The organism is Ruegeria marisflavi, assembly GCF_025673445.1.
GTDB lineage: Bacteria > Pseudomonadota > Alphaproteobacteria > Rhodobacterales > Rhodobacteraceae > Ruegeria_B > Ruegeria_B marisflavi.
In genome coordinates, this window is sequence record NZ_JAOVQN010000015.1 from 1 (window position 1) to 53,401 (window position 53,401).

At 64.9% G+C, this 53,401-nt stretch carries 59 protein-coding genes, 1 pseudogene and 2 riboswitches (1 of these 62 cut by a window edge); of the genes and pseudogenes, 26 read left to right on the forward strand and 34 right to left on the reverse strand.

Features of this window, described 5'->3' with window-relative positions; all coding sequences use genetic code 11:
• Positions 1–291: 291 nt before the first annotated feature.
• The 11 genes from OEZ49_RS14540 to OEZ49_RS14590 all read right to left on the reverse strand — a co-directional run bounded on the left by OEZ49_RS14540 (position 292) and on the right by OEZ49_RS14590 (position 9,768).
• Positions 292–1,152 (reverse strand): SDR family NAD(P)-dependent oxidoreductase, encoded by an 861-nt coding sequence (locus OEZ49_RS14540; RefSeq protein ID WP_263388992.1) that lies wholly within the window; start codon positions 1,150–1,152, stop codon positions 292–294.
• A gap of 45 nt (positions 1,153–1,197) precedes the next feature.
• Entirely contained in the window at positions 1,198–1,857 is a 660-nt protein-coding gene (locus OEZ49_RS14545; RefSeq protein ID WP_263388993.1) for a hypothetical protein, read from the reverse strand.
• A gap of 26 nt (positions 1,858–1,883) precedes the next feature.
• Positions 1,884–2,348 (reverse strand): hypothetical protein, encoded by a 465-nt coding sequence (locus tag OEZ49_RS14550; protein WP_263388994.1) that lies wholly within the window; start codon positions 2,346–2,348, stop codon positions 1,884–1,886.
• Between the two features lie 163 nt (positions 2,349–2,511).
• Complete coding sequence (locus tag OEZ49_RS14555) at positions 2,512–2,901, reverse strand: hypothetical protein (RefSeq protein WP_263388995.1); 390 nt, start codon at positions 2,899–2,901, stop codon at positions 2,512–2,514.
• Positions 2,902–2,939: 38 nt separating this feature from the next.
• Complete coding sequence (locus tag OEZ49_RS14560) at positions 2,940–3,953, reverse strand: endonuclease/exonuclease/phosphatase family protein (RefSeq protein ID WP_263388996.1); 1,014 nt, start codon at positions 3,951–3,953, stop codon at positions 2,940–2,942.
• Between the two features lie 4 nt (positions 3,954–3,957).
• Positions 3,958–4,638, reverse strand: a complete 681-nt coding sequence (locus tag OEZ49_RS14565) for a molecular chaperone DjiA (RefSeq protein WP_263388997.1) — start codon at positions 4,636–4,638, stop codon at positions 3,958–3,960.
• A 9-nt stretch (positions 4,639–4,647) separates the two neighbouring features.
• Positions 4,648–5,172 carry a GNAT family N-acetyltransferase gene (locus OEZ49_RS14570; protein WP_263388998.1) on the reverse strand — a complete coding sequence of 175 codons (525 nt, stop codon included), beginning with the start codon at positions 5,170–5,172 and terminating at the stop codon, positions 4,648–4,650.
• Entirely contained in the window at positions 5,169–5,771 is a 603-nt protein-coding gene (locus tag OEZ49_RS14575; RefSeq protein WP_263388999.1) for a VOC family protein, read from the reverse strand. The genes OEZ49_RS14570 and OEZ49_RS14575 overlap by 4 nt, the downstream gene beginning before the upstream one ends.
• A 152-nt stretch (positions 5,772–5,923) precedes the next feature.
• A complete protein-coding gene (locus OEZ49_RS14580) occupies positions 5,924–6,415 on the reverse strand; it encodes an MAPEG family protein (RefSeq protein ID WP_263389000.1) in 492 nt (163 codons plus the stop codon).
• A 274-nt stretch (positions 6,416–6,689) separates the two neighbouring features.
• On the reverse strand, positions 6,690–8,807 hold the full coding sequence (gene scpA, locus OEZ49_RS14585; RefSeq protein ID WP_263389001.1) for a methylmalonyl-CoA mutase: 2,118 nt from the start codon (positions 8,805–8,807) through the stop codon (positions 6,690–6,692).
• Entirely contained in the window at positions 8,773–9,768 is a 996-nt protein-coding gene (locus tag OEZ49_RS14590) for a hypothetical protein (RefSeq protein WP_263389002.1), read from the reverse strand. The genes scpA and OEZ49_RS14590 overlap by 35 nt, the downstream gene beginning before the upstream one ends.
• A gap of 108 nt (positions 9,769–9,876) precedes the next feature.
• On the opposite strand from OEZ49_RS14590, the gene OEZ49_RS14595 reads away from it, so the two are divergent.
• Positions 9,877–10,323, forward strand: a complete 447-nt coding sequence (locus OEZ49_RS14595; protein WP_263389003.1) for a DUF4174 domain-containing protein — start codon at positions 9,877–9,879, stop codon at positions 10,321–10,323.
• Positions 10,324–10,339: 16 nt separating this feature from the next.
• On the opposite strand, the gene OEZ49_RS14600 is transcribed toward OEZ49_RS14595, so the two are convergent.
• The 3 genes from OEZ49_RS14600 to OEZ49_RS14610 all read right to left on the reverse strand — a co-directional run bounded on the left by OEZ49_RS14600 (position 10,340) and on the right by OEZ49_RS14610 (position 13,235).
• Positions 10,340–10,861 (reverse strand): hypothetical protein, encoded by a 522-nt coding sequence (locus OEZ49_RS14600; RefSeq protein WP_263389004.1) that lies wholly within the window; start codon positions 10,859–10,861, stop codon positions 10,340–10,342.
• 4 nt (positions 10,862–10,865) lie between these two features.
• On the reverse strand, positions 10,866–12,911 hold the full coding sequence (locus OEZ49_RS14605) for an acetyl-CoA carboxylase biotin carboxylase subunit (protein WP_263389005.1): 2,046 nt from the start codon (positions 12,909–12,911) through the stop codon (positions 10,866–10,868).
• A 120-nt stretch (positions 12,912–13,031) separates the two neighbouring features.
• Entirely contained in the window at positions 13,032–13,235 is a 204-nt protein-coding gene (locus OEZ49_RS14610) for a hypothetical protein (RefSeq protein WP_263389006.1), read from the reverse strand.
• A 659-nt stretch (positions 13,236–13,894) separates the two neighbouring features.
• Here OEZ49_RS14610 and OEZ49_RS14615 point away from each other — a divergent pair.
• Positions 13,895–15,034 (forward strand): porin, encoded by a 1,140-nt coding sequence (locus OEZ49_RS14615; RefSeq protein ID WP_263389007.1) that lies wholly within the window; start codon positions 13,895–13,897, stop codon positions 15,032–15,034.
• An 83-nt stretch (positions 15,035–15,117) separates the two neighbouring features.
• Here OEZ49_RS14615 and OEZ49_RS14620 read toward each other — a convergent pair whose 3' ends face one another.
• The 6 genes from OEZ49_RS14620 to OEZ49_RS14645 all read right to left on the reverse strand — a co-directional run bounded on the left by OEZ49_RS14620 (position 15,118) and on the right by OEZ49_RS14645 (position 18,915).
• Positions 15,118–15,471, reverse strand: coding sequence for a hypothetical protein (locus OEZ49_RS14620; protein WP_263389008.1), 354 nt, complete (start codon positions 15,469–15,471; stop codon positions 15,118–15,120).
• A gap of 69 nt (positions 15,472–15,540) precedes the next feature.
• The gene (locus OEZ49_RS14625; RefSeq protein ID WP_263389009.1) at positions 15,541–15,678 is read right to left on the reverse strand and encodes a hypothetical protein; all 138 of its coding nucleotides are present in this window, start codon (positions 15,676–15,678) and stop codon (positions 15,541–15,543) included.
• A gap of 214 nt (positions 15,679–15,892) precedes the next feature.
• Positions 15,893–16,375, reverse strand: a complete 483-nt coding sequence (locus OEZ49_RS14630) for a DUF6497 family protein (protein WP_263389010.1) — start codon at positions 16,373–16,375, stop codon at positions 15,893–15,895.
• Entirely contained in the window at positions 16,372–16,770 is a 399-nt protein-coding gene (locus OEZ49_RS14635) for a cupin domain-containing protein (protein WP_263389011.1), read from the reverse strand. Before OEZ49_RS14635 ends, OEZ49_RS14630 begins: the two co-directional genes overlap by 4 nt.
• Positions 16,767–17,255, reverse strand: a complete 489-nt coding sequence (locus tag OEZ49_RS14640) for a GFA family protein (RefSeq protein ID WP_263389012.1) — start codon at positions 17,253–17,255, stop codon at positions 16,767–16,769. The genes OEZ49_RS14635 and OEZ49_RS14640 overlap by 4 nt, the downstream gene beginning before the upstream one ends.
• A gap of 127 nt (positions 17,256–17,382) precedes the next feature.
• Positions 17,383–18,915 carry an acyl-CoA carboxylase subunit beta gene (locus OEZ49_RS14645; protein ID WP_263389013.1) on the reverse strand — a complete coding sequence of 511 codons (1,533 nt, stop codon included), beginning with the start codon at positions 18,913–18,915 and terminating at the stop codon, positions 17,383–17,385.
• 183 nt (positions 18,916–19,098) lie between these two features.
• On the opposite strand from OEZ49_RS14645, the gene OEZ49_RS14650 reads away from it, so the two are divergent.
• Entirely contained in the window at positions 19,099–20,304 is a 1,206-nt protein-coding gene (locus OEZ49_RS14650) for a multidrug effflux MFS transporter (protein ID WP_263389014.1), read from the forward strand.
• On the opposite strand, the gene OEZ49_RS14655 is transcribed toward OEZ49_RS14650, so the two are convergent.
• Positions 20,248–21,150, reverse strand: coding sequence for a LysR family transcriptional regulator (locus OEZ49_RS14655; RefSeq protein ID WP_263389015.1), 903 nt, complete (start codon positions 21,148–21,150; stop codon positions 20,248–20,250). The genes OEZ49_RS14650 and OEZ49_RS14655 overlap by 57 nt on opposite strands.
• A 96-nt stretch (positions 21,151–21,246) precedes the next feature.
• Between OEZ49_RS14655 and OEZ49_RS14660 the strand changes: the two genes are divergently transcribed.
• Both OEZ49_RS14660 and OEZ49_RS14665 read left to right on the forward strand, forming a co-directional pair.
• On the forward strand, positions 21,247–21,534 hold the full coding sequence (locus OEZ49_RS14660; protein ID WP_263389016.1) for a YciI family protein: 288 nt from the start codon (positions 21,247–21,249) through the stop codon (positions 21,532–21,534).
• A 66-nt stretch (positions 21,535–21,600) separates the two neighbouring features.
• Entirely contained in the window at positions 21,601–22,998 is a 1,398-nt protein-coding gene (locus tag OEZ49_RS14665) for a helix-turn-helix domain-containing protein (RefSeq protein ID WP_263389017.1), read from the forward strand.
• Between the two features lie 72 nt (positions 22,999–23,070).
• Here OEZ49_RS14665 and OEZ49_RS14670 read toward each other — a convergent pair whose 3' ends face one another.
• The 3 genes from OEZ49_RS14670 to OEZ49_RS14680 all read right to left on the reverse strand — a co-directional run bounded on the left by OEZ49_RS14670 (position 23,071) and on the right by OEZ49_RS14680 (position 26,362).
• Positions 23,071–23,310, reverse strand: coding sequence for a YdcH family protein (locus OEZ49_RS14670; RefSeq protein ID WP_164131923.1), 240 nt, complete (start codon positions 23,308–23,310; stop codon positions 23,071–23,073).
• Positions 23,311–23,431: 121 nt separating this feature from the next.
• Complete coding sequence (betA, locus tag OEZ49_RS14675) at positions 23,432–25,090, reverse strand: choline dehydrogenase (RefSeq protein WP_263389018.1); 1,659 nt, start codon at positions 25,088–25,090, stop codon at positions 23,432–23,434.
• Between the two features lie 75 nt (positions 25,091–25,165).
• Complete coding sequence (locus OEZ49_RS14680; protein WP_263389106.1) at positions 25,166–26,362, reverse strand: BCCT family transporter; 1,197 nt, start codon at positions 26,360–26,362, stop codon at positions 25,166–25,168.
• 174 nt (positions 26,363–26,536) lie between these two features.
• On the opposite strand from OEZ49_RS14680, the gene betI (OEZ49_RS14685) reads away from it, so the two are divergent.
• Positions 26,537–27,136 (forward strand): choline-binding transcriptional repressor BetI, encoded by a 600-nt coding sequence (gene betI / locus OEZ49_RS14685; protein WP_263389019.1) that lies wholly within the window; start codon positions 26,537–26,539, stop codon positions 27,134–27,136.
• Between the two features lie 19 nt (positions 27,137–27,155).
• Here the strand turns inward: betI (OEZ49_RS14685) and OEZ49_RS14690 are convergent, their stop codons facing one another.
• A complete protein-coding gene (locus tag OEZ49_RS14690) occupies positions 27,156–27,929 on the reverse strand; it encodes a methyltransferase domain-containing protein (protein ID WP_263389020.1) in 774 nt (257 codons plus the stop codon).
• 251 nt (positions 27,930–28,180) lie between these two features.
• On the opposite strand from OEZ49_RS14690, the gene OEZ49_RS14695 reads away from it, so the two are divergent.
• Complete coding sequence (locus tag OEZ49_RS14695) at positions 28,181–28,987, forward strand: isocitrate lyase/PEP mutase family protein (protein WP_263389021.1); 807 nt, start codon at positions 28,181–28,183, stop codon at positions 28,985–28,987.
• A 21-nt stretch (positions 28,988–29,008) separates the two neighbouring features.
• Here OEZ49_RS14695 and OEZ49_RS14700 read toward each other — a convergent pair whose 3' ends face one another.
• The 4 genes from OEZ49_RS14700 to OEZ49_RS14715 form a co-directional block, all read right to left on the reverse strand.
• Entirely contained in the window at positions 29,009–29,368 is a 360-nt protein-coding gene (locus OEZ49_RS14700; RefSeq protein ID WP_263389022.1) for a nuclear transport factor 2 family protein, read from the reverse strand.
• Between the two features lie 157 nt (positions 29,369–29,525).
• Complete coding sequence (gene betC, locus OEZ49_RS14705) at positions 29,526–31,034, reverse strand: choline-sulfatase (RefSeq protein ID WP_263389023.1); 1,509 nt, start codon at positions 31,032–31,034, stop codon at positions 29,526–29,528.
• The gene (gene betI, locus OEZ49_RS14710) at positions 31,031–31,603 is read right to left on the reverse strand and encodes a choline-binding transcriptional repressor BetI (protein ID WP_263389024.1); all 573 of its coding nucleotides are present in this window, start codon (positions 31,601–31,603) and stop codon (positions 31,031–31,033) included. Before betI (OEZ49_RS14710) ends, betC begins: the two co-directional genes overlap by 4 nt.
• Positions 31,604–31,738: 135 nt before the next feature.
• Positions 31,739–32,704, reverse strand: a complete 966-nt coding sequence (locus OEZ49_RS14715) for an NAD(P)-dependent oxidoreductase (protein WP_263389025.1) — start codon at positions 32,702–32,704, stop codon at positions 31,739–31,741.
• Between the two features lie 220 nt (positions 32,705–32,924).
• Here OEZ49_RS14715 and OEZ49_RS14720 point away from each other — a divergent pair, with 220 nt between their 5' ends.
• The 8 genes from OEZ49_RS14720 (at position 32,925) to cobJ (ending at position 42,153) form a co-directional block, all read left to right on the forward strand.
• Positions 32,925–33,809, forward strand: coding sequence for a LysR substrate-binding domain-containing protein (locus OEZ49_RS14720; RefSeq protein WP_263389026.1), 885 nt, complete (start codon positions 32,925–32,927; stop codon positions 33,807–33,809).
• Between the two features lie 72 nt (positions 33,810–33,881).
• A riboswitch (cobalamin riboswitch) is annotated at positions 33,882–34,098 on the forward strand.
• 82 nt (positions 34,099–34,180) lie between these two features.
• Positions 34,181–34,564, forward strand: a complete 384-nt coding sequence (locus OEZ49_RS14725; protein ID WP_263389027.1) for a DUF1636 domain-containing protein — start codon at positions 34,181–34,183, stop codon at positions 34,562–34,564.
• 3 nt (positions 34,565–34,567) lie between these two features.
• Positions 34,568–35,623 (forward strand): cobalamin biosynthesis protein CobW, encoded by a 1,056-nt coding sequence (gene cobW / locus OEZ49_RS14730; RefSeq protein ID WP_263389028.1) that lies wholly within the window; start codon positions 34,568–34,570, stop codon positions 35,621–35,623.
• 9 nt (positions 35,624–35,632) lie between these two features.
• The gene (cobN, locus tag OEZ49_RS14735) at positions 35,633–38,926 is read left to right on the forward strand and encodes a cobaltochelatase subunit CobN (RefSeq protein ID WP_263389029.1); all 3,294 of its coding nucleotides are present in this window, start codon (positions 35,633–35,635) and stop codon (positions 38,924–38,926) included.
• Positions 38,923–40,050 (forward strand): cobalamin biosynthesis protein CobG, encoded by a 1,128-nt coding sequence (locus tag OEZ49_RS14740; protein ID WP_263389030.1) that lies wholly within the window; start codon positions 38,923–38,925, stop codon positions 40,048–40,050. The genes cobN and OEZ49_RS14740 overlap by 4 nt, the downstream gene beginning before the upstream one ends.
• Entirely contained in the window at positions 40,050–40,679 is a 630-nt protein-coding gene (locus OEZ49_RS14745; protein ID WP_263389031.1) for a precorrin-8X methylmutase, read from the forward strand. The genes OEZ49_RS14740 and OEZ49_RS14745 overlap by 1 nt, the downstream gene beginning before the upstream one ends.
• On the forward strand, positions 40,676–41,404 hold the full coding sequence (locus OEZ49_RS14750; RefSeq protein WP_164131939.1) for a precorrin-2 C(20)-methyltransferase: 729 nt from the start codon (positions 40,676–40,678) through the stop codon (positions 41,402–41,404). The genes OEZ49_RS14745 and OEZ49_RS14750 overlap by 4 nt, the downstream gene beginning before the upstream one ends.
• Complete coding sequence (cobJ, locus tag OEZ49_RS14755; RefSeq protein ID WP_263389032.1) at positions 41,401–42,153, forward strand: precorrin-3B C(17)-methyltransferase; 753 nt, start codon at positions 41,401–41,403, stop codon at positions 42,151–42,153. The genes OEZ49_RS14750 and cobJ overlap by 4 nt, the downstream gene beginning before the upstream one ends.
• Here cobJ and OEZ49_RS14760 read toward each other — a convergent pair.
• Complete coding sequence (locus tag OEZ49_RS14760) at positions 42,126–42,878, reverse strand: cobalt-precorrin-6A reductase (RefSeq protein ID WP_263389033.1); 753 nt, start codon at positions 42,876–42,878, stop codon at positions 42,126–42,128. The genes cobJ and OEZ49_RS14760 overlap by 28 nt on opposite strands.
• On the opposite strand from OEZ49_RS14760, the gene cbiE reads away from it, so the two are divergent.
• The 9 genes from cbiE (at position 42,877) to OEZ49_RS14805 (ending at position 49,732) form a co-directional block, all read left to right on the forward strand.
• The gene (cbiE, locus tag OEZ49_RS14765) at positions 42,877–44,076 is read left to right on the forward strand and encodes a precorrin-6y C5,15-methyltransferase (decarboxylating) subunit CbiE (protein WP_263389034.1); all 1,200 of its coding nucleotides are present in this window, start codon (positions 42,877–42,879) and stop codon (positions 44,074–44,076) included. The two genes, OEZ49_RS14760 and cbiE, sit on opposite strands and share 2 nt — an antisense overlap.
• Positions 44,073–44,441: a cobalamin biosynthesis protein gene (locus OEZ49_RS14770; protein ID WP_263389035.1), complete on the forward strand. Its 369-nt coding sequence runs from the start codon at positions 44,073–44,075 to the stop codon at positions 44,439–44,441. The genes cbiE and OEZ49_RS14770 overlap by 4 nt, the downstream gene beginning before the upstream one ends.
• On the forward strand, positions 44,438–45,232 hold the full coding sequence (gene cobM, locus OEZ49_RS14775; RefSeq protein ID WP_263389036.1) for a precorrin-4 C(11)-methyltransferase: 795 nt from the start codon (positions 44,438–44,440) through the stop codon (positions 45,230–45,232). Before OEZ49_RS14770 ends, cobM begins: the two co-directional genes overlap by 4 nt.
• The gene (locus OEZ49_RS14780; protein ID WP_263389037.1) at positions 45,219–46,544 is read left to right on the forward strand and encodes a cobyrinate a,c-diamide synthase; all 1,326 of its coding nucleotides are present in this window, start codon (positions 45,219–45,221) and stop codon (positions 46,542–46,544) included. Before cobM ends, OEZ49_RS14780 begins: the two co-directional genes overlap by 14 nt.
• Positions 46,541–47,269 carry a uroporphyrinogen-III C-methyltransferase gene (cobA, locus tag OEZ49_RS14785; protein ID WP_263389038.1) on the forward strand — a complete coding sequence of 243 codons (729 nt, stop codon included), beginning with the start codon at positions 46,541–46,543 and terminating at the stop codon, positions 47,267–47,269. Before OEZ49_RS14780 ends, cobA begins: the two co-directional genes overlap by 4 nt.
• Positions 47,262–48,005 (forward strand): precorrin-6A synthase (deacetylating), encoded by a 744-nt coding sequence (gene cobF / locus OEZ49_RS14790; RefSeq protein WP_263389039.1) that lies wholly within the window; start codon positions 47,262–47,264, stop codon positions 48,003–48,005. Before cobA ends, cobF begins: the two co-directional genes overlap by 8 nt.
• Before the next feature lie 43 nt (positions 48,006–48,048).
• A riboswitch (cobalamin riboswitch) is annotated at positions 48,049–48,259 on the forward strand.
• A 35-nt stretch (positions 48,260–48,294) separates the two neighbouring features.
• The gene (locus OEZ49_RS14795) at positions 48,295–48,465 is read left to right on the forward strand and encodes a CbtB domain-containing protein (protein WP_234138881.1); all 171 of its coding nucleotides are present in this window, start codon (positions 48,295–48,297) and stop codon (positions 48,463–48,465) included.
• Positions 48,466–48,468: 3 nt separating this feature from the next.
• Positions 48,469–49,167, forward strand: coding sequence for a CbtA family protein (locus OEZ49_RS14800; RefSeq protein ID WP_263389040.1), 699 nt, complete (start codon positions 48,469–48,471; stop codon positions 49,165–49,167).
• Positions 49,168–49,237: 70 nt separating this feature from the next.
• On the forward strand, positions 49,238–49,732 hold the full coding sequence (locus tag OEZ49_RS14805; protein WP_263389041.1) for a hypothetical protein: 495 nt from the start codon (positions 49,238–49,240) through the stop codon (positions 49,730–49,732).
• Positions 49,733–49,755: 23 nt separating this feature from the next.
• Here OEZ49_RS14805 and OEZ49_RS14810 read toward each other — a convergent pair whose 3' ends face one another.
• The 4 genes from OEZ49_RS14810 to OEZ49_RS14820 all read right to left on the reverse strand — a co-directional run bounded on the left by OEZ49_RS14810 (position 49,756) and on the right by OEZ49_RS14820 (position 51,934).
• A complete protein-coding gene (locus tag OEZ49_RS14810) occupies positions 49,756–50,106 on the reverse strand; it encodes a DUF1636 domain-containing protein (protein ID WP_263389042.1) in 351 nt (116 codons plus the stop codon).
• Positions 50,103–50,906, reverse strand: coding sequence for a LysR substrate-binding domain-containing protein (locus OEZ49_RS14815; RefSeq protein ID WP_317853176.1), 804 nt, complete (start codon positions 50,904–50,906; stop codon positions 50,103–50,105). Before OEZ49_RS14815 ends, OEZ49_RS14810 begins: the two co-directional genes overlap by 4 nt.
• 24 nt (positions 50,907–50,930) lie before the next feature.
• Positions 50,931–50,990, reverse strand: a complete 60-nt coding sequence (locus OEZ49_RS23055; protein ID WP_397545674.1) for a hypothetical protein — start codon at positions 50,988–50,990, stop codon at positions 50,931–50,933.
• 161 nt (positions 50,991–51,151) lie between these two features.
• The gene (locus tag OEZ49_RS14820; RefSeq protein ID WP_263389043.1) at positions 51,152–51,934 is read right to left on the reverse strand and encodes an aspartate dehydrogenase; all 783 of its coding nucleotides are present in this window, start codon (positions 51,932–51,934) and stop codon (positions 51,152–51,154) included.
• Between the two features lie 187 nt (positions 51,935–52,121).
• On the opposite strand from OEZ49_RS14820, the pseudogene OEZ49_RS14825 reads away from it, so the two are divergent.
• Both OEZ49_RS14825 and OEZ49_RS14830 read left to right on the forward strand, forming a co-directional pair.
• Positions 52,122–52,265: pseudogene (locus tag OEZ49_RS14825) on the forward strand (hypothetical protein); the annotation flags it as partial.
• A gap of 130 nt (positions 52,266–52,395) precedes the next feature.
• Positions 52,396–53,401, forward strand: the 5' portion of a protein-coding gene (locus OEZ49_RS14830) for a xanthine dehydrogenase family protein molybdopterin-binding subunit (protein WP_263389044.1). Its footprint extends 782 nt past the window's final position; the window shows 1,006 of its 1,788 coding nt (coding positions 1–1,006); the start codon lies at positions 52,396–52,398; its stop codon lies beyond the right edge, outside the window.

Consider the following 53,401-nt stretch of genomic DNA (forward strand, 5'->3'; position numbering starts at 1 on the left):
GGCTCCTTTCCTAGCAGATGACAACATCTGTAGTCTGCCGCATTGCGCGACAGTTAGGTGCAGACGTCATCCACCCCTTCCGCATGTGAGACATCGAACGCAACTGCAGCGAATGGCCGAAGTTGGTAGAAGCAGTCGTTGCGTCGCAAAAGCGGACTTTGCCGCGACACGGACCTGTCATGAGTGACCGATTACGAAGAGTTACCGGTCATCCTACAGAAAGACTCAGATGACCGCTTCGAGCCCGGAGCCGACCTCAATCCGGCAATATGCTATGTCCAGATTGTGAAGTTAGTGGAAGTGGACGCCTGCATCCACTCCGATGCTCTGCCCTGTGGTCGTGCGCGACTTGCAGAAACAAACGACTTGAGAAGCGACATCGTCAATGTCAGTGAAGTTCTTCAAGGCGGCCCTTTCCTGCCACACATCGTAGGCTGCATTGTCGCCACCCGGCTTGGGACCGCCACCTCCCAACGCAGTTTCTACCATCAACCCCGGTGCAACACAGTTTACAGTGACATCCGGCGCCAAAGCTGCGGCCAAGAATCGAGTGAGGGGAATGACTGCTGCCTTGCTGGGAGCAAATATTCGATCCTGATACCAGTCACCATGGCCGAGCGTAGAACCAATATTCACCACGCGGCCCCACTTCGAGGCACGCAGGTGAGCCGCGGCAGCACGGGCGACAAGATAGGGCCCCTTCACATTCACTGTCATCATTTCGTCCCAGATTTCCGGGGTGAATGCATCGAGATCACCGAGTTCAATCGAGTGCCCACCTGAAGCAATTGCTGCGTTGTTTACGAGAATGTCCAGCGATCCCAGATCAGCGACGACTTTAGATATGGCATTTTCGATTGAAACGGGGTCAGTTTGGTTCACTTGGATGGTGAGCGCTGTTCCACCAGCATCCTCAATGCGCTCCCTCACGTCTTCGGCCCGGTCTTTGCCTTGATGATAGCCTATCGCGACACGTACACCTTCGTTGGCGAGGAGGGTACAGATGCGGGAGCCAAGTCCACCGCTACCACCCGTGACAAAAGCTACCGCCCCAGAGATGTCCATATCAGGTTCCCTTTCCAACTTTTGGCGCAGGTTACACAAAGGACGACTTGAAGTCACTTTGCGCTGCCTTGGCAGAGAAGGGGACATTGGATTTCCGAGTTCTAATGTCTCAAAGGTCCCGCTTTTCTCCCATCACCTGTGGCTCCACGGCCTTACCTTCGGCATCACCTCCGTCACCTCGACCGTGCGAAGCATTCCCCCGTCGACGAGCCCATCCCGGATCCAGCCCAGCGCCTGCCACCAATCCTCGTAGGCACGCCGGACGGCCTCGATCTGCTGCGGATGCGGAACGTATGTGACAGGGCAAGCCAGCACATCCACCGTGCGCCACTTGCCGCGAGAGAGAACGCGCTCGGTCCCGACGACGACCGTTGTCGCCCGCTCCCCATGCTGATTGCGCTTCACCTCCACCGGGACGCAGCACGGGACAGCCCCTGGCATCCAGTCGGGCGTAAGTCCTGCCCGCGCCAGCTCCGCCACGCGGATCGCCATGCGCTTGCCGCTTAAGCCGTCCGGCATCCCGGCCACGGTTGCCGCGATCACCTCGGCATCCTCGTGGGTGTATGTGCCGATCTTGTGCTGACCGCCGTCGATCTTGCAGCCCAGCGCCGCGCGTTGCAGCAGGACATATTCGAGGCCAAAGCCGAAGCCTTCTTCGTTTGCGTCCTGTGGCAGCGGCAACTCGAGCTGCGCCTTCTCGATCCGGAAGGCCCATTCCAGCGCTGCCTGCACGCCCAGCGCGCGTTTGATCCTTGTGCTGCCCCTGCGGTTGATCCGTCTCTGAACGCTCATGGTTTTTGCCCCTCGATATTGGCCATTCACAGCACCCCGCGTTCCCGCATCCGGTCCGGGGTCACGAGTCCGCGGGAGAGCATGGCGTTGCGCATGGAACTGCTGATGGCGCAGGCCGGCAGGTGGCTGTCCGAGTTCATCCAGGCCGCATAGAAGGCCGGCACGTCGGCGCTGGGCGTTGCCGCTGGCGCCAGAACCGAGCCGGGTTTCCCTCGTCGGCGTTTCCTGCTGGCGTTGTCCGCCTTGCGCTGAGCGGCGCGCTGCATGGCACGGTCGAGCGCCTTCGGCCCATCGGGCGGTTCCGGGTGGTCCTGGCGGGTGGCCTGGGCAATGGCGACGATCTCTGCCTCGGTGAGGCCCAACGCGTCACGCCAGCGCTGGACGTGTTGCCCGGGCGGCCAGCCCTGCCACCAGCCGGGCAGGGCGGCAGGGTCGAGGCCCAGCGCCTGGAGCAACTCCCCAAAAAACTGATCAGAGATATCCGCGCGCACTTGCGCGCCCTCCTCCTCCTTTACTGGTTTACTTAGTGGTTCTCTTACAAGGTTAGTGTCCGGATTTCGGACACGGCTTTTGCGATTTTCCGGACACGGCTTTGTCCCGCAGAACAGTCACCGACACACTGTTTGGCAAGCGTCCGTTTTAGCCGATACTGGGTTAGATGTCCGTCATCCCCGGCGGGGTCGGGTCCGCAGGTTCATCCGGCTGCTCCGGTTGTGCTTCGGGCACAGGCGGTTTGCGGCGGATGAGGATGTCGCCATTGGGCAGCATCTCGGGCATCTCGTAGACGGACCAGTCCTCGACCCGGTCGGCAAGGTCGGCGATGGCCGGGCCCATCTGTTCGAGGAAACTCAGGACCGAGGGGCCGACGGTGCCGGCCATGTCGCGCAGGTCCCGTAGCGCCGGTTCCATTTCCTGTTGCAGACCCTTGAGGAACAGTTCCGCGCCGCGTTCCATCAGCGAGCGGCCTTCGTCCTTCTCCTGCGCGGTGGCGGAGAGCGGGACGGTCAGGCCCAGGGTCAGGGCGAGGGCAAGGAGCGGTCTCATAGGCCCAAGATAGGCATTGGTGCGCGGGATTTCAAAGCTCAGATGTCGATATCCAGCGCCACCGGGAAATGGTCCGATGCGGTCAGCAGCGCGTCGCGCAACTCTTCGATCCGCCAGCATTCGGCATCCTCGAACGGGTGCCAGATGCGCCAGGCGGGGCGGTGGGGCATCAGGCCCTTGCTGATCATGATGTAATCGAGCAGCGCCGAAAGATAGCGCCCGTCGCCGGGTAACTGAAAGCGCGCGGTACTGGGCAGCGCGCCGGGCCGTACCTGCCGCGCCTTGTCGGCGTTGGGGTCAAAGAGCCCGGCGTCGAGCAGGATCTCGACCGAGGAGCGGCCGAAGAGATGTTCGAACTCGTCAAGCCCCGGCCCGTCGTTCAGATCCCCCAGCAGGATGACATCCTCGCCCTGGGCCAGATGCGCCTCGACCCGTTCGCGCAGCCAGATCGCCTGGGCCAGCTGCTTGCGCCGGTTCAGGATCGAGATGCGGATCGCCTCGTCGCGGGTTTCGGCGCCGTGCGGCGCCTTGGATTTCAGATGCGCCCCGATCAGGCGAAAGCGGTTGCCAGTGGCGGTGGTGATGGCTAGTTCGAGCGGCGGTTTGGAGAAGCGCACCAGATCCTCGGTCGCGTCGATATCGAGGTCGATCCGGTAGGTGCCGTCGAAGCGAGGCGGCGTGGCGCTGCCGCGCTTGCCGGTCTCTTCGCCCTGCGGATCGTGTACCGCCGTCAGCCTGGCCGGATCATAGAGCAGCGCCAGTTCCTGGTGGGTCTCGTTGGCGAACCCCATAACGGCGGCGCTGGTGCGCAGGTCGAAGGCGCGTGCAAAACCGGTCAGCGCCCGCACGCTGTCCTGGGTGCGCCCGGTATTGGGCGCCTCAACGATCAGCACCGCGTCGGCATCGAGCGCGGTGAGCACCTTGGCGATGGCCTCGATCTGCTGGGCGCGGGTCACGTCGTGGCGACCCGACCATTCGTCGTCCACCAGCAGTTTATCGTTGCGATCGAACAGGTTGGCAAACCACTCGACATTCCAGGTGGCCAGCCGCATCGCCCTAGACCCTCGCGCCCTTGATCTCGTCCCAGGCACGGTTGATGTCGATCATCTTCTTCTCGGCCAGGCGGATCGCCTCTTCGGGCACGCCGCGCGCCATCATCGCGTCGGGATGGGTGTCGCGCACCAGCTGCCGCCAGACCTTGCGGATCTCGTCCATCGGCATGTCGCGGGACACGCCCAGCACGGTATAGGGGTCCTTGGGTGCGTCCGGCACAAAGCGCGCCCGGAGCGCGCTGAACTGCTGGTCGGTCTGGCCGAATATGCGGGCGACATCCTCGAGAAACTCGTTTTCGCCCGGGTGATAGAACCCGTCGGCCAGGGCGATGTGAAACAGCCCCTCCATCAGGTCGCAGAGCACGGTGCTGTCCTCGGCGAACATGCCTTTGATCTTGCGGGCGTAATCCTGGTACCCGGCGACATCGGTCCGGGCCATGTTGAAGACGCGCGCGGCGCCGGCCTCGTCATCGCGGGCGATCTGGAATACCTCGCGAAAGGCGGTGACCTCGTCGCGGGTGACCTGGCCGTCGGCCTTGGCCATCTTGGCGCCCAGCGCGATGACGGCGATGGCAAAGGCCACGGATTTCTCGGGCGGCGTGCGCAGGCGTTCGAAAACGGCGCTCAGGCTTTCGCCCTGGGTCAGCGCGCTCAGCGCCTCGGTGATGCGGGTCCAGAGTGACATGCGCTCAACCTACCCCGTGTAACCGCCGGTGTCAGGGGGCACGGTGCCGCTGGCGGGCAGAATTTTCTGCACCAGCACAAGATCGAGCCATTGCCCGGCCTTGCGGCCGACCTGCGGCATGCGCCCCACCTCGCGATACCCCATGACCGCGTGAAAGGCCAAGCCTTCGGGATTGGCGCCCGAGACACCGCCCACCAGGACATGCACACCTGCCTCGCGGGCTGTCCGCTCTAGCGCCTCCATCAGCGCCCTGCCCAGCCCGCGCCCGCGTGCGGCGGGGTCCAGCACGATGGTATGCTCGCGGGTGTGGGCATAGCCGGGGCCGGTCCGGAACACACCATAGGTGGCAAAGCCTTTGACCCGGCCCTCGGCCTCGGCCACCAGATAGGCAGGCGCACGGGCGGCGATATCGGTGGCGACGCTGTCGGGCGCGCGCAAATCGGTAGTGAAGGTCACAAGCGTGTCGCGCACATAGTGGTTGGCGATCGCGGCGATCACTGCGGCGTCCGCCACGGTCGCGGGACGGATGGTCATTCGAGATGCCTCAGCCCGTGCGGCGTCCTGATCTCGGCCCTGAGGCCCGATGCCCCCGGTTCGAACACCACCCGTTGCAGCGGCCCGCAGAGCGCCGCCAGGTCTTCGGCCTGCGGATGGGTGACGATCAGCCGTTCCAGCGCACAGCCCGAGGGTGCCAGCATCGCCGCCGGATGCAGCGCCCCTTGCCACTGGATCAGCGCCGGGAAGCGGTCGTCATAGGGCAGGATACCGGTTGCGGGCACCGCCATGCGCCATCGGAGCGCGCCGCGCTCCAGATCCACCGGCGCGCCCGCCCCCTGCGGCAACCCGGCCAGCGCCGCGTCAAGGTCGGGCACCTGGCAGATCCAGTTGGTCAGCCGCGGCGCGCCCTGAAAACGGTCGAGGTTGAACCAGCGGGGCCGGTCCGGAGGCGGCGCGTCCGGGTCGATGGCGATCGCCTCCAGATAGAGACCGTCCGCCAGGCCCAGAAGCCGGTTCCAGGTGCCAAAGCGCGCGTGCCGCCCGCCGGGCTGCATCGCCACCCCCAACGCCTCTTCGACATGGACGGCGGCCTCCTCCAGCGTCGCGCCCGCCACCGCGAAATGATCCAGTTCCATCCGCTCCTCCCCCAGGTTTCACGCCCCCCAGAAACGGCAATCGCGGGCCGGGTGCAAGCCGTCTGCCGGTTTTTGCGCTTCTTTCTGGTCGGAAATACTCTCGGGGGTGAATTGCCCCGCAGGGGCAAGAGGGGGCAGACAGCCCCCTGCCCCTAGACCAGCCAGGCCACCAGCGACCAGAGGCCAGCCAGCACGCTGGGATAGAAGGTTCCAGCAAAGCCCAGCGCTCGGAGCGGTGGCGACAGATGGTAGCCAAGCCAGAACAGGAGCCGCATCAGCGCAAAGCCGAGACCCAGGGCGATGGTCACCGCGCCCCCCAGGGTCATCGCGGCAAAGGGCCAGATCGCCAGCGCCAGTACCAGCTGTTCGACGGAGTTGACCAGCACCCGCTGGTCTATATCCGCCGCTGAACCGGGTGCAAAGGGCTGCCCGTCAATGATCGCATCGTCGAAAAACCGCCGCTGCGCCAGCCGCCCGATCATCAGGGCCAGAACCAGGCCCGGTGCAAGGAAAGCCCCGGGCAAGGCAAGTGTCGCGGGCAGATAGGGTAAGCCGGCCCATTGCGGACCGCCCACCAGGACAATCGCCCAGAGGAGGCCCGCGGCCATGCCGACAATGATCGTGGAACGTCTGGATCGCAGCATGGCTCCACTCAATCACCGAGCGCGCGTTTTGCCAAGACGGGTCCGGCCCGTGTGGCGGTCATCTGGCGGGGATCGCCCGAACTTTCCCAGGCCACAGGTACTCCCGCCCGGCGCCAGCCATGCCAGAGGCATGGCCGCGCCCGTTGGGCATGGCATCGCGCTGGCGCGCGATGCCGCAGCCGGCAAAGCCGGCTGCCCGGCCCAAGGCCGCCAGCGGGGTTGCCCGCAGGGCAGGCACCCGCGGGCGCGGGAGCGCTCCCTGCCCTCAATAACCTTAGCTGCGCACCAGTTTCAGGATATCCCGCGCCGCCTCAGGGATGTTGGTACCAGGGCCGAAGATCGCCTTGACGCCCTTGTCGTAGAGGAACTGGTAGTCCTGCTGCGGGATCACCCCGCCGCAGATCACGATGATATCCTCGGCACCCGCCTTCTTCAGCTCTTCGACCAGTTGCGGCGCCAGCGTCTTGTGGCCCGCCGCCTGGCTGGAAATGCCAACCACGTGCACGTCGTTGTCGATGGCGTCCTGCGCCGCCTCGGCCGGCGTCTGGAACAGCGGGCCCACGTCGACGTCGAAGCCGATATCGGCGAATGCGGTTGCGATTACCTTGGCGCCCCGGTCATGGCCGTCCTGACCCATCTTGACGACCAACATGCGCGGACGGCGGCCTTCGGCCTCGGCGAATGCCTCGACATCGCGCTGGATGGCGGCAAAGCCTTCATCGCCTTCGTAGGCGGCCCCATACACGCCCGCAAGCGTTTTCACCTCGGCGCGGTGGCGGCCGAATTCCTTTTCCATCGCCATGCTGATCTCTCCTACGGATGCCCGGGCGCGGGCCGCCTCGACGGCGGCCTCGAGCAGGTTGCCGCCCTCTTTTGCGCGGCGGGTGATCTCTTCCAGCGCGGCAGCGCAGGCCGCCTCGTCGCGGCTGCTGCGGATGCGCTCCAGCCGGGCGATCTGGGCGTCGCGCACCGCCATGTTGTCGACGTCGAGAATGTCGATCGGGTCTTCGCGGTCCTTGCGGTACTTGTTGACACCCACGATCACCTCTTCGCCGCGGTCGATCATCGCCTGGCGGCGGGCGGCGCTTTCCTCGATGCGGAGCTTGGGCATACCGCTGGCCACGGCCTTGGTCATGCCCCCCATCTCCTCGACCTCCTGGATCAGCGCCCAGGCCTTTTCGATCAGGTCGTTGGTCAGGCTCTCGACATAGTAAGAGCCCGCCAGCGGGTCGACCACCTTGGTCACGCCGGTTTCCTCCTGCAGCACCAGCTGGGTGTTGCGCGCGATGCGGGCCGAGAAATCGGTGGGCAGCGCGATGGCCTCGTCCAGCGCGTTGGTATGCAGCGACTGGGTGCCGCCCAGAACCGCGCTCATCGCTTCGTACGCCGTGCGGATCACGTTGTTATAGGGATCCTGCTCTTGCAACGATACACCCGAAGTCTGGCAATGGGTGCGCAGCATCTTGGAGCGTTCGGATTTGGCGCCGAACTCGGTCATGATGCGATGCCAGAGCGTGCGCGCGGCGCGCAGCTTGGCGATTTCCATAAAGAAGTTCATGCCGATGGCGAAGAAGAACGACAGGCGTCCTGCGAACTTGTCCACGTCCATGCCCGCCTCGATGGCGGCGCGCACGTATTCGCGGCCGTCGGCCAAGGTATAGGCCAGTTCCTGCACAAGGTTTGCCCCGGCCTCTTGCATGTGATAGCCCGAGATCGAGATCGAGTTGAATTTCGGCATGTGGTCGGAGGTATAGCCGATGATGTCCGAGATGATCCGCATCGAGGGTTCAGGCGGATAGATATAGGTGTTGCGGACCATGAACTCTTTCAGGATGTCGTTCTGGATGGTCCCCGACAGAACCGATCTGTCATGGCCCTGCTCCTCGCCCGCGACGATGAAACTGGCCAGGATCGGGATCACCGCGCCGTTCATGGTCATCGAGACCGACACCTTGTCGAGCGGGATGCCGTCGAACAGGATCTTCATGTCCTCGACGCTGTCGATGGCGACACCAGCCTTGCCCACATCGCCCACCACGCGGGGGTGATCGCTGTCATAGCCGCGATGGGTGGCGAGGTCGAAGGCGACCGAGACGCCCTGCTGACCGGCGGCCAGGTTGCGGCGGTAAAAGGCGTTCGATTCCTCGGCGGTGGAGAAGCCGGCATATTGCCGGATGGTCCAGGGGCGGCCTGCATACATGGTCGCCTTGACGCCGCGGGTGAACGGGGCAAAGCCCGGCAGCGAGGCCATGTGCGGCAGGTCCGCGGTGTCTTCGGCGGTATAGAGCGGCTTGACCCCGATGCCTTCGAGCGTATTCCAGGTCAGGTCGTCAACGGGGCGTCCGCGCAGCTCTTTCTCAGCCAGCGCCCGCCAATCGTCGGTCTTGGTCATTGCGTTTTCCTCTTGTCAAATCGGGGGTTGGCGGGGTTTGCCCCGCCGATTTCTTGTTCAGATCGTCGACCAGCCAGGCCAGGCCATCAGCCCCGGCGGCCAACCACATCAGGTCGTCGGTATAGGCCTCGCGCAGAGCGGCGGCCTGATCCGGGGTGAAAGGGGTCCAGCGCCCCTCGCTCTTGGGCAGTTGCGCCGCCAGAGCGGGAGGCAGCAGGCCGCGCAGCACGGTCAGGTCCGGCGTGGGGTTCAGGCGCTCGCGGCTGTGTTCGCGCGGCGCCGGGCGGCCGGTGACGGTGGCCAGCTGCGCCTCGGGGCGGCCTGCAAAGATCTCGAACGGCAAGACCCAGATGCGCGCGCCCGGCAGGGCGCAGGCGACATCGGTGATCACGTCGCGCCAGCCGCGCGGGTTGCGCGCGATCCAGTCCAGCGCCACCTGCGACGGCAGGCCGAAGCCGCGCGCCAGACCATAACCCAGCGCCGAGGCCCACCACAGATCCTGAGACCGGATGTTGAGCAGCACGTCGGTGACCTGCCCGTCAAAGGCCTGGCCATAGCGCGCCAGCCGCTCGCCTGCCGAGGGATAGAGCGCGGCCTGTCGCAGGTTCTCGCGCATGGAGCCCAGCATGTTCTCTTCGCTGACCAAGAGCCGCCGGGTGCCCGAAAGCGCGCTGCGCGTCAGGTTCAGGCGGACCCGGCCCACGGCGCGGCGGCGCGGGTCGCGGCCGGTGGCGATGGATGGTCCGGGCAGGATGCCGCGAAACAGGCCCGCGCGGGTGCGGTGCGGCCCCCAGAAGCCGGTGCCATCGCGGGCCAGACGCGCGGCGTTCTGGCGCATGTAATGCTGAAAAGTGGTGGTCGCGCAGCGGTGCGCGCCGAGATGCAGGATGACGTCCATGGCTTCGCCTTTCTGGCCGGCCAGACGGGCCGGTCGCGGGTTGGGGAATGCGATGACAGTCATGCCGAACCCCTGACGAAGCGATTAACGTTAAACTTTTTGCGGCCCCCGCGCATCTGGACGGTCGCAATCGCCCCGCCCACGTTTATATTGAACGGGACAGGAGACCGCATGAAACGACTATTCGCCCTTGTTTTCTTTGCCTTACTTCCGGTGTCGGGTTGGGCCGCAGATGCCGCGCAACCTGCCGAGCAGGACCTCATCCGGCCTGCCGGTGACAGCGATTTGAGCGAATTTTTATGGATAAAGCGGCCCATCGTCGTGTTTGCCGATACCGATGCGGATCCGCGGTTCCACCAGCAGATGGAAATGCTGCGCGACGGGCTGATGATGCTGGAGGAGCGCGATGTCGTGGTGCTGACCGATACCGACCCGTCGGCGCGTGCACCATTACGGCAAAAACTGCGCCCGCGCGGATTTGCGCTGGTGGTGATCGACAAGGACGGCGGCGTGAAGCTGCGCAAGCCCACGCCCTGGAGCGTGCGCGAACTGACCCGCACCATCGACAAAATGCCGACCCGCGAGCAGGAAGTGCGCGAGCGGCGCGGGCTGAACTGAGACGCGCGGGCGGTCATCACACATCCCCCCGGGCAAAGAAGACTTGCTGCCGATCCCGGTCGAGGATCACCAGCGCGTTGTTTTCCGGAGCAAAAACCAGCAGCGCGGCGGTCGATTTAAGGGCGCCCAGATATGCCGATTTTGTGTCCTCATCCATGCAGGCCCGGGCGCTGAGACCCGAGGAGAGGACACCCAGCCCCTTGGGCAGGTCCGCCGACATCACCGCTTGCGAAACCTGATCGGGGGTCTGCCCCTCGAGCTCGAAGGCGACGATGGCCTCTTTCGACAGGGCGGCCAGACCGTCCTGCAGGGTCGAAACGGTCCGCACCTTGCCCTGGAGAAAGTCGGCCTGGGTGGCGAAGACCCCGGCAGTGCATTCCAGCTTGGACTCGAAATAGAGCGTATCGCCCAGCGGCATCCAGCCGCCGAGCTGGGCACGCACCTCGGCCTCGCGGTCGAGCGCACAGGCCGCCAGCCCCAGAAGGGCCAGCGCCGCAGGGCGCCAGAGACCGCGAGGATATGGGCGTGCCCCGGTCATGGAGTTATTCGAACTCCATGATCACGTCGTCGACGGCAAGGTTGTCGCCGGCGCCCGCGTTGATCTTGGCGACCACGCCCTTTTTCTCGGCGCGCAGGATGTTTTCCATCTTCATCGCCTCGACGGTGCAGAGCGCCTGGCCTTCCTGAACTTCCTGGCCCACTTCGACGTCGACCTTCACGATCAGGCCGGGCATCGGGCAGAGCAGCAGTTTCGAGGTGTCGGGCGGCAGCTTCTCGGGCATCAGACGCGCCAGTTCCGCCTGACGCGGGGTGCGCACATGGACCTTGAGATCGGCGCCCCGGGTACGGATGCGGAACCCACCCGAGATCTTGCCCGCCTTGAGCACCAGCGGTGCGCCGTCGACGTTGAGCTTGGCCAGTTGGTCACCCGGGGTCCAGTCACTGGTGACCCGCATCGCGCCGCCGCCCTGGAACGTGACGGTGGAGCCATCGTGGTCGGCGTCGATATGCACAGGGAACTCGACACCTTGCATGCTGACAACCCATTCGGTGCCGACACGGCGCTCGTGGTTGTCCATCCGACCCGAGACACGGGTGCGCCGGATCTCGGCCACGCGATGCATCGCGGCGGCGGCGGCGGCCACGCGGCGCAGGTCGGTTTCAGGCAGCGTCACGCCTTCGAAGCCTTCGGGATATTCCTCGGCGATAAAGGCGGTGGTCATGTCGCCCGAGATGAATTTCGGGTGATCCATCACCGCGCTGAGGAAGGGCAGGTTATGGCCGATGCCCTCGACCTCGAAACTGTCGAGCGCGATGCGCATCGCCTCGATCGCGGCGGCACGGGTCGGTGCCCAGGTGCAGAGCTTGGCGATCATCGGATCGTAGTACATGCTGATCTCGCCGCCCTCGTAGACACCGGTATCGTTGCGCACCGCCGCCTCGCCCGTGGGCGCGTCACCCTGCCATTTGCCATTGACCAGCATCGGGCCAGCGGCGGTCTCCGCTGGCGGGCGATAGCGGGTCAGACGACCGATTGAGGGCAGGAAGCCGCGATAGGGATCCTCGGCGTAAAGCCGGTTCTCGATGGCCCAGCCGGTGAGTTTCACATCGTCCTGGGTGATGCTGAGCGGCTCGCCCGCCGCCACGCGGATCATCTGCTCCACCAAATCGACGCCGGTGATCAGCTCGGTCACCGGGTGTTCCACCTGAAGGCGGGTGTTCATTTCGAGGAAGTAGAAGTTCTTCTGCCCGTCGACGATGAACTCGACGGTGCCCGCGCTGGCATAGCCCACCGCCTTGGCCAATGCCACGGCCTGTTCGCCCATGGCGCGGCGGGTGGCTTCGTCGAGGAACGGGCTGGGCGCCTCTTCGACGACCTTCTGGTTGCGCCGCTGGATCGAGCATTCACGCTCGCCCAGATAGATGCCGTTGCCATGGCTGTCGCACAGCACCTGAATCTCGATATGGCGCGGTTGGGTGACGAATTTCTCGATGAAGATCCGGTCATCGCCAAAGGAGTTCGCCGCCTCGTTCTTGGAACTTTGGAAGCCTTCGCGCGCCTCCTGATCGTTCCACGCGATCCGCATGCCTTTGCCGCCGCCCCCGGCGGAGGCCTTGATCATCACCGGGTAGCCGATCTCGTTCGAGATCTTCACCGCCTCGTCGGCATCGGCGATCAGGCCCATGTAGCCCGGGACGGTGGATACGCCCGCCTCTTGTGCGATCTTCTTCGAGGTGATCTTGTCGCCCATCGCCTCGATCGCGCCTTTGGGAGGGCCGACAAAGATGACACCAGCGGCATCCAGCGCCTCGGCGAATTTCGAGTTCTCGGAAAGGAAGCCATAGCCCGGATGCACCGCCTGGGCACCGGTCGCCTTGATGGCGGCCATCACCTTGTCGATGACGATATAGGACTGGTTGGCGGGCGGCGGGCCGATATGCACCGCCTCGTCCGCCATCTGCACATGCAGCGCCTGCTTGTCGGCATCCGAATAGATGGCAACGGTGGAAATACCCATCTTGCGCGCCGTCTTGATGACCCGGCAGGCGATCTCGCCCCGGTTGGCGATCAGGATCTTGTTGAACATGCGATGTCCTCTGTCTTGGAAAGGTCGGAACGCAAAACGCCGCCCCGGACCATTTGGTCAGGTGCGGCGTTCCACGCGAATGCGGTCGGGCCGAATGCGGCCCGGGTGATGATTACGGCATCAGTTGCAGGTGTTTTGCACCTTGCAATAGAGAAGGTTGCCTGCGGCGCCCGCAGCGGCGCCGACGACGGGGTTGCCATCGACGACAAGCGAGGTGAGCAACCCCGCACTACCGCCATAAAGCGCCTGTTCGGTTTGAGTTTCGCCACAAGCGGCAAGACCGGCGCACAGCGCCAGGCCAGCAATGAGTTTTGATTTGTGCATCCTGCCCATCCTTCGGTTTGGTCCGATTTTTCGGGCCGATCCTCTACCCGCAGAGCAGGTGCGCGCAAGCCAATCCAGCGCACCGGCCGAAGTTGCGCAACTTGTTGCTTACGCTGGGGGATTTCCGCCGATCCGCCTCGAAGCGCAACAGGGAAAAAGGCGGGCGGTTCGATACTTGGGGATTCGAACCGCCCGCTTAGTGAAGGGGTACGGAATAGTAGGCTTGCAACCGACGCAGGCAGTTCGGAGCCGGCCACACCCCGCACGCTGGCGCAAACGCGACGCGTGGCCAAGCCCGGTTGTGTGCAGCTCCGGAATTGAGCTGGATTCTGCCGGGCTCGCGGCGGCTCAGGCAGGAACATGCCGAGCCGTACCACCGCCCGCGCCTGCGGGATGGTCTTCACATCAGTGTTACGCGCGAGCCGGGCCGCCATGCGGGCGACCAGGTTCACACAAAGCGCACACAGGTTCGTGGTCATATTTTCCAGGCTGAAACTATCAGATAGCCCCCGCATGGGAGCGCCCGCCAAAAACCCAACTCGCGCGGGCACACGTACGAGAGAAGTTTCGATCACGCTCAGTCGCCTGCTTGTCATTTGCTCGGACCGGAACCGCGTGAAACCCAAGGTTCGGCCATACACAGAAGGAGATGGGAGCAAATGGTAAGGAGACATCACCCGATTTCGGCGCTGGCGCTGATGACCGCGCTGGGGGCCGCAGGCACCGCGATGGCCGGGGAGACCGGCACACAGGCCGAGCTGGACGCGCTGCGCGCCCGGGTCGAGGCGCTGGAGGCCGGACGCGCCGCCGCCGCAAGCGGCGATCTGCATATCGGGCGCACTGCGATCGACATCTATGGTTATGCCAAGGCCGATTTCTTTTACGACTTTGACTTTGTTCAGGGTGACACCGCCTTTGTGAACAATATCGGCGAACCGGCGAATGCTACCGACGGCACCTTTGGCGCCACCGTGCGCCAGTCGCGCCTGGGCATCCGCACCAGGACGGAAACCGACATCGGCACCCTGGGCGGGCAGCTGGAGTTCGATCTCTTCGCCTCGGGCGGCCGGTCGGAGCTGCGCCTGCGCCATGCCAATATCCGCATCGGCGATCACTGGCTGATTGGTCAGAGCTGGACCAACTTCATGCCCATCGGTCAATACCCGACCACTGTCGAGTTCAACGGACCGGTCGGCATATCCTTTGCCCGGGTGCCGCAGGTGCGCTACACTCACGCCTTCGGTAAAGCCGTATTCAGCACCTCGATCGAGGAAAACAGTGCCCCATCCAACGATCCGGTCGTTACTGCCGCGCTGGAATACAATGACGACCTTTTCTCGGCCCGCATCGCAGGTCTGGTGGGCACTGTCATCTCGGGCGGGACGGATGTCGACCAGACCGGCCTGACCGTGTCGGGCGCGCTGCGCCCCTGGCACGGCGGCCTGTTCCAGGCGACCTTTGCCACCGGCGAGGCGCTGGGTCCGCTGCTGATCGGCCGCGGCGCGGCGGCAGTTGGCGGTGTTGCCAACGATGTCGACGGCTACACACTGGAATTCCGGCAAGATGTCGGCGAGAAGTGGAACTTTGGCATTGCCTATGGCAGCGAGGAATACGACCTGCCCACATCCACCGGCACGCTCGATTTCACCGAGCTTGAGACCATCCACCTCAACGCCTTCTACAAACCCACCGACAATCTGACGCTGGGGGCGGAATACATCTTCGGCGAACGGACCACCTCGACGGGCGCCAGCTTTGAAGGCGACCGGGTTCAGCTTGCGGTACAGCTGAACTTCTGAGTGCGGCGGCGCGCTCTGTTCCCCCTCGGACAGGGCGTGCCCGGACGCACCGGGGCGAGCCATATGATCGCCGAACAGGATCATCAATAGCCGTCCCTGAACGCCTCGGGGAACGACAAACGCGCCGCGGCAACGTCGATGACCAGAAGCGCCTCGTAGCTTTCCGGATCGAACGGCTCTTCGGCGGCCAGAACTTCGCGGCCGAACAGCCAGCTGAGCCTGCCCGCGTCGAGGTTACCGCGCTCGAACGGTTGGTCGCCGAACTGCTCCCACAAGGCCTGCATAAACAGCTCGTCCGCGCGCCTGTCCACCGCTTTGCGGTCGCGGTAGCGTTCACGCCGGATGAGCGGCGTCACACCCTTGGGGTTGGCGCGGCGAATCGTGAACTGGTGATCAGAGCCGGGCATGCGGCTGGGAAAACCGCGATGTTTCAACATGGCGCGCCCTCCCGGATAGAGCGGACCACGGGGTGCGGAACCGGCCCGTAAGCCGACTCCGCAGAAAGCTTACTTGTATTTGCCTGTGAAGGTCGGCTCGGTCGAGATGGGCTCGATGATGACGATTTCTTCTTTCGGCGAGTTGTCACACGCAGCCACGGCACCGACAAAGGCGACCATTGCCACGAACTTGATGCATTTCGACATCTGTTTCTCCTACTGACATTACTGAAACCTACAGGAGTCGTTGCTCCTGACTGCCTCACCCTTTTGGGGTTGGTTGCGCCTTGGCAACCGTGCCAGAGGATAGTTGAATTCGGGCCGGAAATACATCCGGAATAGGGTAAGTTCATGGCCTGTGACTCCAAAGTCGCAAAACTCCGCTGGTGTGAAGATTGACCCGCAACATGTTGTGGCATCGTCAAAACTCCTCCCAGATACAGCGAGAGTCCTGGAGGCGATAGGCCTCAAAATACTGTGTGGCGCCGGGTTGCGATGTGCCGAACTCGATCGGGCGGTCCGACATCGAGATCACCACCCGCGCCGGTGTGATGCCCCGGGTTTCGACATAGGGAACGGCCAGGATCTGGCACAGATGGGCCATGTCGATGGCGGCCACGTCATAGCCGATCTGCCCTGCAAGATCGCCGATCCTGGGGGCCAGGAAGCGGAACCGCACCCAGAGCTCGCCCGGGTTGTTGTCGAGCAGGACATCGACCAGTTCGACCGGCTGGCCCGAGGGCACCGGCAAGAGCGCCTGGGCACGGACCGGCAGGGCAAGAATGGCGAGAGATGCCAGGACATAGATGCAACCCCGACCCCACGCAAAGCGGGCTCCTCCGGCCGGGGTTGCTTGCGCGACGCGCGTGGCGTGCGCTGTTCCATGTCGGCTGGCGCGGATCATGGGGCTGATTCGTCCTTTGTGTCAAATTGAGCCGGAGAGATGATCTCGATCAGTTCCATATCGTCGGAATGCCGGACCTCGCGGTGCTTGATGCCCGGCGGTTGCAAGACGCAGGACCCGGCCCGCAGGATATGCTCGCCCTGGCCTTCGTATTCGAAGACAACCCAGCCCTTGGTGACATAAACCATCTGGAAGTCGAGCTCGTGGCTGTGCCAGGCGCCGGGGCTTTCCATGCCCGGCACCGCGCGGATCACATGGGCGCCGAACTTGCCCTTGGTGGCGTCGTTGATGCCCAGGTCGCGGTATTCGAAGAAGGCGCGCAGCCCCTGCCCGACGAAGGCGGAATTGTCGGCATGGGAGACGGTGAAGGCCTGATTTTTCCAAAGTTGAGTCATGGGTGCACCAGATGATGATGGTCATACACCGCCGGGGTTTGCGGGTTGCCTTCGAGATCGGTTGCGTGCTGGGCGTAGACCGGGAAACCGGCCTGCACCAGCGTCCCCTTTTGCGCGCATTCGGTGAAGATGTACTTGGCGTTGTCGGGCGTCCGGTCGAACCAGTCGGGATTGTCGAGCGTGCCGGTCATTACGCCCAGGAAATCGGGGAACCGCTCCAGCTCCAGAAACACGGTGGTGGAACAGGTCGGGCAGGAGTTCAGGTGGATCGCCTTGCCGCTGCCTTCGGAGACATGGGTATAGATGGCGGGCGTCCCCTGCACGAGGCGAAGTGCGCTGCGGGTGAAGCCGGCCAGCGCGTTCATCGGTGTCCCCGTCATCTTCTGGCAGAAACGGCAGGTACACCACGTCAGGCGCAGCGGCGGCGTGCTCACTTCGTAGCGAAGCGCGCCGCACAGGCATCCACCGGCGTGGGTCTTGTCCATGTTCAACCTCCTCCCAGAGCGAAAGCACGTCAGGCGTCTTCGGCAAGTCATTCAGGCGCGGGTTCCGTAGGGTGGGCAGTTTGCCCACCTTTCGGGTTGGGGTGGGCAAACTGCCCACCCTCCAGGATCACAGCGGGATGTTGTCGTGCTTCTTCCACGGATTCTCGAGCTTCTTATTGCGCAGCGAGGCAAAGGCGCGGCTGACGCGTTTGCGGGTGCTGCGCGGCTGGATCACCTCGTCGATGAAGCCCTTTTCGGCGGCCACGAAGGGGTTGGCGAAGCGGTTTTCATAGTCCTTGGTATGGGCCGCGATCTTTTCGGCATCGCCCAGGTCGGCGCGGTGGATGATCTCGGTCGCGCCTTTGGCACCCATCACCGCGATCTCGGCGGTGGGCCAGGCATAGTTGAAATCGCCGCGCAGATGCTTGGACGCCATCACGTCGTAAGCACCGCCATAGGCCTTGCGGGTGATCACGGTGACCTTTGGCACGGTGGCCTCTCCATAGGCAAACAGCAGCTTGGCGCCGTGCTTGATGACGCCACCGTATTCCTGGCTGGTGCCTGGCAGGAAGCCCGGAACGTCGACCAGGGTCAGGATAGGGATTTCGAAACAGTCGCAGAAGCGCACGAAGCGCGCGGCTTTGCGGCTGCTGTCGATGTCGAGACAGCCGGCCAGAACCATCGGCTGGTTGGCCACGACACCCACGGTCTGGCCTTCGAGCCGGATGAAACCGGTGATGATGTTCTTGGCGTAATCAGCCTGGATCTCGTAGAAATCGCTCTCGTCCGCGATCTTGAGGATCAGTTCCTTCATGTCATAGGGCGAGTTGGCATTTTCCGGCACCAGCGTGTCGAGGCTGGCCTCGATCCGGCCCGGTTCGTCGAAGAAGGGGCGGACGGGCGGTTTTTCGCGGTTGTTGAGCGGCAGGAGGTCGACCAGGCGGCGGACCTCGGCCAGCGCCTCGACATCGTTTTCAAAGGCGCCGTCAGCCACGCTGGATTTGCGGGTGTGTGTCGATGCGCCGCCCAGTTCTTCGGCGGTGACCACCTCGTTGGTGACTGTTTTCACCACGTCGGGGCCGGTCACGAACATGTAAGACGTGTCCTTGACCATGAAGATGAAGTCGGTCATCGCCGGGCTGTAGACCGCGCCGCCGGCGCAGGGGCCCATGATCACGCTGATCTGCGGCACCACACCGCTCGCCATGATGTTGCGCTGGAACACCTCGGCATAGCCCGCGAGGCTGGCGACGCCCTCCTGGATTCGCGCCCCGCCCGAGTCGTTCAGCCCGATCACCGGCGCGCCGTTCTGCACCGCCATATCCATGATCTTGCAGATCTTCTGCGCATGGGTTTCGCTGAGCGAGCCGCCGAAGACGGTGAAATCCTGGGAGAAGACATAGACCATGCGGCCGTTGATCGTGCCCCAGCCGGTGACCACACCATCGCCCGCAGGCTTTTGTTTTTCCATCCCGAAATCGGTGCAGCGGTGGCTGACGAACATGTCGAATTCTTCGAAACTGTCCTCGTCCAGCAAGAGTTCGATCCGTTCGCGCGCCGTCAGTTTGCCACGGGCGTGCTGGGCTTCGATCCGCTTTTGCCCGCCCCCCAGCCGCGCGGCGTCGCGGCGGGTTTCCAGCTCGGAAAGGATGTCTTTCATGGCGATTGTCCCTTGTGAAATTTGTACGGACAATAGAGTGTCCGGGCGTCTGTCCAAAGCGTTATTCGGCAAATTTGCAAACTATTGGCAAGACATGTTTTGCTAAATGCAAAATTGTTAATTAACACCTTAACTCTATCGGCCGACATGGACTCCCCTACGAGGCAGCCATAGATGTAAACCATGCAGTTCACTTCGGCCCCTTCTCAACGGACTCCGCCCAAGCTGGTGACGCTGATCCTGCTGTCGGGCCTGTCGGCGCTGGGGATGAATATCTTTCTGCCCAGCCTACCGAACATGACCGAGTATTTCGAAACCGACTATCGGCTGATGCAACTCTCTGTCGCGCTTTACCTGGCGGTGAACGCGGCGATGCAGATCGTGATCGGCCCGATGGCGGACAAGGCCGGGCGGCGGCCGGTGATCCTGTGGGGGCTGGGCCTGTTCATGGCGGCGACGCTGGGCTGCATCGTGGCGCCGACGGCCGAGATCTTTCTGTTCTTTCGCATGTGTCAGGCGGTGATCGCGGTCGGAATCGTGCTGAGCCGCGCCGCCGTACGCGACATGTACGAACAGGATCAGGCGGCGTCGATGCTTGGCTGGGTGACCATGGGCATGGCGGTGGTGCCGATGATCGGCCCGGCCGTGGGCGGCCAGCTGGACCAGATCTTTGGCTGGCAGGCGAATTTCTGGCTGCTGTTTGCTCTGGGTGGCCTGGCGCTGGCGCTAACCTACTTCGATTTCGGGGAAACCGCGCTGAAAAGCGGCAAGACGCTGGGACAGCAGTTTCGGGAGTATCCCGCGCTGCTGACCTCGCCCCGGTTCTGGGGCTATTCGCTGGCCTGCGGGTTTTCCTCGGGAGCATTTTTTGCCTATCTGGGCGGCGCGCCCTTTGTCAGCACCGAGGTGTTCGGGATGGAGCCGGGGCGCATGGGCCTGTTTTTCGGCGCGCCCGCGATCGGGTATTTTGCCGGAAACTTCCTGAGTGGTGCGTTTTCTACCCGGGTGGGGGTCAACCGGATGATCCTTGGGGGCAGCTTGATGAACGCGCTGGGGATCTTCCTGTCGCTGGTGATCATGCTCGCGGGGGGCGGCAACGAATACACGTTCTTTGGCTTTATGACACTGGTGGGCGTCGGCAACGGCATGTCGATTCCCAATGCCACCGCCGGGGCCCTGTCAGTGCGCCCGCATCTGGCGGGCAGCGCCTCGGGGTTGAACGGGTCGATCATGCTGGGCCTGGGCGCGGCGCTGAGCGCGCTGGCGGGCACATTGCTGACGCCGGAAACCGGGGCGATGCCGCTTTTGTGGCTGATGTTTGCAACCGCCCTGCTAGGGATCGGCGCCATTGTCGCGGTGATCTGGCGGGCGCGTCGGCTGGGCCTGTGAGGTCCGCACAGCAAGGGTCCGCTCGATCCACTGCGCAACGAGGCGGACCCGTTCCAGTTCCCGCAATTCGCGACGCAGCATCAGCCAAAGTTCACGCTTGGGCAGCGCGCCATGCCTGTACGGCAGTTCGACCAGACGCGGCTCGGCAGCGCCGACGATGCGGGGCAGCAGCGTCTTGCCGTGGCCGGCGCACACAAGCCGGTAGAGTGTCTCGGCATCGTTGACCGAGATATCAGTCGCTCCCTCGGCCGCGGCTGACCGCGCGATAGCTGCCGCTTGAGGCAGGTAGGACATGCGCGTCTCATAACCGATCCAGGGCATTTCCCCTGCAGCGCCGTGCACAGCATAGGCAGCATAGTCAAGATCGCCCAGCTTGCGCGCCAGCACACTTTGCCCGCCCTCTGTTGGGCGCGCCAGACGCAGGGCGATATCGGCCTCGCCGCGCAAGAGGCTGAGGTCGCGTGCCTCGGCAATCAGCTCCAGCCGCAGTCCCGGCGCCGTCGCGCGCAGGTCGTCGAGTGCAGGCACAAGGATTTGGTTGATCACCATGGGCACCGCCGTCAGGCGCACCGTTCCAAGGGCACCGCCGGTGTCAGCCCCGGCCAGAGCATCCACCGCCTGCATCTCGTCCCGCATGACCTCGGCATGGCGGTGCAGTCGGCGCCCGAAATCGGTGAGGTTCAGCCCCTGCCCGCGCACCTCGACCACCTGGCGTCCCAACGCCGCTTCGAGCGCCCGCAGGCGCCGCGACACCGTAGTCTTGTCCACACCAAGGGAACGAGCTGCCGCCTTGAGGCTGCCCGCCTGCGCAACCGCCAGCAGAAACCGCATGTCATCCCAGTTCATCGCGGCAATCTTGCATCTCCTGGCTGCGTTTTTCCACCCTGAACAGCAGATTTGCAGCATGCCATCCTGTCCGCCTTAGCACCGAAAGGACAGATCATGCTCTACCGTGTCACGTTTCAGGATAATCCCGGCAAGGAACATCTGCGCCAAAGGCATATGACCGAACACCTTGTGTTTCTGGCGCGGCATGGCGCGGCCATTCTTGGCGCCGGACCGTTGCTCGACGGAACCCAGGGGCGTGGCGGCATGTGGCTGGTCGAGGCCGCGACCCGCGCCGATGTCCAGACCCTTGTCGAGAAAGACCCGTTCTGGCCCACGGGCCTGCGCCAGAGCGTCAGCATCCTGGAATGGCGCCAGGTCTTTCGCGACGGACAGCCGGTCTGAGCTTGCGGCGCGCGCTTTGCAAACGTAACCTCTCGACAAGGTTAATTTGCAAAGAGTCGGCACCCGATGGCCACCCAGAAACTCTATGCTGGCGCCAAGCTGCGCGAGATCCGCAACCGCCTGTCGCTGACGCAAAAGGATTTCGCCGCCAAGCTGGGCGTGTCGCTGCCCTATCTGAACCAGATGGAGAACAATAACCGCCCGGTCTCGACCTCGGTGGTGCTGGCGCTGGCGCAGGAATTTGGTCTGGACGTGACCGAACTGAGCACCGGCGACAGCGAACGGCTGGTCAGCGACATGCGTGAGGCGCTGGCCGATCCCATTTTCGCCGATGCGATGCCGCCGCTGGCCGATCTGCGCCTGACCGCGTCGAACGCACCGGCGCTGGCGCGCGCCTTTATCGAGTTGCACCGCACATACCGGCAGACACACGAGCGGCTGGCTTCGCTGGACGAGGCGCTGGGGCGCGAGGATGCCCGCATCCAGGCCAGCCCCTGGGAAGAGGTGCGCGATTTCTTCCACTATTGCGACAACTATATCGACGCGGTCGATCACGCGGCAGAGCGGTTCGCGGCCCGGGCCCAGGCCGAGGGTGTGCGCGGCGCGGCGCTGGCCGCGCTGACCGAACGCGGCGTGACGGTCGAAATCGCCGATATCGAAGCCTTGCGCCAGTACGACGCCGCCGAGCGTAAACTGCATCTGTCCTCTCGGTCGGCGCCTCAGACTCAGGTGTTCCAATTGCTGTTGCAGGTGGCGCTGCTGAGCCAGAATTCCCTGCTGGAGGCCACGCTCGATTTTGCCCGGTTCCACAGCGAAGAGGCCCGCGCCATCGCCAAGATCGGGCTTGCCAACTATTTCGCAGGGGCGGCGCTGATGCCCTATGGCGCGTTCCTGGATGCAGCGCAAAAGACGCGCCACGATCTGGAACTGCTGAGCACGCGTTTTGGCGCCTCGATCGAGCAGGTGGCGCATCGCCTGTCGACGATGCAGCGACCGGGCGCCAAGGGCATCCCGTTTTTCTTCGTCCGGGTCGATCAGGCTGGCACCATCACCAAGCGCCACTCGGCCACGCGGCTGCAATTCGCCCGCTTCGGCGGCGCCTGCCCGCTCTGGAACGTGCACCGCGCGTTCGAGACCCCCGGCCATTTCCTGCGGCAACTGGCGGAAACGCCCGATGGCGTGCGCTATATTTCTCTGGCCCGTGACGTGTCGAAAACAGGCGGGTCGTTCGGGGCTCCGGTGCGGCGTTATGCGATCGGTCTGGGCTGCGAGGTGCGCCATGCCGACCAGCTGGTCTATGCCGACAATCTCGATGTCAGCAATGCCTCTGCCTTCGAGCCGATCGGCATTTCCTGCCGCATCTGCGAGCGCAAGACCTGCCACCAGCGCTCGGTTCCGCCGCTGGAGCGGCGCCTGACGATCAACACCGACCGGCGCGGCACCCTGCCCTACGAGGTCAACTGATCTTCATTTCGCTGAAAATACTCCGGGGGAGTCGCCGACAGGCGACGGGGGCAGCGCCCCCGCCCCTTTGGGTCAGGCCTTGGACAGGATGCCCCAGATCTCATCCTTCAGGGCCGCGCGTTTCTTGCGCAGCTCGACCTCGGCCAGTTCCTCCATCGGCTCCACGTTGGTCTCGGCCCGGTGCACTGCCCGGTTCACATCGTGGTACTCATCCGCCAGCCGGGAAAAATGCGCATCCGTCTGCTTGAGCTGGCTCATCAGGTCGATTTTTTCGGGAAATTCCTCGGCCAGTTCATGCGGGGTATGGGACATCCGTTCGCTCCTTTTTCAATGTCAGCCCAGAGGCTAGACGCCCGCCACAAGGCCGACATTGACAGGGATCAAATCGGGTGCGACAGGCGAGATTTTTCGACGAAAAATCTCTGCCCCAACCTTACCGTTGCGAGGCCTTCCACCGCGGGTTGATCCAGGGGATGTCATTGGCGCGCGGCAGCGGGTCGCGGCCCAGGATATGGTCCGACATCTTCTCGCCCACCATGATCGAAGGCGCGTTGAGGTTGCCATTGGTGATCTGCGGAAAGATCGAGCTGTCGGCCACCCGCAGCCCCTCGACCCCGATCACCCGGCCCTGCCCGTCGACCACGGCGTTCGGGTCATCCGCCCGGCCCATGCGGCAGGTGCCGCAGGGGTGATAGGCGCTTTCGGCATGTTCGGCGATAAAGGCATTGAGTTCCTCGTCGCTCTGCACCGCAGCACCCGGCTGGATCTCTTTTCCGGCATAGGGTTTGAACGCCTCCTGCCCGAAGATCTCGCGCGTGAGCCGGATACAGGTGCGGAAATCGGCCCAGTCCTTTTCATGGCTCATGTAGTTGAAGCGGATCACCGGCGCATCCTCGGGCCGGTCCGAACGCAGCGTGACCGCCCCGCGCGAGGGCGAGCGCATCGGCCCCACATGGGCCTGGAAGCCGTGGCCCTCGGCCGCGGCCTGACCGTCATAGCGCACCGCGATGGGCAGGAAGTGATACTGGATATCCGGATAGGGCACGCCGGGCTGCGAGCGGATGAAGGCCGCACTTTCGAACTGGTTCGAGGCGCCGAGGCCGGTCTTGGTAAAGAGCCATTGCGCGCCGATGGCCGCCTTGCCGAAGAGGTTCCAGTATTTGTAAAGCGTCACCGGCTGGATTGCGGCCTGCTGGATGTATAGCTCCAGATGGTCCTGCAGATTGGCGCCCACGCCGGGGCGGTCGGCCACGACCGCGATGCCATGTTCGGCCAGGTGCGCCGCAGGGCCGATGCCCGACAGCATCAGCAGTTTCGGCGAGTTGATCGAGGAGGCGGCGATGATCACCTCGCGCCGGGCGCGGATCACCTCGGCCTTGCCGCCCCGGATGATCTCGACCCCGGTGGCACGGCCCTCTTCCATCACCACGCGGGCGGCCAGGCCGCGCACCACGTCGCAGTTCTCGCGCTTGAGCGCCGGTTTCAGATAGGCATTGGCCGCAGACCAGCGCCGCCCTTTCCAGACGGTCTGTTCCATCGGGCCGAAACCCTCTTGTTTCTCGCCGTTATAGTCGCCGGTGACCTCGTAACCTGCCTGCCGTCCCGCATCGACAAAGGCCTTGAACAGCGGGTTCGAGCGCGGGCCTCGGGTGACATGCAGCGGCCCGTCGGTGCCGCGCCAGGCGGCATCGCCGCCATGGCCGCCATCGTGCCAGGTCTCCATCCGTTTGAAATAGGGCAGCACGTCGGCATAGGCCCAGCCATCGGCGCCCATCTCGGACCAGGTGTCGAAATCCATCGCATGGCCGCGCACATAGACCATGCCGTTGATCGAGGACGACCCGCCGATCACCTTGCCGCGCGGGCAGACCAGTCGGCGGTTGTTCAGATGCGGTTCGGGCTCGGACAGGTAACCCCAGTCATAGCGCGACATGTTCATCGGATAGCTGAGCGCCGCCGGCATCTGGATGAACGGCCCTGCATCGGTACCGCCATGTTCGATTACCAGCACCGAGGCCCCCGCCCCGCTGAGCCTGTAGGCCATGGCGCAGCCCGCGCTGCCGGCCCCCACGATGACAAAATCCGCTTCCATCCGTCTTACTCTCTGTTTGTGTCTGCGCCGGTGGCACGAAAGGAACCCGGCGCGCGAGGGCCGGGTCCGGTTGTGTCAGTGCACGCTTTCGACCTTGTGGAAATCGAGCGTGTTGTCTTCGGGAGATGTCCTGATCGCCATGACCGCGCCCCTGTGGCGCAGCGCGATATAGGCGATGCAGGCCAGATAGAGGCCGATCACGATCGAGCCGATCCACTGGATCTGGAGCCACTGGCTCTGGAACAGCAGGGTCAGCGTGAACAGGACGGCGACGTTCAGCGCCACATAGGGGGTCTTGCCCAGCCGCGCGACCGTCAGCGACAGGTTGTCGGTGTACAGCCGGATCAGCGAGTCGAGCGAGTTGATCACGAATGTGACGCCGACAATGATCATGGCCAGGTTCAACAACCCGGCGGTGGGAATGGCGGCGGTGTGATAGTAGTACAGCACCGCGAACCAGATCCCGAGCGGGATCGAGGGGAACACCAGAAGCGCGATCAGCAATTGCCAGGTCTTCAGCCCGCCGACAAAGCGCGAGGTGAACTGGCCGATCATGATCGACCAGGCGAACCACCAGAACAGGTAGAAGGCGTGATAGTCGGTCAGCGGCAGGGCAAACTTGTCCAGGTTGGTGAAGTAGTCACCCAGAAGCGCGACATTGGCCCCCAGGGCGCTGGCCCCCATGCCGGAATAGACCCACATGCCCAGGATCAGCGCGATGAACAGAAGGGTCGAGCCCACCGACAGCACGCGGACATATTTCAGGTCGGTCGAGCTGTAAGCCGCCGCCAGGATGGTGACGAAGACGATCAGATAGAAGGTGGTAACTACCGTCTGCCCATCGCCGATCTCGGGGATATAGCCGGGCAGGTAGATCAGGAACAGGCTGGCGGTAAAGGCGCAGGTGCCGATAATCACCACGTTGTTGATCAGCTTGACCAGAGGGATCTCGAAGAACCCGACGCGGGGTTCGATGACGCAGAAATAGAAGGCGGTCAGGAAGTAGAAGGCCCAGATCAGAAAGCCCCAGAAACCGAACTCGATCGCCAGCGGGTTGGCAAAGGCATAGGCCGGATCCTCGGCATAACCGCCGAATTCGGTCAGCGGAAACATGATCAGTCCGACATCGAGGCCGGAGGTGAACAGGATCGCGATAAAGGTGAACAGGGGCACCGGCGTCGGGCCAATGCAGGTCACATTGCGCCATTTGACGGTACAGAAGGCCACCAGACCAAAGGTCAGGATCAAGCCGAAGCTCAGAATTCCGTTCAGTATCATTGCCCCTCCCTGGGAGTTGTTTCCGACCTCCCTCCTCCGGGGTTGGCCGAATGAACATGGCAGATACCACTATTATCTGTTCAGCAAAACAAATTCTTGTATGGTCATTCAATTTTTTGCGTAACCCTTTAATCTTGCCTGCCCTCTCAGTTTGGCCAATATGGCGCCATGGGACGAAAACGCATTCGCGATATCCGTAATGACGAATTGGTCGTGGCCGCGATCCGATCGATCCATGGCAAGGGATTCGCCGGCGTGACCATGGCCGAGATCGCGCGCGAGGCCGGGGCGTCGGCGGCGTCGATCAATTACTATTTCGGGTCCAAGGACCGGCTGATGGAAGAGACCATGCGCCGCCTGCTGTCGGTGCTGAAGGTCGCGACCCTGGCACGGTTGGCCGAGGCCGGGACGCCGCGCGACAGGTTGATCGCGATGATCGAGGCGAATTTCGACGATACGCTGTTCACGCCCGCGCAATGTTCCGTCTGGATCCAGTTCTGGGCCAATGCGCCCTATGCGCCCGCGCTGTCCCGACTGCACCGGATCAACCGGGCGCGGGTGGCAAGCAACATTCGCGGGGAACTGCGGCAACTGGTGCCGGAGCGGGTTCTGGACCGGGTGCAGACGACGATACAGGCCTATATGGACGGGGTCTGGATCGAAGCGGCGCAGGGGGAAACGGTGCCGGATGCAGCCGCAGCGCGGGCCGATGCCCGGGCGCTTGCGGAACTGTTGCTGGACCAGAGCCGTCAGTCTTTGGGGTCCTGACCCGCACTATGGTTGGGCGTCAGACCGGCCGCGCGTCGAAGATATAGCGATTGAGCGAGAACATGTAGTCTCCGGCCTCTGCCACGGCTTTCTGATCCTCCTGCCAGCATCGCCAGTCCTCGTCCGAGAAATCGGCTGCCGCCGCCGTGATCGATTCCATGAAACTCGCCGTGAGCTGGGCATAATTGTCCGGTCCGGGCGTCCAGTTCAGCACAGTCAGGGTTTCGCGCACCGTGACGGCGAACCCGGCCGCGCGCAGTCGCCTCGACAGCGTTCGGGGGAGGTAGGCGTCTGCATAGGGCCGGATATAGATACGCATCGCCTTTGCCATCAGGTCAGGATCCCGGGCGTTCCAGACAAGCGAGCCCCAGTCGGTATCCAGAATGACAAGGCGCCCATCCGGGCGCAGCACCCGGCGCATTTCTCGTAACGCGGCGTCGGGATCGGGCAAGAAACAGAGAAGTTGCGCCGCGGTGACCGCATCAAAGCTGCAGTCATCGAACGGCAATTCACAGGCATCGCCGCGAACGAATTTGCCACCGGGGCACAGCGCGCGGGCCATCGCGATCATCGGCTCGGCCGCATCGAGACCGGTCACCGATCCCGAGCGCCCAACGATGCCGAGCATGTCCCGTGCCATGATCCCATTGCCCGAGCCGATGTCGAGCACCGCCTCTCCGGGCTTGAGTGCCAGGTGGTCCAGTATGACCCGGCGCTGTGCCTGCATGTCCGGCGTGGCCGCGAGAGCCTCTTGTTTGCGGCTCATTTCCGCGTCGTAGAAGCCCTGGGGCATGGCAATCTCCCGCAAATGGCTGGTCAGGGATGACCCCGCGAACACTATCACATCTGCCGAATTCCGAACAGGTTTGCCCGTGCTTGGGCTGACGGATCGGAGACGGAGACGGAAACGGAAGGGAAGACCAACTGTTGCGTCAGGGACAATCACGACCCTTTGCGGACGATTGCTTTTCCTTTCACTGCCGACTCTGGCTATGCTCGGCCAAGCTCCGGGTTGAACGGAGAGATCATGGAAGGGGCCGTGTCATGCGCCGCGACAAACTGATTGAACGTTTCCGGGTCCTGCATGTTCCCGGCAATCCAGTGGTGATGCCGAACCCGTGGGATATAGGGTCGGCCAAGGTGATGGCCGGTTTGGGGGCGCAGGCGCTGGCGACGACCTCGTCCGGGCATGGGTTTACCCTGGGTCTGGCGGATGGCGGGCAAATCGCGCGCGAGGTCGCTTTGCTGCACGCGGCCGAGATCTGCGCCGCTGTCGATGTGCCCGTGAATGGCGATTTCGAGAACGGGTTCGGCGACAGCCCCGACACCGTGGCCGAGACGGTGCGGCTGGCGGCGGAGGCGGGCCTGGCGGGGGTGTCGATCGAGGATAGCGCGGTTCCAACCAAGGGTTCCTATCCGTTCGACCTGGCCCTGGCCCGGATCGAGGCGGCTGTTGCGGCGGCTCGCCAGGCGGGGATCGTGCTGACCGCCCGCGCCGATGGCTGGCTGATGCGAAACTATGATCAGGCCGAGGCCTTGCGCCGGTGCCTGGCATTTGCCCAGGCGGGTGCGGACGTGATCTATGCCCCGCTTGTCGATGCGGACACCACCCGCGCACTGGTCGACACCGGGACGCCGGTCAACCTGCTGGCGGCGGGGGAAATGCGGGATCTGACGGCCGCGCAGATCGGCGCGCTGGGGGTTGCCCGAATTTCCATCGGTGGCGGGTTAGCCCGGGTGACGCAACAGGTCATACTGGACGGTACCCGCGCAATGCTGGAGCGCGGCGATTTCACCCCGCTGAAAGGCGCGGCCAATGTGGCCGAGGTCGAGGCTTTGCTGAACGGGTGAGGTCCGGCGCCAAGCCCGCATTCAGCGGATCCGATAGACCTTTGACACGATGCGCCAGCTCCCTTCGTGGTGCAGCAGCGCGAGATAGTCGTCAAATCGCATCCCGGCCCAGTCGTTTTCGACATGGACCATCGCGATGTCCCCCTGCACCGAAACAGAACTGATCGCCCAGAACGGATCAGTTTCCGCATCGGCCGCGTCCTCGCACATGGCGATGAACGCGTCGCGGGAGTTCCAGAGCAGCTCCCCTTCGTAATGGCCCACCTCGCTGGCCCGGTCGAAGAAGATCCGCTCCAGCGTGGGCCGGTCGCCCCGGGTCATCGCCATCACGTAGGTTTCGACAAGAGCGGTCAACGCCGCGATGTGTTCTGATGTGGTCATGATCCCCACCCTATTGGCGGCAGAAGTCTAGCCGATCAGGACCGGAAATGCATGCCCGAAGAGCACTGCCTTGCCCAACGAAGGTCACTTGGCAGGGCATGCAAAGATCGGAGCCACAGCCACTTTGGCCGTGGCCCGATATTGTTGAGGGTTAAGGCTACTCTCCTCTGGGAAAGCGCTGGTTTTCCTCCAAGTTATCCAGGTTCATGTGGTTGCGCATGTAGCGTTCCGAGGCCTTTTGCAGCGGCTGGTAATCCCAGGGGTAGTAGCCGCCTTGACGCAGCGCCTCATAAACGACCCAGCGGCGGGCCTGGCTGGCGCGCACCTCGGCATCGAACCGGTCGAGATCCCAACGGGCTTGCGACTTGGCGCGCAGGCTCTGTACCGTGCCCTGATGGTTGGGGTGATCGGCAAGGTTGGTCATCTCATGCGGGTCAGCATCCAGATCGAAGAGCTGGTCGGGGTCGAGCGCGCAGCGGTTGTACTTCCACTTGCCGTACCGCATCGAAACCAGCGGCGCGTAAGAGGCCTCGGCGGCGTATTCCATCAGTACCGGCGCGGTGCGCTCGGTTCCGTTGGCCAGCGGTACCAGGCTGGTGCCATCGGTCCAGGGCGCGATTTCGGCCATGTCGACACCGGCCAGTTCGCCCAGCGTCGGGGTCACGTCGATGGTCGAAACCGGCGTGTCGATGCGGCCCGGGGCCATGCCCGGCGCGGCCACCATCAATGGCACCCTGGCGGAGCCTTCGTAGAAGTTCATCTTGAACCACAGCCCACGCTCGCCCAGCATGTCGCCGTGATCCGAGACAAAGAGGATGATCGCCTCTTGCCGGGTGGATTCCAGCACCTCGAGGATCTCTCCCAGCTTGTCGTCGAGATAGGAGATATTGGCAAAATAGGCCCGGCGCGACTTGCGGATGTCGTCCTCGGTGATGTCGAAATTGCGCCAGTCATTGGCGTCGAAAATGCGTTTGGCGTGCGGGTCGTGATTGTCGTAGCCCAGATCGCCCACCTCTGGCAGCAGGTGCTCGCACTCCTCGTAGAGGTCCCAATATCTGCGCCGCGCCACATAGGGGTCATGCGGATGGGTGAACGAGACGGTGACGCACCAGGGGCGGCCATCCTTGCCGCGCGCCAGATCGTAAAGTTTGGCCTTGGCGTGATAGGCGACCTCGTCATCGTACTCCATCTGGTTGGTGATCTCGGCCACGCCCGCGCCGGTGACCGAGCCCATGTTGTGATACCACCAGTCGATGCGCTCGCCCGGTTTGCGGTAATCCGGGGTCCAGCCGAAATCGGCCGGGTAAATATCGGTGGTCAGCCGCTCCTCGAACCCGTGCAGCTGGTCTGGGCCGACAAAATGCATCTTGCCCGACAGGCAGGTGTAATAGCCCGCGCGGCGCAGGTGATGGGCATAGGTCGGAATATCGCTGCGGAACTCGGCGGCGTTGTCATAGACCCCGGTGCGCGAGGGCAACTGCCCCGACATGAAGCTGGCCCGCCCCGGCGCGCAAAGCGGGCTGGCGGTATAGGCATTGGCAAACCGGGTCGAGCGTGCCGCCAGCCGTTTGAGGTTGGGTGCGTGCAGCCAGTCGGCGGGACCGTCGGGAAAGAGCGTGCCGTTCAGCTGATCCACCATCAGGATCAGGATATTGGGTTGGGTCATTTACCGGCCTCTAACAGGGTGTCGAGCACGCGCAAGGCGTGGTCACAAGCGATCTCGGGCGCGTCGGGCGCATCCAGAGCAGCATGAATATAGAGCCCGTCGATCAAGGCGCGCATGTCGCGGGCGACCTCCAGCGGGTTGCAAACGACCGGCCGCAAGGCATGGACAAGGTTCGAATAGAGCCGCGCCTGATAGATCCGCCACAGCCGCAGAGCGTCCGTGTTGGTCTGGGCCAGCACATAAAAGGTCATCCAGGCGGCAATCACATCCGGGGTAAAGCAGGAATGCGCGAAACAGGCGCGCACAATGGCATGCGGCCGCCGTTCGGTCGGGCTGTTTTGCAGTTCGCTGCGGGCCTCATCGCCAAACTCTGTCAGGATATGGCGCATGGCGGCCAGAAAGATCTGGTCCTTGCCGCCGAAATAGTGATGCGCCAGCGCGCTGGATATCCCCGCCCGCTTGGCGATCTGACTGACTGTCACGTCGAGGCTTTTCTGGACGCCTAGCTCGGCGATCGTCGCCTTGACGATGGCGTCGCGCCGGATCGGCTCCATTCCAGTTTTCGGCATGCACCCTCCCTTGCCCCGCGACCGACGTCTGGGGAAAGGCTAGGTTTTTTATATTGATCCGTCAATCAATGACGTGCCATCGGTCGCGCCGCCCGATCAACATGCGGGCGGCGCGGCCTTGTCCGGGTGCCGCCGTCATTCGGCAGCGCGCAATTCGGCTCCTTGCGGCACGACCTCGTAACCGGGTTCCTCCGGTTCGTCATCGACCATCTCGGCCGGGAAGCCGGGGGCCAGGATCGACAGGCCGGTCGCCTCTTCGAGGCGGCGGATGATATCGTCGGACTGCGCCCGCTCGCCATAGCGGCGGATGCCGTCGTTGAAGATCTCGATCATCAGCGGTGAGATTTCCAGCGGCACGCCAGCGCGGTCGGCGATGGTCTGGAACAGGCCGATATCCTTTTTCACCAGATCCATGGTGAAGTTGATGTCGCGGCTGCCGTTCAGGATCACCTGGCTTTCGGTTTCATGCACGAAGGAGGTGCCGGAACTGATCTTGATCGCCTCATAGGTGGTGTTCATGTCCATTCCTGCGGCCTTCATCGTCACAAGCGCCTCGCAGCAGGTCAGCAGGTTGGCGGTCGCGAGGTAATTGGTCATCACCTTGAGCACCGAGGCAGAGCCAAGCGGGCCGGTGTGCAGGATGCGGCGGCCCATGATGGTGAGGAAGGGCAGGATGCGTTCAAAGGTGGCGCGGTCGCAGCCCGCAAAGATCGAGATATTGCCGGTATCGGCCCGGTGGCACCCCCCCGAAACCGGGCAGTCGACGGCGGCGCCGCCCCGTTCGATCACCTGCGCACCGAGACGCTTCACCTCGGCCTCGTCGGTGGTCGACATCTCGAGCCAGATCTTGCCGTCCTTCACCTCGGGCAGCATCTCTTGCATCACCGCAGCACTGGCGGCGGGCGACGGCAGGCAGGTGATCACCACGTCGCAATCGCGCATCATCTGCGCCGGACCTTGGGCGGCCTGGGCGCCACGGGACACGAACCCCTCGACGAGATCGGAATTTAGATCATGCACCGTCAGATCGACGCCATTGCGCAGGAGCGAGCCCGAGAGCTTGCCACCCACATTGCCCAGTCCGATGAACCCTACTTTCATATTGTCCTCCCAGCGGGGAAACACCCCGGATGATTTGTTTCGGGCGCAGTATCTGCTGAGAGAGGCACCAACAGAAACGAATAATAACGGGAAAAATACCAAAAATATTTTTGTGATAATTGACCTGACCTCGGAAACTGACAAAATTCTGAACAGAATTTTGGTCCAGAAAATTTGAAATTTTCTGGGCGGCGCGCGAAGGGACAGTGGAGGAACCTATTTGGACAGGCTGCCTAATCCGACCTGGCTGCGGACATTCGAGGCCGCCGCCCGGCATCTCAATTTCACCGAAGCCGCGCGAGAGCTTGGGCTGACCCAGACCGCAGTGTCGCTGCATATCCGCTCGCTCGAGGCCGAACTGGGCGAGCGACTGTTCTCGCGCGCGGCCCGGCGGCTGGGGCTGACCGAGCTGGGGCAATCCTATGCGCTGACCGTACGCCGGGCGCTGGCCGATATCGCCCTGTCCACCAACAGCCTGTTCGGGCCTGCGACCCGTCAGACCCTGCGAATTCGCGCGCCGATCTCAACCGCGACCTACTGGATTGCCACGGAACTGCCCGCGTTTGCGGCGGCCTATCCGGATATCCCGGTGCGGCTGGTGTCGAACATCTGGGGCGACGGACCCGAAAACGAGGATGTCGATCTGGACATCCGCCTGGGTCACGGCGACTGGCCCGGACTGCTGGCCGAAAAGTTGTGCGACGAGACCATCGTGCCGATCGGCCGCGCCGACGGGCCGCACCTGTCGCCCGAGGCGCTGCGCGCCGCGCCGCAGATCCACATCCTTGGGTACGAAGACAACTGGGCGCGCTGGTTCGAGGCACAGGGGCTGCCACCGGCGGAGCGTGCGGCGCTGTTTTCGGTGGATACCACGGTCTCGGCCATCCAGTTGGTGCTGGCAGGGGCGGGCTATGCCACCATCCTGACCCGCTTTGCCCGCAATGCCATCGCGCAGGGCATACCGTTGCGCCTGGCGGGCGAACCGATTCCTTTTTCCCAGTCGCATTACCTGATCCGGCCGCCCCGGGCGGCCGCATCCCCGGCTCGGGCGCAGCTCTTTCTATCGTGGCTGCGGACGCGGGCCGGGGCGGATGCCGCTGGGTGATCCCCAGCGGTCGCTTTTCTGCAAAGCCCAGTGTCCCCCGGTCCGGCGCGCTTGACAAGTCCCCCGCGCTTGCCGCATGTGCCTGCTGTTGGTGTCCGGGAAACCGGATGAAAAGGGAATGTGCCAGCGGACCGGCCAAGAGGCCGGGCGTCAAGCGCAGCCGCCCCCGCGACCGTGACCGGAGAGGGTGCCCAAGCCACTGGCCGAAAGGCCGGGAAGGCGGGACGCCCGACAGGGCAAGACCCTGACATCCGCAAGCCGGGAGACCTGCCAACGCCCGAAGACAAGACCGGACGGGGTGTTCCGGTGTCGGGTCCATGTCCGAGAGCGTGGCCCGCGCAAACCCCGTCCCCCGCACCTGACGAGGGGGGATGAGAGACGTGACCGAAGCTGCACCAGTCGAACTGCTGGTCTGTACGACCTGCCGCCGTGGATTGCCGGTCGAGGACGATGCCCAGCGCCCCGGCGCCCTGTTGCACCGCGCGCTGAGCGCGGCCGAGTTGCCCGAAGGGGTCATCCTAAAACCGGTCGAATGTCTGTCCAATTGCGATCAGGGCTGCTCCATCGTGCTGCGCGGCGGTCCGGCGCGCTGGACCTTTGTCTACGAAAACCTCAACGAGGCCGATGACGTGGCCACCATCGTCGAAGGCGTCACCAAGTATCACGCAACCGCTGACGGGCTCGTCCCCTGGCGCGAGCGCCCCGTCCACTTTCGCAAGAACTGCGCCGCGCGCATCCCCCCGATCGGAGCCTGAGCCATGAGCACCCTTGAAAAACTTCCCGTTACCGTGATCACCGGCTTTCTCGGCTCGGGCAAGACCACGCTGATCCGCCACCTGATGCAGAACCCGCAGGGCAAGCGGCTGGCCGTGGTGGTCAACGAATTTGGCGATGTTGGCGTTGATGGCGAGATCCTGAAAAGCTGCGCCATCCCCGAATGCCCCGCGGAAAACATCATGGAACTGGCCAATGGCTGCATCTGCTGCACCGTGGCCGATGATTTCATCCCCACCATCGAGGCGCTGATGGCGCTGGAGCCGCGCCCCGATCACATCCTGATCGAAACCTCGGGCCTGGCGCTGCCGAAGCCGCTCTTGAAGGCGTTCGACTGGCCCGATATCCGGTCCAAGATCACCGTGGACGGCGTGATCGCGCTGGCCGATGCCGAGGCGGTGGCGGCGGGCCGGTTCGCGCCCAATGTGGCGGCGGTGGATGCCCAGCGTCTGGCGGATGACTCGATCGACCATGAAACGCCCCTGTCCGAGGTGTTCGAGGATCAGATCAGCTGCGCCGACATCATCCTGCTGACCAAGCCCGATCTGGCCGGCCCCGAGGGCGTGGCCCGTGCGCGCGAGGTGATCGCCGCCGAGGCGCCACGCCCGCTGCCGGTGGTCGAAGTGGCCGAGGGCGCCGTTGATGTGCGCGTTATCCTGGGCCTTGGCGCTGCCGCTGAGGATGACATGGATGCCCGTCCCAGCCATCACGACGGCCATGACGACCACGAACATGACGATTTCGAAAGCATCGTGGTGGAACTGCCCGAACAGTCCGACCCGGCCGAACTGGTCGCGCGGATCGAGCGGCTGGCCAACGAGCTGAACATCCTGCGGGTCAAGGGCTATGCCGCGGTTGCGGGCAAGCCGATGCGCCTGCTGGTGCAAGCGGTGGGTGCACGGGTGCGTCACCAGTATGACCGTCCCTGGCACCCGGGCGAGGAGCGCCGCTCGCGCATGGTGGTGATCGCCGAACATCACGACATCGACCCGGCGGCGATCAACGCCATCCTGACCGGCGTTTCCGAGCCTGCGGAGTAAGCGCGCGCCATGCATGTCGTTTTCCGCGAAAGCCACGGGCTGGAAGAGACCGAGACCCCGACCGACCTGGGCCAAAGCCCGGCCGATCTGGTGGTGTTGTCGTTCTCGGACAGTGACCTGGGGGCTTTTGCGGCGGGCTGGCATCGTGGTGGCGGGGCGGTGGGCAGAATGCCCACCCTACGCCTGGCCAACCTGACGGCGCTGAAACATCCGCTCTCGGTCGATACCTATGTGGAAAACACGCTGTCGGGGGCCAAGGGCATTCTGATCCGGCTGATTGGCGGCGTGCCCTATTGGGCCTATGGGCTGCAACAGGTGCTGGCGCTGGCGCAGGAAAAGGGGCTGGCGGTGGCGGTTCTGCCGGCCGATGGGCGCGAGGATACGCGGCTTGACGCCTATTCAACCCTGCCTGTGTCTACCCTGCGGCGGCTGCAACATCTCTGCGATACCGGCGGCGAAGTGGCCGCGCAGGCCGCACTGGCGCAGATGGCGCTGGCGACCGGGCTTTATGCCGGGCCGGTGATCGGGTCAAAGGTGCTGCCGGAATGCGGTTTCTGGTGCCCCGAGCGCGGCGTGATCGCGCCCGAGACCGTGTTCGGGGGCGACGCCCCGCGCATTCTGGTCACCTTTTACAGGGCCTACCTGACTTCGGCCGACACCGCCTCGGTTGCGGCGCTGATCCAGGCCTTTCGCACGCGCGGGTTTCAGGCGATGGGCATGTTCGCGCCTTCGCTGAAGGCGCCCGCCGCCGCCGACTGGATCGCCGGGCAGATGCCGGGGCTGGCCCCGGCGGCCATCGTCAATGCCACCTCGTTTTCCGGCAAGGGTGCCAATGGCGCCTCGCCGCTTGATGCCGCTGGCGTACCGGTGTTCCAGGTGGCGCTGGCCACCTCGCGCCGCAAGGCCTGGGCCGAGGCCGAGCGTGGCCTGTCGCCCGCCGATCTGGCCATGCATGTGGTGCTGCCCGAGGTCGACGGGCGCATCGACGCCGGGCTGATCTCGTTCAAGGAGCCGGGCAAGCGCGACCCGGCGTTGGAGTATTCCCGTTTTGCGCACCGGCCCGAACCCGAGCGGATCGAGGCGGTGGTGAGCCGGGTATCGGGCTGGCTGCGGCTGGCGACCAAACCCGCCACCCAGCGGGTGCTGGCGCTGGTTCTGTCCACCTATCCCGGCAAGGACTGGCAGATGGCCCATGCGGTGGGTCTGGACGCTCTGGCCTCGGCCGAGGCGATCCTGTGCGATTTGCAGGATGAAGGGTATGATGTCGCATCGGGGCAGCCAATTGCGGAAGATTTGCAAATTGCGTCGATTTCGTGGCCAATCAATGAATACCGCAAGGCTTTGGCCAGCATTCCGCCACAATTGCGCCAAAATTTGCAAGATGCCTGGGGTGAACCCGAGAGTGATCCGGCATTTTCGCAAGACAATTTGCAGTTTCGCGCCATCCGCCGTGGCAAGGCATTGATCGCCCTGCAACCGGAGCGGGGCACGCCCGAGGCGCGCGACGACGACTATCACGACCTCTCCCGCACCCCACGCCACAGCTATGTCGCCTTTTACCTCTGGCTGCGGCAGGCGCTGGGGGCCGACGCGCTGATCCATATAGGCGCCCATGGCACGCTGGAATGGCTGCCGGGCAAGGCGGTGGCGCTGTCAGGGCAATGCTGGCCCGAGGTTCTGATCGGCGATCTGCCGGTGATCTATCCCTTTATCGTCAACGATCCGGGCGAGGCCGCGCAGGCCAAGCGCCGCATCGGCGCGGTGACGCTGGGCCATATCCCCCCTGCCCTGCGCACCAGCGGCACCCCGGACCGGATGGTGCAGCTCGAGGCGCTGCTTGATGAGTTTTCCAATGCCGACGGGCTGGACCCCAAGCGCCGTGACCGCTTGCAGGGAGATATCCGGGCCGAGGCGCAGGCGCTGGGGCTGGAGGATGATCTGGGCCTGGACCGCGCCACCTCGACCGCCGAGGCGATCACCCGCATCGACCGCTTTGTCTGCGATGTGAAGGAAAGCCAGTATGGTGACGGGCTACATGTCTATGGGCGTGTACCCGAGGTCACCGGCCCGTTTGATGCCGCGCCATCGGCGCAGGGCGAGGCGCGCGCGCTGATCGACGCGCTGGCGGGCAAACGGATCGCGGCGGGGCCGTCCGGCTCGCCCTATCGGGGGCGCAGCGATGTGCTGCCCACCGGGCGCAACCTTTATACCACCGATCCCCGGTCGGTCCCGACGCGCGCGGCCTATGCGCAGGGGGTGAAACTGGCCGAGGAGCTGGTGCGCCGACATTTGCAGGAAGAAGGCGATTACCCCAGGGGGCTGATTGTCGATCTCTGGGGCTCGGCCACCATGCGCACGGCGGGCGAGGAATTCGCCATGGCGCTGCATCTGCTGGGCGTGAAACCGGTGTGGGATAAGGGCTCGGAACGGGTTTCGGGCATCGAGGTTCTGCCGATCACCGATCTGGACCGGCCCCGGCTGGACGTCACGCTGCGTGTCTCGGGCCTGTTCCGCGATGTGTTTCCGACGCTTTCGGCGCTCTTCGGTCAGGCGGTGCGCGCGCTTTGCGCGCGTGACGAAGCGCCCGACTGGAACCCCTATGCCGGGCACGCGCCCGCCGCGCGGGTCTATGGCCCGGCGCCGGGCAGCTATGGGCTGGGCATGGGACACCTGCCCGAGACCTATACCGACGAGGCCCGGCAGAGTGCGGGAGAGGCCTGGCTGGTGGCCAGTTCCTTTGCGCTGGAGGGCGAGAACATCGCCCGCGACGCCGAGGGGATCCGGGACCGCGTCGCCAAGGCCGACGGGTTCGTACATTTGCAGGATCTGGCCGAGACCGATCTGCTGCTGGCCGCCGATTATGCCACGCATGAAGCAGGCTTTGCCGCCGCCAAACGGGTGACCGGGGGTACCGCGCAACTCTATCATCTGGACAACACCAATCCCGACACCCCGCGCGCCCGGACCCTGCCCGAGGAAATCGCCCGCGTGGTGCGCGCCCGCGCCGCCCATCCCGGCTGGATCGCGGGCATGATGCGGCACGGGTTCCGGGGCGCGGCCGAGATCGCGGCGACGCTCGATCACATGGCCTCGTTCGCGCATCTGGCCGACAGCGTGGCGCCGCATCTCTTTGACCTCTACCATGATGCCACTTTGGGAGACGCAGAGGTCGCGGCCTTTCTGCAAGAGGCCAACCCGCAAGCCTATCAGGCCATGTTGGACCGGTTCCGCGCGCTTTACGAGGCGGGGCTGTGGCAGACCCGACGCAACTCGATCCGGGCCGATCTGGAGGGGCTGTCATGACGGCACCCATTGTTCAGGGCTGGTGCCCCGGCGCGCATCGCCCGATGATGTCGGGTGACGGGCTGGTGGTGCGGGTGCGCCCGCGTCTGGCCCGGCTGCGGGTGTCGCAGGCGCTGGGTCTCTGCGCGTTGGCCGAACGGTTCGGCAATGGCACCATCGACCTGACCAACCGTGCCAACCTGCAACTGCGCGGGGTGACTGAGGCGGATCATCAGCCGCTGTTGGCGGAACTGGCCGCGCTCGACCTGTTGGACTCTGAACCGGGGATCGAGGTGCGGCGCAACATCCTGTTCTCTCCGCTTTACCGCGAAGGCGACATGACCGACCGGCTGGGATGCGAGTTGACGGCGCGATTGGGCGAACTGCCCGCGCTGCCGGCGAAATTCGGCTTTGCCATCGATACCGGGGCGGGCCGTCTGCTGAGCCGGGATTCGGCGGATATCCGGCTGGAACGGAGCGCAGACGGCCTGATCCTGCGCGCCGATGGCATGGCCACGGGGCGCGAAGTGACCGAGGGCGAGGCGATCGACCGCCTGATCGAACTGGCGCGCTGGTTTGCCGACCGTTTTACCGCCGACACCCGCCGCATGGCGCGATTGGTGCGGGCCGTGCCCCTGCCCACGAACTGGCAGGGCACGGAACCGGGGCCAGTTGGTGCGCCGCTGGTGCCCGGCGACACCGCGCTTGGCCCGCTCTATGGCGCGGCTTTTGGCCAACTGCCCGCGCAGGCGCTTGCTTCCCTGCTGCGCGACAGCGGCGCGACGCGCTTGCGGGTCACCCCCTGGCGGCTGATCCTGCTGGAAGGCGCACAGGCCATCCCCGCCCGCGAGTTCGTCAGCTGCGCAGGCGATCCGCTGTTGACCACCGATGCCTGCCCCGGTGCGCCCTATTGCCCGCAGGCCCAGGCCGAAACACGCGATCTGGCGCGCGTTCTGGCCGGGCGCGTGAGCGGCAGCCTGCATGTCTCGGGCTGCGCCAAGGGCTGCGCCCGGATGGGAGCCGCCGATATCACGCTGGTCGGGAATGGCGGGCGTTTTGACCTTGTAAAACAGGGCCGCGCGGGGGATGAGCCCTGCCAGCGCGGCCTGACACCCGAAACACTGAAGACGATGGACCTTACCTGATGCCCTATGAATACGAGACCGATGGCGCGGCGATCTACAAACAGTCCTTTGCCACCATCCGGGCCGAGGCCGATTTGGCCCGCTTTGACTTGGACGAGGAGCAGGTCGCGGTGCGGATGATCCACGCCGCCGGCATGGTGGGGCTGGAGGAATTCGTTCATTTCTCGCCCGGCTTCGTCACCGTTGCGCGCGCCGCGCTTGAGGCGGGCGCACCGATCCTGTGCGATGCGCGCATGGTCAGCGAGGGCGTGACCCGGTTCCGCCTGCCCGCCGACAATCAGGTGATCTGTACCCTGCATGACGAGCGCGTGCGCCCGCTGGCCGCCGATATGGGCAATACCCGCTCGGCCGCCGCGCTGGAGCTGTGGCGGCCGCATCTGGCGGGCGCCGTGGTCGCCATCGGCAATGCGCCCACCGCCCTGTTCCACCTGTTGAACATGCTCGAGGACCCCGACTGCCCCCGCCCAGCCGCGATCATCGGCTGCCCGGTGGGCTTTGTCGGCGCGGTCGAGTCGAAAGACGCCCTGTGGGAGGCACAGCCGGTGCCCTGCTGCATCGTCAAGGGCCGCCTGGGCGGCAGTGCCATCACCGTCGCGGCGATCAACGCCATCGCGAGCCGGGCGGAATGAGCATGGGCACCATATACGGTCTGGGCCTTGGCCCCGGCGATCCTGACCTGATGAGCGTCAAGGCCGACCGCCTGCTGCGCGGCGCCCGCCATGTGGCCTATTTCCGCAAGCCCGGCCGCAGCGGTCAGGCGCGCAAGATCGTCAACGGGATGATCCCCGAGGGCGCAGTCGAGTTTCCGATGGAATACCCGGTCACGACCGAGATCCCGGTGACCGATCCGCAATACAACGCCCTGCTGGCCGAATTCTATGAAGCCGCCGCCGCGCATCTGCACGCGCTGTCTCAGGCGGGAGAGGATGTGGTGGTGCTGTGCGAGGGCGATCCGTTCTTTTACGGCTCGTTCATGCATCTCTATACCCGCCTGCGCGGTCTGGCCCCGGTCGAGGTGGTGCCCGCAATCACCGGCATGTCGGGGGCCTGGTCGGCCACCGGCGATCCGATCACCTGGGGCGACGACATCCTGACGGTACTGACCGGTACCCTGCCCGAGGATGTGCTGGCCCGCCGCATGGCCGATACCGACGCTCTGGTGGTGATGAAGCTGGGACGCAATTTCGACAAGGTGGTACGGGCGCTGAAGACTGCGGGCCTGTATGAGCGGGCCTGGATCGTCGAATATGCTCAGATGGCCAACCAGCGGGTGTCGAAGCTGAGCGAGAACCATTCCGATGTGACGCCTTATTTCTCGATCATTCTGGTGCATGGACAGGGGCGGCGGCCATGAGCGGCTGGCTGCGGATCGCAGGCCTTGGCCCGGGTTCGGAGGCGCTGGTCACGCCCGAAGTGACGGCGGTGCTGGCCGAGGCGACAGATGTGGTAGGATACATCCCTTACGTCGCGCGGGTGGCCGAGCGGCCTGGCCTGACGCTGCATGCCAGCGACAACCGGGTCGAGATCGACCGGTCGCGCCACGCGTTGGAAATGGCCGCCGAGGGGCGCCGGGTGGTGGTGGTCTCGTCGGGCGATCCCGGCGTGTTCGCCATGGCCTCGGCAGTGTTTGAGGCGGTGGAATCTGGGCCGCGCGCATGGCGCGATCTGGACATTCAGGTACTGCCGGGGATCACTGCCATGCTGGCCGCCGCCGCACGGGCGGGCGCGCCGCTGGGCCATGACTTCTGTTGCATCAATCTCAGTGACAACCTGAAACCCTGGCGGTTGATCGAACGGCGGTTGCGGCTGGCGGCACAGGCAGATTTCGCCATGGCGTTCTACAATCCGCGCTCGAAGTCACGGCCAGAAGGATTTGAAAAGACGTTGCAAATCCTGCGTGAGGAATGCGAGCCTGCGCGGTTGATCCTGTTCGCTCGTGCAGTATCCCGCCCGGACGAGGCACTGCGCATAGCGCAACTGGCCGACGCGACACCCGATATGGCCGATATGCAGACCGTGGTTCTGGTTGGCTCGTCCCGCACGCGCGTCATCGAAAGAAATAGCTCACCATTCGTTTACACGCCGAGGTTCACGCCGGAATGACGCAACCAGCGCAGCACATCGATGGGGGTGGCAAGCTCGGCTCGGGGCGGCAGAACGGGGCGGTCGATCATCAGCACCGGCAGACCCAGGTCGTGTGCCGCGTCCAGCTTGGCCCGCGCCCCGGTACCGCCGGCGTTCTTGCTGACCACAAGCTGCGTTTTATGCTGTTCCATCAGGGCCTTGTCCCTCTCTTTTGTGAAGGGTCCCCGCGACACCACAACCTGCGCCTTTGGCAAGGGCAGCGGGCTGGTAGGCGCATCGACAAGGCGCAGGAGATAGTCATGCTGCGGCTGGGCCGCAAAGTCGTCCAGATGCAACCGGCCCACCGCAAGGAAGATACGTTGCGACCAGCCTTCCAGCGCGGCCACAGCGGCGGCGATATCCGGAACGTGGCGCCAGTTGTCGCCATCGGCGGGCTGCCAGGCGGGCCGCGTCAGCGCGGCCAGCGGCACACCCGTTTGGGCGCAGGCAGCGCAGGCATTGGCACTCATTTTCGCAGCAAAAGGATGTGTTGCGTCAACAAGATGCGTGACATTGTTGCTGTGGATGAAATCCACCAAACCGGCCACGCCACCAAAGCCGCCGACCCGCATCGGGATCGGCTGGTCGCGCGGCGCCTCGACCCGGCCCGCATAGGAATAGGTCGCGCGCAGGCCAGTTTCGGCTACGGCGCGCGCCAATGCGTTGGCCTCGGTGGTACCGCCCAGGATCAGGAGGTGCGACATGTCTGATGCTCCGTGGCTAAGCGTGATCGGCATGGGCGAAGATGGACTGGATGGCCTGCCGCCCGCAAGCCGTCAAGCCCTGGCCGCGGCCGATGTGATCATGGCGCCACCCCGGCACCTGTCGCTGCTGCCCGAGGGACCGCAAGAGCGCATCGCTTGGCCTGTCCCCTATGCCGACGGGTTGGAGATTCTGGCCGGGCTGCGCGGGCGCCGCGTCGCGGTGCTGGCCTCGGGCGATCCGTTCTGGTTCGGCGCGGGCGCCGTCATCGCCCGGTATTTCGATCCGGGCGAGTGGCGCGCACTGCCGGGAGCTTCGACCTTTTCGCTGGCAGCGGCGCGGCTGGGCTGGCCGCTGGACAAGACCCTGACACTTGGCCTGCATGCCGCGCCGCTGACCCGGCTGCGGCCCTGTCTCGCATCCGGCCTGCGCGCGCTGATCCTGCTGCGCGACGGTGCGGCGGTGGCCGAGCTGGCTTGCTATCTGGATCAGACCGGCTTTGCCGCCAGCCGCCTGCACGTGATGGAGGCGCTGGGGGGGCCGCGCGAGCGCCTGCAAACCCTGTCGCTGGCCGAGGCGCAAGCGGGCGATTTCACCCACCCCGTCTGTGTCGGGGTCGAAGTGGCGGGCCAAGGTCGGGCGATCCCCAAGGCAAGCGGCAGGCCCGATGCGATCTTCGAGACCGACGGGCAGATCACCAAGCGCCCGGTGCGGGCGCTGACGCTTTCGGTGCTGGCGCCGCAACGGGGCGAGCACCTGTGGGATATCGGCGGCGGCAGCGGCTCGATCGGGATCGAATGGCTGATGAGCGATCCGACTCTGAGCGCCACCACCGTCGAGCCTCGCGCCGACCGCGCCGCGCGCATCCGCGCCAATGCCGACGCCCTGGGGCAGGACCACCTGCGCGTGGTCGAGGGCAGCGCGCCCGAGGTTCTGGGCAGTCTTGCACGGCCCGATGCCGTGTTCATCGGCGGCGGTCTCAGCGTGGCACTGCTGGAATGGCTGTTTGCACAACTGCCCCCCGGCACCCGCCTTGTCGCCAATGCGGTGACGCTGGAAAGCGAAGCTTTGCTGGCGCAATGGCAGGCCGACAAGGGCGGCGATCTGCTGCGGATCGAACTGGCGCAAGCCGCCCCGCTGGGGCCGCGCCGGGGCTGGAAATCGGCCTATCCTGTTGTGCAGTGGAGCGTGACGCTATGATCGTCGCGGGACTGGGCTTTACCACCACGGCAGAGACGACCAGCCTGCGCGCGGCCTATGACAAGGCCGCCGCCGGACAGGTGGTGGCCGCGCTCGCCACCGTTGCCGACAAAGCCGGGCACCCGGCGCTGGAGGCGCTGGCCGCCGATCTGGCGCTGCCGTTACACCTGATCCCGGCGGCTGAACTTGCCGGGCAGCGCACCCTCACCTGCTCGCCGCAAAGCCGCGCCAGCTATGGCACCGGCAGCGTGGCCGAGGCCGCGGCGCTGATCGCCGCCGGGCCGGGCGCGCGGCTGATCACCCCCAGACAGATATCGGACGACCGGCGCGCCACCTGCGCCCTCGCCATCGGAGACAAGACATGACCGTACATTTCATCGGCGCCGGACCGGGTGCCGCCGACCTGCTCACCCTGCGCGGGCGCGATATCATCGCCTCATGCCCGGTCTGCCTTTATGCCGGGTCGCTGGTGCCCGAGGAGATCCTGAGCCATTGCCCCGAGGGGGCAAGGATCGTCAACACCGCGCCGATGGATCTGGATCAGATCATGGCCGAGATCGAGGCCGCACATAAGGCGGGCCATGATGTGGCGCGGCTGCATTCGGGCGACCTGTCGGTCTGGTCGGCGATGGGCGAGCAGATCCGGCGGCTGAAACAGATGGGCATCCCGGTCAGCGTGACACCCGGCGTGCCCTCGTTTGCCGCCGCCGCCGCCGCGCTGGGGACCGAGCTGACCCTGCCCGGGCTGGGACAGTCGGTGGTGCTGACCCGCACGCCCGGGCGCGCCTCATCCATGCCCGAGGGTGAGAGCCTGGAAAACTTCGCCCGCACCGGCGCCACGCTGGCCATCCACCTGTCGATCGGTAATCTGGACAAGGTGATCGCCGATCTGACCCCGCATTACGGCGCCGATTGCCCCGTGGCCGTGGTCTATCGCGCCAGCTGGCCGGACGAGCGGATCATCCGCGCCACGCTGGAAACTCTGAAAGAGGCGCTGGACGAAAGCATCTCACGCACCGCGCTGATCCTGGTCGGGCCGGTTCTGCGCGGCGAAGGGTTCGATGAAAGCTGCCTCTATTCCCGCGAATACGACCGCCGTTACCGGCCGCAAAGCGCCGACAGCCCGTGGTCGAGCTGGAGCCATGGCGATGACTAACCCTCCCGGCCTGATGATCTCGGCCCCGGCCTCTGGCACCGGCAAGACCACGGTCATGCTCGGGTTGTTGCGCGCGCTGGCCGAAGACGGGCTGACCGTGCAGCCCTTCAAGAGCGGGCCCGATTATATCGACCCGGCCTTTCATCTGGCGGCGGCGGGGCGAGCCTCGTTCAACCTCGACACTTGGGCCATGGGCGAGCGGCTGCTCAGTGCTGTGTCCGCGCAAGCCTCGGGCGCCGATATCGTGGTGGCCGAAGGGTCGATGGGCCTGTTTGACGGCGTCGCCAAACCTGGCGAGACCGGTCACGGGTCGAGCGCCGAGACCGCGCTGCGTATCGGTTGGCCGGTGGTGCTGGTCCTCGATGTGGGCGGGCAGGCGCAATCGGCGGCGGCCACGGCGCTGGGATTCCGGATGTACAATCCCGACCTGCCCTTTGCCGGGGTGATCCTGAACCGCTGCGCCAGCCCCCGCCACGAGCGGCTGATCCGGCTGGGAATGGAGCGCGCTGGCCTGCCGGTGCTGGGCGTGCTGCCCCGGCGCGGCGACCTGGCCCTGCCCGAGAGGCATCTGGGCCTCATTCAGGCGGTCGAACACCCCGATCTGGAGGCAGCCATCGCGGGCTATGCCGCGTTCCTGCGTGAACATGTCAACCTGGAGGCAATCAAGGGGGCGGCGGCCTCCTCAGGCCCCAATGGGCCATCGTCGGCCGCGCTGCCGCCTCCCCCGGCGCAGCGTATCGCGCTGGCGCGGGATGCGGCATTTTCCTTTACCTATCCGCATCTCTTGGAAGGCTGGCGCGCGGGCGGGGCCGAGATCCTGCCGTTTTCGCCGCTGGCCGACGAGGCGCCCGCGCCCGATGCCGATCTGGTCTGGCTGCCCGGCGGCTATCCGGAACTGCATGCCGGGCGCCTTGCGGCGGCAGAGACCTTTCTGAGCGGGTTGCGCAAACATGCGCAGACCCGGCCGGTGCATGGCGAATGCGGCGGCTACATGGCGTTGGGGGAGGCGTTAGTCGACAAGGACGGCAACCGCCATCGGATGGCGGGTCTATTGGGGCTGGTCACCTCGTATGAAAAGCGCAAGTTCAACCTGGGCTATCGCCGGGCCGAACTGCTGGCGCCCCTACCCGGTTACGGCACCGGCGCCACCCTGCGCGGGCATGAGTTCCACTATTCCTCGATCCTGGAACAGCCCGACGCGCCGCTGGCCCGCGTTTTCGATGCCGAAGGCGTCGAGGGGCCGCAAACCGGGTCCGTGCGCGGGAATGTCACCGGCACCTTCTTTCACCTGATCGCGGAGGCGGGATCATGAGCGGCTTTGTCTCCTTCGTCGGCTCGGGGCCGGGCGACCCGGAACTGTTGACACTCAAGGCCGTGGACCGGCTGGTCAAGGCAGACGCGGTGCTGTTCGACGATCTGTCGAGCGGTCCGATCCTGGCCCATGTGCGCCCCGATGCCGATCTGGTCGGCGTCGGCAAACGGGCGGGCCGCCCCTCGCCCAAGCAGGACCATGTGAGCCGCCTGCTGGTGGACTACGCACAATCGGGCGCCCGGGTGGTTCGGTTGAAATCCGGCGATGGCGGGCTTTTTGGCCGGCTGGAGGAGGAGCTGGTCGCCCTGCGTGCCGCCGGGATCGGCTACGAGATCATCCCCGGCATCCCTTCGGCGGTGGCGGCAGCGGCGGCGGCAGGTATCCCGCTGACCCGGCGGCTCACCGCGCGGCGGGTGCAATTCGTCACCGGCCATGACGTCAGCGGCCAATTACCCCCCGACCTGAACCTGCCCGCGCTGGCGGATCCGCAGGCCACCACGGTAGTGTTCATGGGCAAGCGCACCTTTCCGCTGCTGCTGGAGGCGCTTGAGGCGCATGGGCTGCCGCGGTCGACACCGGCGCTGATGGCCGAAAGCGTCTCGACGCCTGAGCAAAGCCTGACCCGCGCCACCATGGGTGAACTGTCCGAACAGCTGGCGAAGGAGGTGGGCAGCGCACCCGCCCTGATCCTTTATGGTCCGCTGGCGGAGTTCGGCGATGACTGAATTGCTCCTGATCGGGATCGGCACCGGCAATCTTGACCATATCACGCGCGAAGGCATCGCCGCCATTCGCGCCGCCGATCTGATCCTGATCCCGCGCAAGGGGGCAGGCAAATCCGATCTGGCGGGGCTGCGTGAGCGTATCATCGCCGAGGCGACCGACACGCCGCCGCAGATCGCCTATTTCGACATCCCTGCTCGCCGGGCCGAGGATGGGTATCTCAAGGGTGTCGACGACTGGCACGATGCCATTGCGCTCTGCTGGCAGGTGGCGATGCAGGACCACCCCGACGCGGCGCGGGTGGCGCTGCTGATCTGGGGCGACCCGTCGCTTTATGACAGCTCCCTGCGAATCGCGGCGCGGCTCGATCCGCAACCCAAGGTGCGGGTGATTCCCGGCATCACCGCGCTTCAGGCGCTGACAGCGGCGCATGGCATTCCGGTCAACGAGTTGGGCGCGCCGTTTCTTGTCACCACCGGGCGGCGCCTTCGGGACGAAGGCTGGCCGCCCGCCGTGGATACCGCTGCCGTGATGCTGGACGGGGAATGTTCGTTCCAGGCGCTGGTTATGCCCGATTATCACATCTGGTGGGGCGCCTATGTGGGCATGGAGGAACAGATTCTGGTGGCCGGACCGCTGGCCGAGGTGGCAGACCAGATCGTCGAAACCCGCGCCCGCGCGCGGACCGATCATGGCTGGATCATGGATATCTATCTTTTGAAAAAGCGCGGAAAATGACCCGAAAGGTCGCAAATGACGATTGCGCCGGACGCGCGTTCGCGGCTAAATGGAGGGGTCTGGTCCTGCCGGAGCAATCCGGATGCTAAGAGGGAATTTGGTGCAACCGCCCGTCGGTTCAGGCCAAAGCCGCCCCCGCGACTGTAAGCGGTGAGCCTCTGTTCAACCAGCCACTCCCGGGTTCGCCTCGGGGGGAAGGCGAACAGAGGCACTGACCCGCAAGCCAGGAGACCTGCCAGACAGGCAATGAAACACCGGCCGTCGGGTGCGGCGGCAAGGAGGAATAGACATGACGACCAAAACTCTCAAGGCATCGGCCACCGGTTCCGCGATCCTTCCGGCCCTGTTCGCCGTGATCCTGGGCCTGGGCATCGTCACTCTGGCTGGCCATGTGCAGGCATCCGCACTGCATGACGCCGCCCACGACGTGCGCCACGCAACCGGCTTTCCCTGCCACTGAACCATGTTCAGTCGCATTCTGACCAGCGCGTTGTTCGCTGGCGCTGCAGCAGGGCTGATTGCCGCCCTGCTGCAGTTTGTGTTCGTGCAGCCCGTGTTGCTGCATGCCGAACTGTATGAATCCGGCGAGTTGGTGCATTTCGGCGCCGAGGCGGTGAGCGCCCGTCCCGAACTACCCGGTCTCTTCGCAGACCCGATGCGGGATGGTTTGAGCGTCGTGTTCACCATGTTCACCTATACCGGCTATGCGCTGGTCATGGTGGCGTTGATGTCGATGGCTGAAAAGATGGGGCACGCTGTGACCACGCGCGCCGGCCTGCTCTGGGGATTGGCGGGGTTCATCACCTTTCACTTCGCCCCCGGCCTGTCGCTGGCGCCCGAGGTTCCCGGCGTGGCAGCCGCCGATGTCGAGGTTCGCCAGATCTGGTGGACCGCAACGGTGGCCGCCACGGGTGTAGCCATGTGGCTGATCGCCTTTGGCGGCAACGCGATGGCCTATGGCGCCGCCGCGCTGCTGCTGCTGGCGCCACATCTGATCGGTGCGCCCGAGCCCGAAAGCTTCAGCGGCCCGGTGCCGACTGAGCTGGGTGCGTTGTTCGCCGCTCGCGCCTTTGGCGTTGGCATGGCGGCCTGGGTGCTGCTCGGCGGTTTCGCCGGATACTTCTGGCAGACCGAGAGCAAGCGCGCCGACGCGCACGCCTGAGCGGTGTGACGGCCCTTTCACCCCGCTGGCATGGCTGGCGGGGTTTTCCATTTCTCACGAGGAGACAGAAATGTCCCGATCTCTTGCCCTGTTCGCCATCGGGCTGGTGTTTGGCGGCGGTGCCGGTTTCGTCACGGCGGGCGCCTATGGCATCAGTTTTGACGGTCATGACCATGCCGACCCGGCCCAGCATGGCGCGAGCCATTCCGAGGCTGCCGCGCATTCACACGGCAACGCGGTAAACCTGCCCGCGGGCGCCGATGCGCCCGGTCTGGCGGTCGAGGTGTTCAAGGATCCGATGGCCGGGTGGAACCTGCATGTGACGCCGACCAACTTTCGCTTTGCCCCGGAAAACGCCTCGGCTACGGATCAGCCCGGTGAGGGTCATGCCCATGTCTATGCCAATGGCGTGAAACTGGCCCGGCTTTATGGCGAATGGATGCATATTCCCGAATTGCCCAAAGGACAGGTCGAGGTGAAAGTGTCGCTGAACGCCAACAGCCATGGCACACTGACGGTCGACGGCACACCGGTCGAGGCGAGCGTGATCGTCGAGGTCGAATAGGCTGTGATGCCTTGCCCGTTCTTTCAGGAGGACAGGGCGGGAATCCGCGCGCGCAGGCATAGCCGAAGCCGCCCGCAGTCGCGGGCGTCTTCGATCCAGCCCGCCGGGCTGTCGAGATACAGGCGGCAGGTTTCGGCGATATCTGCGGCATCCGCCACCGGATCGAGATCCGAGAAGACGTAACTCGCCCGGCCCTGCCCCTGCAATGCGATGGCTACCGGCGCCTCGCAGGCCCCGAAACACGGGTGTTCGACCAGCGCCACATTAGACGACAGTCCGGCCCTGGCCAACGCCGCGCGCAGCGAGGCACGCTCGGCCTCGATGTCACGTTCGCCTGCGCAGCTGGAACAAAGGGAAAGCAGGATGTCGGTCATGGCATGCTCTGGGTCATCGGCGCAGGTGTGACCGATCCCCCCGGCGCTGGCAAGTCTCTGGTGGAGATTTCCGCCGCCTCCCGGCGCAGCGCCGCCAGAAACCCGGCGACCGAGGGCGACAGGCTGGCTGAGCGCCGCATCGACACGCCCACAGGGCCGATCGGGATCGACACCTGCCAGTTCACGCGCGCCAGCGCGCCAGTACCTATATCGTGGCGCGGCACATGGGCGGGCATGACCGCCAGCATGTCGGAGCCGACCAGAAGACCCCGGTTGGCCAGATACGAGACCGATTCCACCGTATAGGCTGGCGCGCCGCCGCCGAGATCGACAAAAACCTGATCGAGCTGCCGTCTGAGGGTCGTTTCCGCCGGTGGCAGGATCCAGGAGAAACGCATAAGAACCGTCAGGTCCGGAGCCTCGATGCCGGTCAGGGGATGACCGGCGCGGGAAACGCAGATCACCTTTTCGTCAAACAGCCGTTCCTGTTCGATCTCGGCGCGGTGCCGATGCATCGGCAACCGCCCCACCACCAGATCCACATCGCCAGAGCGTAGCGCGGGCATCAGCACTTCGTTGGTGCCCTCAACCAGTTTCACGACCAAGCTGGGTTTTTCGACAACCAGCCGGTGCAGGACACGCGGAAGGAAATCGGCCGAGGCCGCCAGCAGGGTGCCCACGACGACGCGTCCGCCATTGCCTTCCTTCAGGTCGTCCAGCTCCTGGGCGGCATGGGAAATCTGCGCCAGGTTCAGCTTGCCGTGGCGGATCAGCGCCTGTCCGAAGACAGTGGGCACCATGCCACGGTTGGTGCGATCAAAGAGCTACACGTCGAAATCAAGCTCGAGATCCTTGATCAGCTTTGTCGCCGCGGGCTGCGACATGTTCAACGCCTGCGCCGCGTGCAGGATGGAATGCTGTCGCCCACCGCCACCAACAACCGGAGCTGTTTGAGTTTCAGACGCGTCAACACGCGCTCGACGATGCGTATCTGGGTGCGGCTCATGATTTTCGCGATATCACGGCTGGTTTGTATCCGTCAAAGCTATATCCGGATGGCAGCGTGCCGCTGCCGCAGGGCCGCCAGCAGGCTAAGGGCGGTCAGGGCCGAGGATCTGGGGTTGCCGGGCAGCGGCAGGCCTTCGATCTGGAACCGAAAACGACCGAATGAGCCTTCGGCCGCGATCTCGTGGATATTGGCGGTGACGCCCGGATCGGCGATCAGTTCAGCCCGCGTGGCGTCGAGCCCGGCTCCGGCCAGCGCCACGGCGGCGGCCACATTGGCGTTCTTGGGGTAGGCTTGCGCCGCTTCGCGCGCGGTACCGCTGAAATGGGTAACAGGCCCGGCGAGCGCCTCCAGATCCAGCACCTCTTCGGCGCGGCTGCCGCGCCAGCCCTGCGGCGGTTTGCGCCCGGTATAGGTGACCGCCAGCCCTTGGCCCATTGCCGCCGCCGACAGCGCATCGAGCGCGCCAAAGGCGCCCGATGCAAGACAGAGCCGGGTACCGCCCGCCCGCGCAGCGGCCTCCAGCTCGGCACAGAACCCGGTATCGGCCAGAGCGCCGACCGAAACGGACAGAACCTCGATCCCGGCAGTGAGCGCCGAAGGGCCATGCGCACGAAGCCCCGCGTGACCGGCGCAATCGACCAGAAGATCGGGGCGCTCGGGCAGGTCCGCGACCGAAAGAGCCGGAACAGCCGAAAGCGCCGAACGCGCCGCCGCTTCGCGACCGGGTCTGCATATTGCGCCGACCAGGCGTGAGTTGGCCGGCAGATTTGCCGCCACATATCCCGCAATGGCGCCATGGCCGATCAATGCAATCTTCATGTCCTGTCCTTCTGGCTCGTTGGCGGTGATATTTCACATACCCGACGCTATTTGATATCCTGTTTGCAGATACCCGGATGCATTTTCTCGATTTGCCCTGCGGTGAAAAGGGCGTTCAGGGTTGGCAGAACACCAAACTTTCGCCGGACCCACATTGACCGAGAAACCGCCATACATCGTACGCCACATGCCCCGGCGCGAAGACCCGCGATTGCTACAGGGCGAAGGCCAGTATGCCGGCGATATCGACCTGCCCGGCGCACTGCATCTGGCGTTTCTGCGCAGTCCTTTTGCCTGCGGGCAGATCGTTGGCTGCGAAATCTCCGCCACGCAGAACATGCCAGGAGTCGCGACAGTATTGACCGCCGCCGATCTTGGGGGGCTGGGCAAGCTCGAGGTCAACCCGGTGCTACCGCTCGACCACACCCTATCCGATCCTGGCAGACGCCACGGTCTCGGCGGTGGGCCAGCCCATTGCGGCGGTATCGGCCGAGACGCCGGTCCAGGCGTTGGATGCCGTCGAACAGATTTGGGCCGAGATCGACGAGACCCCCGCCCCGCCACCCGAACTGCTGGCCATGCAACATTGGCAGAGCGGCGATGCGGCCGCCGCGTTCGCCCGCGCCGCACATGTGGTCGCGGTCCGGGTTGCCCATCCCCGCCTTGCCCCCAACCCGATGGAACCGCGTGCCATCGCCGCAATGCCTGAAAGCAATGGGCTGACCGCCTGGCTTTCCACCCAAACGCCACACCGGGCAAGGGCCGACTTGGCCCGTATCCTGTCGCTCGCCCCCGAGCAACTGCGGGTGATCGCCCGGTATGTGGGCGGCGCCTTTGGCATGAAGGCCTCGCTTTACCCCGAAGAGGTGCTGGTGGTCTGGGCCGCGCATCAACTGGGCCGCCCGGTGCGCTGGACCGCCACCCGCAGCAAAGAGTTTCTGTCGGCCACCCATGGCCGGGGGCTGACAAGTGAAGGCCAGCTTGCCATCGACGGTGATGGCCGGTTTCTGGCGCTCAAGGCCCGCGTCGAGGCGCCGCTGGGCCATTGGCTGCCCAATTCGGCGCTGATCCCGGCCTGGAACGTCGCCCGCATCCTGCCCGGCCCATATGACATCGCCGCGACCGATCTGGGTACCAGCGCTCGACGCGTACATACCGCACCCACCGGCATCTATCGCGGTGCAGGCCGCCCCGAAGCCTGCGCGCTAATGGAGCGTCTGGCCGATGCCGCCGCCCGCGCCACCGGCCTTGATCCAGCCGAGATCCGCCGCCGCAACCTGAACCGCTTGAACGGCCCGCGCGATCTGCCCGCGGGCCGGGTCGAAGGCGCCGATTATGCCACAGCGCTCGACCATTTCCTGACGCTGGCCGATTACCCCGCCTGGCGCGCCCGGCGCGACGCAAGACGCGCCGACGGCGCATTGGCCGGTGTTGGGCTAGGGTTCTATGTCGAACCCTCGGGCAAGG

What these genes read in the sequence shown, in the direction of transcription:
- OEZ49_RS14645 (WP_263389013.1), bottom strand. Translation starts at nt 18,915, where the DNA reads ATGAAAGACATCCTTTCCGAGCTGGAAACCCGCCGCGACGCCGCGCGG.
- OEZ49_RS14795 (WP_234138881.1), top strand. Translation starts at nt 48,295, where the DNA reads ATGACGACCAAAACTCTCAAGGCATCGGCCACCGGTTCCGCGATCCTT.
- OEZ49_RS14740 (WP_263389030.1), top strand. Translation starts at nt 38,923, where the DNA reads ATGACGGCACCCATTGTTCAGGGCTGGTGCCCCGGCGCGCATCGCCCG.
- betC (WP_263389023.1), bottom strand. Translation starts at nt 31,034, where the DNA reads ATGACCCAACCCAATATCCTGATCCTGATGGTGGATCAGCTGAACGGC.
- betI (WP_263389024.1), bottom strand. Translation starts at nt 31,603, where the DNA reads ATGCCGAAAACTGGAATGGAGCCGATCCGGCGCGACGCCATCGTCAAG.
- scpA (WP_263389001.1), bottom strand. Translation starts at nt 8,807, where the DNA reads ATGACCAAGACCGACGATTGGCGGGCGCTGGCTGAGAAAGAGCTGCGC.
- OEZ49_RS14650 (WP_263389014.1), top strand. Translation starts at nt 19,099, where the DNA reads ATGCAGTTCACTTCGGCCCCTTCTCAACGGACTCCGCCCAAGCTGGTG.
- OEZ49_RS14670 (WP_164131923.1), bottom strand. Translation starts at nt 23,310, where the DNA reads ATGTCCCATACCCCGCATGAACTGGCCGAGGAATTTCCCGAAAAAATC.
- OEZ49_RS14580 (WP_263389000.1), bottom strand. Translation starts at nt 6,415, where the DNA reads ATGCTGCGATCCAGACGTTCCACGATCATTGTCGGCATGGCCGCGGGC.
- OEZ49_RS14610 (WP_263389006.1), bottom strand. Translation starts at nt 13,235, where the DNA reads ATGCACAAATCAAAACTCATTGCTGGCCTGGCGCTGTGCGCCGGTCTT.
- OEZ49_RS14750 (WP_164131939.1), top strand. Translation starts at nt 40,676, where the DNA reads ATGAGCATGGGCACCATATACGGTCTGGGCCTTGGCCCCGGCGATCCT.
- OEZ49_RS14565 (WP_263388997.1), bottom strand. Translation starts at nt 4,638, where the DNA reads ATGTCACTCTGGACCCGCATCACCGAGGCGCTGAGCGCGCTGACCCAG.
- OEZ49_RS14630 (WP_263389010.1), bottom strand. Translation starts at nt 16,375, where the DNA reads ATGATCCGCGCCAGCCGACATGGAACAGCGCACGCCACGCGCGTCGCG.
- OEZ49_RS14560 (WP_263388996.1), bottom strand. Translation starts at nt 3,953, where the DNA reads ATGCGGCTGGCCACCTGGAATGTCGAGTGGTTTGCCAACCTGTTCGAT.
- OEZ49_RS14545 (WP_263388993.1), bottom strand. Translation starts at nt 1,857, where the DNA reads ATGAGCGTTCAGAGACGGATCAACCGCAGGGGCAGCACAAGGATCAAA.
- OEZ49_RS14570 (WP_263388998.1), bottom strand. Translation starts at nt 5,172, where the DNA reads ATGACCATCCGTCCCGCGACCGTGGCGGACGCCGCAGTGATCGCCGCG.
- OEZ49_RS14575 (WP_263388999.1), bottom strand. Translation starts at nt 5,771, where the DNA reads ATGGAACTGGATCATTTCGCGGTGGCGGGCGCGACGCTGGAGGAGGCC.
- OEZ49_RS14665 (WP_263389017.1), top strand. Translation starts at nt 21,601, where the DNA reads ATGGCCACCCAGAAACTCTATGCTGGCGCCAAGCTGCGCGAGATCCGC.
- OEZ49_RS14640 (WP_263389012.1), bottom strand. Translation starts at nt 17,255, where the DNA reads ATGGACAAGACCCACGCCGGTGGATGCCTGTGCGGCGCGCTTCGCTAC.
- OEZ49_RS14690 (WP_263389020.1), bottom strand. Translation starts at nt 27,929, where the DNA reads ATGCCCCAGGGCTTCTACGACGCGGAAATGAGCCGCAAACAAGAGGCT.
- cbiE (WP_263389034.1), top strand. Translation starts at nt 42,877, where the DNA reads ATGTCTGATGCTCCGTGGCTAAGCGTGATCGGCATGGGCGAAGATGGA.
- OEZ49_RS14800 (WP_263389040.1), top strand. Translation starts at nt 48,469, where the DNA reads ATGTTCAGTCGCATTCTGACCAGCGCGTTGTTCGCTGGCGCTGCAGCA.
- cobM (WP_263389036.1), top strand. Translation starts at nt 44,438, where the DNA reads ATGACCGTACATTTCATCGGCGCCGGACCGGGTGCCGCCGACCTGCTC.
- OEZ49_RS14620 (WP_263389008.1), bottom strand. Translation starts at nt 15,471, where the DNA reads ATGTTGAAACATCGCGGTTTTCCCAGCCGCATGCCCGGCTCTGATCAC.
- OEZ49_RS14695 (WP_263389021.1), top strand. Translation starts at nt 28,181, where the DNA reads ATGCGCCGCGACAAACTGATTGAACGTTTCCGGGTCCTGCATGTTCCC.
- betA (WP_263389018.1), bottom strand. Translation starts at nt 25,090, where the DNA reads ATGGAAGCGGATTTTGTCATCGTGGGGGCCGGCAGCGCGGGCTGCGCC.
- cobW (WP_263389028.1), top strand. Translation starts at nt 34,568, where the DNA reads ATGAGCACCCTTGAAAAACTTCCCGTTACCGTGATCACCGGCTTTCTC.
- OEZ49_RS14540 (WP_263388992.1), bottom strand. Translation starts at nt 1,152, where the DNA reads ATGTCCCCTTCTCTGCCAAGGCAGCGCAAAGTGACTTCAAGTCGTCCT.
- OEZ49_RS14815 (WP_317853176.1), bottom strand. Translation starts at nt 50,906, where the DNA reads ATGGTGCCCACTGTCTTCGGACAGGCGCTGATCCGCCACGGCAAGCTG.
- OEZ49_RS14760 (WP_263389033.1), bottom strand. Translation starts at nt 42,878, where the DNA reads ATGTCGCACCTCCTGATCCTGGGCGGTACCACCGAGGCCAACGCATTG.
- OEZ49_RS14725 (WP_263389027.1), top strand. Translation starts at nt 34,181, where the DNA reads ATGAGAGACGTGACCGAAGCTGCACCAGTCGAACTGCTGGTCTGTACG.
- OEZ49_RS14655 (WP_263389015.1), bottom strand. Translation starts at nt 21,150, where the DNA reads ATGAACTGGGATGACATGCGGTTTCTGCTGGCGGTTGCGCAGGCGGGC.
- cobN (WP_263389029.1), top strand. Translation starts at nt 35,633, where the DNA reads ATGCATGTCGTTTTCCGCGAAAGCCACGGGCTGGAAGAGACCGAGACC.
- OEZ49_RS14715 (WP_263389025.1), bottom strand. Translation starts at nt 32,704, where the DNA reads ATGAAAGTAGGGTTCATCGGACTGGGCAATGTGGGTGGCAAGCTCTCG.
- OEZ49_RS14660 (WP_263389016.1), top strand. Translation starts at nt 21,247, where the DNA reads ATGCTCTACCGTGTCACGTTTCAGGATAATCCCGGCAAGGAACATCTG.
- OEZ49_RS14615 (WP_263389007.1), top strand. Translation starts at nt 13,895, where the DNA reads ATGGTAAGGAGACATCACCCGATTTCGGCGCTGGCGCTGATGACCGCG.
- OEZ49_RS14745 (WP_263389031.1), top strand. Translation starts at nt 40,050, where the DNA reads ATGCCCTATGAATACGAGACCGATGGCGCGGCGATCTACAAACAGTCC.
- cobA (WP_263389038.1), top strand. Translation starts at nt 46,541, where the DNA reads ATGAGCGGCTTTGTCTCCTTCGTCGGCTCGGGGCCGGGCGACCCGGAA.
- cobJ (WP_263389032.1), top strand. Translation starts at nt 41,401, where the DNA reads ATGAGCGGCTGGCTGCGGATCGCAGGCCTTGGCCCGGGTTCGGAGGCG.
- OEZ49_RS14820 (WP_263389043.1), bottom strand. Translation starts at nt 51,934, where the DNA reads ATGAAGATTGCATTGATCGGCCATGGCGCCATTGCGGGATATGTGGCG.
- OEZ49_RS14780 (WP_263389037.1), top strand. Translation starts at nt 45,219, where the DNA reads ATGGCGATGACTAACCCTCCCGGCCTGATGATCTCGGCCCCGGCCTCT.
- OEZ49_RS14605 (WP_263389005.1), bottom strand. Translation starts at nt 12,911, where the DNA reads ATGTTCAACAAGATCCTGATCGCCAACCGGGGCGAGATCGCCTGCCGG.
- betI (WP_263389019.1), top strand. Translation starts at nt 26,537, where the DNA reads ATGGGACGAAAACGCATTCGCGATATCCGTAATGACGAATTGGTCGTG.
- OEZ49_RS14555 (WP_263388995.1), bottom strand. Translation starts at nt 2,901, where the DNA reads ATGAGACCGCTCCTTGCCCTCGCCCTGACCCTGGGCCTGACCGTCCCG.
- OEZ49_RS14625 (WP_263389009.1), bottom strand. Translation starts at nt 15,678, where the DNA reads ATGTCGAAATGCATCAAGTTCGTGGCAATGGTCGCCTTTGTCGGTGCC.
- OEZ49_RS14595 (WP_263389003.1), top strand. Translation starts at nt 9,877, where the DNA reads ATGAAACGACTATTCGCCCTTGTTTTCTTTGCCTTACTTCCGGTGTCG.
- OEZ49_RS14600 (WP_263389004.1), bottom strand. Translation starts at nt 10,861, where the DNA reads ATGACCGGGGCACGCCCATATCCTCGCGGTCTCTGGCGCCCTGCGGCG.
- OEZ49_RS14805 (WP_263389041.1), top strand. Translation starts at nt 49,238, where the DNA reads ATGTCCCGATCTCTTGCCCTGTTCGCCATCGGGCTGGTGTTTGGCGGC.
- OEZ49_RS14590 (WP_263389002.1), bottom strand. Translation starts at nt 9,768, where the DNA reads ATGACTGTCATCGCATTCCCCAACCCGCGACCGGCCCGTCTGGCCGGC.
- OEZ49_RS14770 (WP_263389035.1), top strand. Translation starts at nt 44,073, where the DNA reads ATGATCGTCGCGGGACTGGGCTTTACCACCACGGCAGAGACGACCAGC.
- OEZ49_RS14700 (WP_263389022.1), bottom strand. Translation starts at nt 29,368, where the DNA reads ATGACCACATCAGAACACATCGCGGCGTTGACCGCTCTTGTCGAAACC.
- OEZ49_RS14635 (WP_263389011.1), bottom strand. Translation starts at nt 16,770, where the DNA reads ATGACTCAACTTTGGAAAAATCAGGCCTTCACCGTCTCCCATGCCGAC.
- cobF (WP_263389039.1), top strand. Translation starts at nt 47,262, where the DNA reads ATGACTGAATTGCTCCTGATCGGGATCGGCACCGGCAATCTTGACCAT.
- OEZ49_RS14810 (WP_263389042.1), bottom strand. Translation starts at nt 50,106, where the DNA reads ATGACCGACATCCTGCTTTCCCTTTGTTCCAGCTGCGCAGGCGAACGT.